This is a genomic window from Pseudomonas sp. SK3(2021) (assembly GCF_016772375.1).
Lineage (GTDB): Bacteria > Pseudomonadota > Gammaproteobacteria > Pseudomonadales > Pseudomonadaceae > Aquipseudomonas > Aquipseudomonas chlororaphis_I.
The window spans coordinates 5794516-5851284 of record NZ_CP061943.1 but is presented as its reverse complement, the minus strand read 5'-3'; the positions used below and the strand labels follow the sequence as shown (position 1 = coordinate 5851284).

The following is a 56769-nucleotide window of genomic DNA, read 5'->3' as shown; positions in this document are numbered from 1 at the left end:
CCGCGTAGAACGGCCCCTGTTCGATGGGCGCCACGCACGGGTTGGGTTGCTGGCGCGGGTCGCCCTGTTTGCGGTTGTAGGGCGTCGAACCCCGGCCGAACTGCGGGTCCTGGCCTTGTCGGGCATGCCGGTTGTATTCCGCCAGGGTGGCGCGCAAGCCTTCCGCATCGATGCCGCAGGCCTGGGCCAGCTCCTCGATGCTGTCGCCGCGCTTCAGGTAGCCGCTGCGGATAAAGGGTGCCGGGGGCACCGGGAAGGGCCGGGAGATGCCCAGGCCATAGCGGCGCTGGAAGCCGTGGCTGCAGATCAGCCACGATGCCACTTCTTCACCCTCGGGCGCCGCCGCGACCATCGCCCGCACATAGTCGTAGTAACCGTCGGCTTCGTTGACGAAGCGCTGGCCGTTGCGCAAGACGCCGATGATCCCCGGTTTGCCGCGCTCGATGATGTGCGGGAAATGCCCACGGCTGCCGTCCTTGTAGGGCACCGCGGAAACCGGGGCCCAGGCCACGGGCGACGCCATGTCGGTATCGACCCGGGCGCCGACGCTTTCCCCCAGGCGCAAACCGTCGCCCGAGACCGCCAACGGCGGCAGGGCCAGATGCTCGTGGCCGGTGGGCGTGCGCGGGAACAGCGCCTTGCGCCGCTCGATGTCGTTGGGGAAACCACCGGCCGCCAGCACCACCGCTTTGCGGGCCTTGATACGGATACGACCCCGGGCGGCGCTGCTGACAATCGCTCCCGTCACCGTGTCGCCGTCGCATAGCAGCTCGGTGACCGGCGCCGATTCCCAAAGCAGCACGCCCAGGTCCTGCGCCGACTTGGCCAGGCGCGCCACCAGCGCCACGCCATTGACCAGTTGCAGGGCGCGGCGGTGAGTGAGGAGGTCGCGCAGGTGGCGGCCGAAGCGTTTGCTCACATGCCAGGCCGCCGGCAGCGAGCGGCTCAGGTTGAGGAAGGCCGCAAGGTCGGCGCCGGCCATGATCGGCATGCCCATGAACGAGGTTTCGCGCATCGTCTTGCGCAGGCGCTTGAGCAGCGTGCCGACCTCGCGCCCATCGTAGGGCGCGGCGATCACCGAGCGTCCGCCGGTGCCGGCGCCCGGGGTGTCGCCGTGGATATCGGCGATGGCGTTGCCGTCGGCGAATTGCAGCGCGGTATGGCGCTCGAAGAACGACACCATGCGCGGGCCGGCTTCGAGGAAGGCGTCGATCAGTGCTGGCTGGTAGCGTTCGCCCAGCTCGTGTTTCAGGTAGGTGCGCGGCAGTTCCACGTCCTCGACGATGCCGGCCCGTCGCGCCAGCGGGTTGCACGGCACCCAGGCCCAGCCGCCGGACCAGGCGGTGGCGCCGCCGAACACCGGGTCTTTCTCCACCACTATGACTTTCAGGCCATGCCAGGCCGCCGTCACGGCTGCCGAGAGGCCGGCGGCGCCGGAGCCGACGACCAGCACGTCGCAATCGATATCGGGGTGGTGCAGGGGGGCGGTGGCAGGCATGGAAGAAGCAACTCCGCTCAACGAACAGTTATTATTTTTGGAACTTGATTCCAAAAAATATACGGAGTCGAATAGTCGGCAGCAAGGCGGGGGCAGGATCATCTGCGCCGTGCCGAGGTTTTTATGGGCGGTTATCGAACGATGCCGCGGTGTGTTTCCCATTGCGCCGGTTGTCACTAGAATCGGCCAAATTTCGTCTGGACCCGACCATGGCCGGCAGTCAAATCGAGCGCGTCTTCAGCGTTCTGGAAAGCCTTACCAGCGACCCCCGCGGCCTGCCGATGCAGACCCTGGCCGAGCAGCTGGATATCCCCAAAAGCGCCACCCACCGGCTGTTGGCGGAGCTGATCCGCCTGGGCTACGTGCGCCAGAACCCGGACAACCTGCGTTATCACCTGTCGACCAAACTGGTGGCCATGGGCTTTCGCTACCTGTCCAGCAGCGGCGCGGACATCGTCCAGCCGGTGCTCGACCGGCTGGCCCAGGAAACCGGCGAGCTGGTGCGTCTCGGGGTGATCGAGGACGAACGCCAGACCTGGATCGCCAAGTCCCAGGGCGCCCGTTCCGGATTGCGCTACGACCCCGACATGGGGCGCGAGGCGCCGTTGTTCTATACCGCTTCGGGGCACGCCTGGCTGGCCTGCCTGAGCGATGCCGAGGCCTTGTCGCTGGTGGAGCGCCAGGCCGCCGAGATCCCTGCGGACCTGGGCCCGAACGCACCGCGCTCGAATATCGAGCTGCTCGAACGCCTGCGCCTGGCCCGGGAACAGGGCTACGCCTGGGTCGAGGAAAGCTCGGCGGTGGGCACCTCGGCGGTGGCCGCGGTGGTGCGTCATCCGGTCGATGGCCGAGTAGTCGGGGTGCTGAGCATCGCTGGCCCCAGCGCGCGCATGCCGCTGGCGCGCCTGCATGAACTGGCGCCGCTGCTGTTGAAATTTGCCGATGAGCTTTCGGCCGCCAGCCAGGCTTCCGAGCTTTTCAGCTGAATCTGCAGAATTTCCTGTAGCCGCTGCCGAAGGCTGCGATCGGCCGCGCAGCGGCCGTGAAACTACCTGCCGAGTCTGGCCAGGCACACTGCGATGGCAGGCTTTGCGTCTCCTGCGGAGCTGTTCGCAGCCTCGCGCTGCTCGGCAGCGGCTACAGGGGCTGCGCATTTCCTGTAGCCGCTGGCGTAGGCTGAGATACGCAGGGCCTTCACAATCTCAAGCCTTAAAGCTGTTCGCTGATCGGACACTATTTTGTTTGGCTCTTGTGTGAAAGTGGAACCGGGTTCTAAATATTTGAGATTTCGCGTTCCGATAACAATCACAAGAGGATCCCGCCTTGGACTCGCCTTTGCGCATTGCCCTGATCGGCGCCGGCAACATGGGCCAGCAGCATTACCAGCACCTCAAGACCCTGACCGAAGCCACTCTCTGCGCCGTGGCCGATCCCGGCCCGCAAGCCGCCGGGATCGCCGCGCAGTGGCAGGTGGCGTATTACCCCGACTCTCGACAGATGCTCGAACAGGCTCGCCCCGATGCGGTGATAATCGCCAACCCGAACAACCTGCACGTCGGCACCGCCCTGGACTGTCTGGCGGCCGGTGTGCCGGTGTTGCTGGAAAAGCCGGTCGGCGTGCACCTGGATGAAGCGCGTGAACTGGTCGCCGCCGTGAAAAGCAGCGGCGTGCCAGTGCTGGTGGGCCATCATCGTCGGCACAACCCGCTGATCGTCCGCGCCCATGAGTTGCTGCAGGCGGGGGCATTGGGCCGGCTGACCACGGTCACCGCGCTCTGGCAGTTGCAGAAGCCCGACAGCTATTTCGAGACTCCCTGGCGCCGTGAGCCCGGGGCGGGGATGCTGCTGACCAACCTGATTCACGACCTCGACCTGCTGCGCCATCTGTGCGGTGAGGTGCATCAGGTGCAGGCCGTCACCAGCAATGCGGTGCGCGGTTTCGCCAACGAGGATTGCGCCGCCGTCCTGCTGCAATTCGCCAACGGTGCCCTGGGTAGCCTGACTGGCTCCGACGCAGTGGCGGCACCCTGGAGCTGGGAGCTGGATTCCGGCGAGAACCCGGTGTACCCGCGCCAGGCCGACCAGCCGTGCTATTTGCTGGCCGGCACCGCTGGCGCCCTGAGCCTTCCGCAACTCAAGCGCTGGCAGTACGCCGAGGCCGGGGCCGGCTGGCATCGGCCGCTGCTGGCGATCGAGGAACCTTTCAGCGCTGCCGAGGCCTTGCGCCTGCAGTTGCAGCATTTCGTCAACGTGGTGCGGCGCGAGGTCGAACCGCTGGTCAGCGTGGCCGATGCGGCGCGGACCCTGGCGCTGATCGAGGCGATCCGCGAAGCGGCGGCGAGCGGTCGCGCTTGCGCCCCAGCGCTGATCGAGGGATGAGCATGAGCGAACGTATTCTGTCCCTGGCCAGCCTCACGGTGCTGGAGATCTCGCCGCCGCAGATGGTCGAGGTCGCGGCCCGTGCCGGTTACAGTCACGTCGGTTTGCGCCTGGTGCCGGCGACACCGCAGGAGCATCACTTTGCCCTGGTGGCCGATGCCGAGCTGCGCCGGCAGACCCTGGAGCGTCTGCGCGACACCGGCGTCGGTGTGCTGGATGTGGAGATCCTGCGGCTCAAGCCGCAAACCCGGGTCGCGGATTTCGAAGCGGTGCTGGCGGTCGGCGCCGAGTTCGGCGCCAGCGAGCTGCTGGTGGCCGGCAACGACCCCGACGAGGCGCGCATGACCGAGCGCTTCGCCGAACTTTGCGACCTGGCGTCGATCTACGGCTTGCACCCGCACCTGGAGTTCATGCCCTGGACCGATGCGCGGGATCTGCAACAGGCGGTGCGGGTGGTGGAGAACGCCGGCCGCGACAACGCCGCGGTGCTGGTGGACGCGTTCCACTTCGATCGCTCGGCCTCGCGCCTGGAGGATCTGGCAAAGGTCGCGCCGTCACGGCTGCGTTATGCCCAGCTGTGCGACGTGGCCGGCCCGCGCCCGGACGATATGCAGGAGATCCTGCGCCAGGCCCGCAACGAACGGCGTTTCCCCGGGGATGGCGATTGCGACCTGGCGGGGCTCTTGCATTGTCTGCCGGCCAACCTGCCCTTGAGCCTGGAGATCCCCACGGTGAAATTGCTCGAACAGGGCGTCGGTGCCCTGGAGCGGGCGCAGATGGCCCTGGACAAGACCCGGACGTTATTGGCCCGGATTTAATGGATAGCCCAGATGACCCTATCGCGGGCAAGCCTCGCTCCAGAAGAGCACGGCTTCTGTAGGAGCAGGGGGGACGCCCAGTTCTTGCCCGCGAAGCTGTTTTTCTACAAACAAACCCTATCTTGAGAGAGCCTGCGGATGACCCTCAGCACACCCCTTTCCGGTGTCAACCAGCCCTTCAAGGGCATCTTGCTGGTCGTCGTGGCGACCTTTTTGTTCGCCAGTCACGACGCCCTGTCGAAATACCTCTCGGGGTTCTATCCGATCATGATGGTGGTCTGGGCCCGCTACCTGGTTCATACCCTGCTGATGGCCGGGATCTTCCTGCCGCAATCGGGCCTGCGGGTGTTGCGCACCAAGAGGCCGTTGCTGCAGCTGGCGCGGGCCTTGTGCCTGCTCAGCACCAGCCTGCTGTTCACCTCGGCGCTGCTGTTCATCCCCCTGGCCGAAGCCACCGCGGTCAACTTCCTGGCGCCGGTGCTGGTCACCGCGCTGTCGGTGCCGCTGCTGGGCGAGCGGGTCACGAAGGGCCAGTGGCTGGCGGTGATCTGCGGTTTTATCGGCGTGCTGATCATCGTTCACCCGGGTGGCGACCTGTTTACCCCGGCGGTGCTGCTGCCTTTCTGCTCGGCGCTGTTTTTCTGCTTTTACCAACTGCTGACCCGCAAGCTCGCCGAGCACGACAGCCCGACCACCAGTAATTTTTTCGCCGGCTTGTGCAACACCCTGGTGATGAGCGCGCTGGTGCCGTTCTTCTGGCAGGTGCCGAGCTTTATCCATGGCGCGCTGATGCTGGCGCTGGGGGCCTGCGGCATGACCGCCCACCTGTTCCTGACCCAGGCATTCCGCCACGCGGCACCGGCGTTGCTGGCGCCGTTCGGCTATTGCCAGATCGTCTTTGCCGGGTTGCTGGGCTGGCTGTTGTTCAGCCATACGCCGCAGCCGATCACCCAGCTGGGCATCGCGGTGATCTGCCTCAGCGGCCTGGCGGCTGCCTGGCAACAGCGCCAGCGCTGAGCGGAATTCATAAAGGGGGCGCCAACCGCTGGCATGGGTGGCATCGACGGGCGTCGAAAAAAAGCAGGCCCGGAACCGGGCCTGCGAGAGGAAAGCGTCAGTCTTCCACTTTCGGAATCTTGCGCGGAGCCATGAAGTACATCCAGGTCAGGGCAATGAAGTACATCGCCGGGATCAGGGTGAACAGCACGGTGTAGTTGTTGTTGGTGACGGTCAGGATATGGCCCACCAGCTGGGTCATGAACATGCCGCCGATGGCCGCGCACATGCCGCCGAAACCGAACACCGTGCTCATCATGTGCTTGGGCGTGTAGTCCATCACCAGGCTCCAGATATTGGCGGTCCAGGCCTGGTGCGCGCCGATGGCCAGGGAGATGGCGAACACCGCCAGCCACAGGTTGCTGGCACCGGCCGCCATGATCACGCCGACGATGCAGCAGGCGAACAGCAGCATGGACATCAGGCGCGCCTTGATCGGGTTGACCCCGCGGCCGATCAGGAACGACGAGAGGATGCCGCCGCCGACGCTGCCGAAGTCGGCGGTCAGGTAGATGATGATCAGCGGGATGCCCATCTGGGTCACGTTGATGCCCAGGTTGTACTGCTGGTTGAGGAACGGCGGCAGCCAGTACAGGTAGAACCAGAACACCGGCGCGGTGATCGAGTAGGCCAGGGCGAAGGCCCAGGTGCCGCGCATGCGCAGGATGCGCGAGAAGGGCACGCGCGCCTGCTCCGGTTCGACTTCCTTCTGGATGTACTCGAGCTCGGACTGTTTGACGCTCGGGTGATCTTCCGGGTTGAAGTACTTCAGGCCCCAGAACAGCAGCCAGACTCCGCCCAGCGCGGCCATGCACAGGAACGCCGCCTGCCAGCCCCAGGCGTGCAGGATCAACGGCAGCAGCATCGGGGTGAACATGGCGCCGACGTTGGTCCCGGCGTTGAAGATGCCGGTGGCCACCGCGCGTTCGCCGGCCGGGAACCACAGGCGCGTGGTCTTCACGCAGGCCGGGTAGTTGGCGGCCTCGGTCAGCCCGAGGATGAAGCGGCAGACCATGAAGCCCGCGGCCGAAGTGGCCAGGCCATGGGCGCCGGTGGCCAGGCTCCACAGCAGCACGGCGAAGAAGAACACGCGCTTGACGCCGACCCGGTCGATCAACCGTCCTTGCAGGACGAAACCGACGGCGTAGCCGACCTGGAACCAGAAGTTGATGTTGGCGTAGTCCATCGCCGTCCAGCTCATTTCCTTGGCCAGGATCGGCTGCATCACACCCAGTGCGGCGCGGTCGATGTAGTTCAGGGTGGTGGCGAAGAACACCAGGGCGAGCATGCCCCAGCGGGTCTTGCCGACCGCCATGGCGCCGCGGATCTTGTCGCCGATGCCGCCGGAGGCGGTGCCGAGGCTCGGGGCCATGCGAGAGCTTTGAGAAGGAATCATGTGTGCCATCCGTTCAATGACTGACGAGGGACAACTCGTCGGGACTCAAGGGCGCGTGATCGATCTTCGGCTGGGCGGCCGGGCCGTGGGTGAGCGCGATGATCGATCGGCTGAGTGCTTTGGTCGACGCGCACCGGGCGCGAAGCTTGAAAGCGGTCGGGTCAGCGTGCAAGCACGGTTCAGCCCAGGGGCCGTAGTGTGTCCGTCTGAAGGCGGCTGTTGGAGGTCTGGCCAGGTGAGAGCCGGAGGACCAGGCAGAGAGGTGTGGCGTTGAGTGCAAGCATGAGGGGGTACCCGATTTTTGAAATTTTTATGGTGTGTTCTGGGTCTTTGGCGATTGAAGCCGGTGGTTCGGTGCCGGCTCAATGTGCTGTCGATGGTGCGCAGTGGGCGAAAAATCGTCAATTCGCCAACGGCCATTTTGTTCGATAATCGCACGAAAAACTAACTGGTTCGTACACTTTGAATTGCTGTCTGCAATGCCCGGCTCAATAATCCGCTCCATCCAATAACAAACGTGCACCTGTAGCCGCTGCCGCAGGCTGCGATCGTCCGCGAAGCGGGCGCGGGATCTTCAGTGCGCTGGAGGACCTGCGGCAGCGGCTACAGGCACGGCGCCCGATCTGTGGTCATTACCGGGAGTTGAAACATGCAGCGTTCCATTGCCACTGTCTCCTTGAGCGGTACCCTGCCGGAAAAACTCGAAGCCATTGCCGCCGCCGGTTTCGACGGCGTGGAGATTTTCGAGAACGACCTGCTCTACTACGATGGCAGCCCCCGGGAAATCCGCCAGATGTGCGCGGACCTGGGCATCGCCATCACCTTGTTCCAACCCTTTCGCGATTTCGAAGGCTGCCGCCGCGACCGCCTGCAACGCAACCTGGAGCGCGCCGAACGCAAGTTCGACCTGATGCAGGAACTGGGCACCGACCTGGTGCTGGTGTGCAGCAATGCCGCGGCCGACAGCGTCGGCGACCGGCAAATCCTGGTGGACGACCTGCGCCTGCTGGCCGAGCGCGCCGGCAGCCGCGGCCTGCGGATCGGCTACGAAGCCCTGGCCTGGGGCCGGCACGTCAATACCTATCAACAGGTCTGGGACATCGTCCGCGAGGCCGACCATCCAAGCCTCGGTGTGCTGCTCGACAGCTTCCACACCCTGTCGCTCAAGGGCGACCCGGCGGCGATCGCCGAGATTCCCGGGGACAAGATCTTCTTCGTGCAGATGGCCGACGCGCCGATCCTGGCCATGGACGTGCTGGAGTGGAGCCGGCATTTTCGCTGCTTCCCGGGGCAGGGCGATTTCGACCTGCCGGGGTTCCTCGCGCCAATCATCAAGAGCGGCTACACCGGGCCTTTGTCCCTGGAGATCTTCAACGACGGTTTTCGCGCCGCGCCCCCGCGGGCCAACGCCGCGGACGGCCTGCGTTCGCTGCTGTACCTCGAGGAGAAGACCCGCCAGCGCCTGGCGCAGGAAACCACGCCGGTGGCCAATATCGATACGCTGTTCGCGCCGCCGCCGGCCAGTGAATATGGCGGCACCGAGTTCCTCGAGTTCGCCGTGGACGAAGCGCTCGGCGCCAAGCTCGGCGGCTGGCTGGAACGCCTGGGGTTCGCCAGGGCCGGTCAGCACCGCTCGAAGAACGTCAGCCTGATGCGCCAGGGCGATATCAACCTGATCCTCAACTCCGAGCCTTATTCCTTTGCCCACAGTTTTTTCGAAGCCCACGGCCCCTCGGTGTGCGCCACGGCGATCCGGGTCAAGGACAGCGCCAAGGCACTGGAGCGCGCGGTGGCCTACAAGGGCCAGCCGTACCGCGGGCTGGTGGGCCCTAACGAACTGGAGCTGGCCGCCGTGCGCGAGCTGGATGGCAGCCTGATCTACCTGGTGGATCAGGAGCAGGGCGGGAACCTGTACGACACCGATTTCAATATGCTCCCCGGGGTGGTGGCCAAGGGCGGCCTCAAGCGCATCGACCACATGGCCATGGCGCTGCCGGCCGACAGCCTCGACAGCTGGGTGCTGTTCTACAAGAGCCTGCTGGATTTCACCGCGGACGACGAAGTGGTGCTGCCCGACCCCTACGGGCTGGTGAAGAGCCGGGCGCTGCGCAGCCGGTGCAGCAGCATTCGTCTGCCGCTGAACATTTCCGAGAACCGCAAGACCGCGATCTCCCATGCGCTGTCCAGCTATGGCGGCTCGGGTGTGCATCACATCGCCTTCGATTGCGACGATATCTTTGCCGAGGTCAGCCGGGCCAAGGAGGCGGGCGTGCCGCTGCTGGACATCCCGCTGAACTACTACGACGACCTGGCGGCGCGCTTCGATTTCGACGACGAGTTCCTCAGCGAGCTGGCCTACTACAACGTGCTCTACGACCGCGACGCCCAGGGTGGCGAGCTGTTTCACGTCTACACCGAGCCGTTCGAGGGGCGCTTCTTCTTCGAGATCATCCAGCGCAAGAATGGCTATGTCGGTTATGGCGCGGCGAACGTCGCGGTGCGCCTGGCGGCCATGGCCAAATCCCGCAGTGGCGGGGTGCGACACGCCAAGTTGTAGGAGTTTCGTAACGGCGGCGGCAAAGGGCCGCCATCCGGCTTTCCTTCGTTGCGCGACGCGGCCCATAATCGCCCGCGTGTGCAGCGATGGCCGTGAGCCCCAGAATGACAATGACCACAGAACTCTCCGTAGCGCCCGAGCAGTCCGTGAACGAGCCACGCAAGAGTCGCAAGAACAACCCGGAAAAGACCCGCGAGAACATTCTGCAAGAAGCCATTGTGGAGTTCGTGCAGCAGGGCCTGTCCGGCGCGCGGGTGGATGCTATCGCCGAGCGCATCCACACCTCCAAGCGCATGATCTACTACTACTTCGGCAGCAAGGAACAGCTGTACGTCGAGGTGCTGGAGAAGCTCTACGGCGATATCCGCAACACTGAGAGCCGCCTGCACCTGGCGGAGCTGGCGCCGCGCGATGCGATTCGCCGGCTGGTGGAGTTCACCTTCGATCACCACGATCGCAATGTCGATTTCGTGCGCATCGTCAGCATCGAGAACATCCACAACGCCGAGTACGTGAAGCGCTCCGAGGCGATCAAGGCGATGAACAACACCATCCTCCATGCCCTGGGCGAGATCCTGCAGCGCGGGGCCGACGAGGGCGTGTTCCGCGCCGGCCTGGACGCGCTGGATGTGCACTTGCTGATCAGCTCGTTCTGCTTCTACCGCGTGTCCAACCGCCACACCTTCGGCGAGATCTTCCAGATCGACCTGCCCGACGAGGCGATCAAGCAGCGCCACCGCGAGATGATCTGCGAGTCGGTGTTGCGTTACCTGCAGGCCCGCGATTGATCGCGAGCAAGCTCGCTCCTACAGGTGTTGAGTGAACCTTGTAGGAGCGAGCTTGCTCGCGACCGCTTTTCAGCCATTCATGCTCTGGAAGTGCGCGAGCATGCGCTGGGCATCCGGCGTCACGCCGCTGAACAGCTCGAACGCCTTCACTGCCTGGAACACTGCCATGTTGCCGCCGTCCAAGGTGCGGCAACCGAGGGCGCGGGCGTTGCGCAGCAGCTCGGTTTCCAGGGGGAAGTAGACGATCTCCGCGACCCACAGCTCAGGGCGCAGCAACTCGACCGGCACTGGCATGCCCGGTAGCTTGGCCATGCCCATCGGTGTGGTGTTCACCAGGCCGTCGGCGGCAGCCAGGGTGGCGGGCAGGTCGACGCCGGCCTTGGCCCGGCCGGGGCCGAAATGCTGGTTGAGGTTGTCCGCCAGGCTCTGGGCACGGGCGCTTTCCACATCGAAGATGCTCAACTGCTGCACACCTTCGCTGAGCAGCGCATGGGCCACCGCCGCACCGGCGCCGCCGGCGCCCATTTGCACCACACGCTCCAGGGCCACGCCTTGCAAGCCGCGACGGAAACCTTCGGCAAAGCCCAGGCAATCGGTGTTGTGGCCGACGCGCTTGCCGTCCTTGAGCACCACGGTGTTCACCGCGCCGATGCCGCGGGCCTCGGGCGACAGTTCATCGAGCAGCGGGATGATGCTCTGCTTGCACGGAAAGGTGATGTTCAACCCGGTGAAGTTCATGCGTTCGGCGGCCAGCAGCAGGTCGGGCAGGGCGTTGCTGTCGAGTTGCAACTGGTCCAGGTCGATCAGCCGGTACAGGTAGCGCAGGCCCTGGGCATCGCCTTCGTGTTCATGCAGCGCCGGGGTGCGCGAGGCCTGGATGCCGGCGCCGATCAGTCCGGCCAGTACGGTGTTGTGCTGGGTCATGCCTGGGCTCCTTGAAAACGCTGGCTGAAATGCGCCAGCGCCAGGCGGTAGCCATGGCTGCCGAAGCCGCACATGACCGCCAGGGCGATACCCGAGACAAAGGAGTGATGGCGGAACGGTTCGCGGGCGTGGACGTTCGACAGGTGCACTTCGATCACCGGCAGCTCGCTGGCCACCAGGGCATCGCGGATCGCCACCGAGGTGTGGGTCCAGGCCGCCGGGTTGATCAGGATCCCGGCGCAACGGCCACGGGCGCCGTGAATCCAGTCCAGCAGTTCGCCTTCGTGGTTGGTCTGGCGAAACTCCACGGTCAGGCCGAACTCCTCGGCGGCACGCCCGCACTGGGCGGAAATGTCGGCCAGGGTCTCGTGACCGTAAGTGGCAGGTTCGCGGGTACCGAGCAGGTTCAGGTTCGGGCCGTTGAGCACCAGAACGATAGGGCGCATGAGGGGAATTCTCCGTTGTTATTGTGGGCGCGGCTTGAGCGGCCAGCGGCTGGAGCTAAATTGTACTAACTGGTTAATTTGGTCAATTGCGGTTGGATGAGAGACGGCGGGTCCTGTCATTAAGTGTTCGGTGATCGAACATGTTCATGCCGCTGCCAGCAATAAAAACCCGTGCTGCAAGAATGGCTTGCCACCTGGCTAGGGTTGCCGGAGCTTGCGGAACCGACCTCCATCACGCCAGGCGACGGTTCATCGATAAGGACGGCGCAGGCGTTGGCCTGATAGGGCGTGGCCACAAAAAAACCGTCGCAGGGACGGTTTTTTTGTGGTCCGCGGCAGGTTATCAACGCCGGGTCAGCAAGACTCCGGATTCCATGTGGTGGGTCCACGGGAACTGGTCGAACATCGCGCAGCGGGTGATGCGGTGGGTGTCGTGCAACTGGGCGATGTTGGCCGCCAGGGTTTGCGGGTTGCACGAGATGTACAGGATGTTGTCGAAGCGCCGGGTCAGCTCGCAGGTGTCCGGGTCCATGCCGGCGCGCGGCGGGTCGACGAACACGCTGCCAAACGCATAGCTCTTCAGGTCCACGCCCTGCAGGCGGCGGAACGGACGCACTTCGTTCAGGGCTTCGGTCAGCTCTTCGGCGGACAGGCGCACCAGGGTGACGTTCTCCACCGCGTTTTCGCTGAGGTTGCTCAGGGCCGCGTTGACCGAGGTCTTGCTGATCTCGGTGGCCAGCACCTTGCGCACCCGGGTGGCCAGGGGCAGGGTGAAGTTGCCGTTGCCGCAGTACAGCTCCAGCAGGTCGTCCGGGCGATCGCCCAGGGCGTCATAGGCCCAGGCGAGCATCTTCTGGTTGACCGTGCCGTTGGGCTGGGTGAAGGCGCCTTCGGGCTGGCGGTAGCTGAAGGTCCGACCGCCGACTTCGAGTTTCTCCACCACGTAATCGTGGCCGATCACTTCGCGCTTGCCCTTGGAGCGGCCGATGACGCTGACGTTCAGCTCGGTCGCCAGCGTGCTCGCCGCGGCGTGCCAGTGCTCGTCCAGCGGGCGGTGATAACACAGGGTGATCATCGCGTCGCCGGCCAGGGTGGTGAGGAACTCGACCTGGAACAGCTTGTGGCTCAACGCGCTGCTGGCTTGCCAGGCGGCCTTGAGTTGCGGCATCAACTGATTGATGCGCTGGCTGGCGATCGGGAACTCCTCGATCAGGATCGGCGTGCGTTTGTCTTCCTGGGAAAACATCGCGTAATGACGCTCGCCGGCTTCGCGCCACAGGCGGAACTCCGCGCGCAGGCGGAAGTTCTGCAGCGGCGAATCGAAGACCTGCGGCTCGGGGGCATCGAACGGCGCCAGCAGTTCACGCAGGCGCGCGACCTTGTCGGCGAGCTGGGTGGCGTAAGCCTGGGAATCGAAAGTCATGCGTTGAACCAACCCAACTTGATCACAAACAGTACCGAGAGAATCACCAGCGGCGCGTTCAACTCACGGGCGCGGCCCGACAGCAGCTTGATCGCGGTCCAGGCAATGAAGCCGAAGGCGATGCCGTTGGCGATGGAGTAGGTGAACGGCATGGCCAGGGCGGTGACCACCACGGGCGCGGCGACGGTGATGTCGTCCCAGTCTATTTCCGCCAGGCCCGAAGTCATCAGCACCGCGACGAACAGCAGGGCAGGCGCGGTGGCGAAGGCCGGGACGCTGGCCGCCAGTGGCGAGAAGAACAGCGCCAGGAGGAACAGGATCGCCACGACGATGGCGGTCAGGCCGGTGCGGCCACCGGCGCTGACGCCGGCTGCGGATTCGATGTAGCTGGTGGTGGTCGAGGTGCCCAGCAGGGAACCGGCCATGGCCGCGGTGCTGTCGGCGATCAGGGCCCGGCCCATTTTCGGCATGTGGCCGTCCTTGCCCATCAGGCCGGCGCGCTTGGCGACACCGATCAGGGTGCCGGAGTTGTCGAACAGGTCGACGAACAGGAAGGCGAAGATCACGCTGACCAGGCCGATGTCCAGCGCGCCCTTGATGTCCAGTTGCAGGAAGGTCGGGGCCAGCGAGGGCGGCATCGAGGTCACGCCGCCGAAGGGGGTAAAGCCCAGGGCGATGGAGACGATGGTCACCGACAGGATGCCGATCAGTACCGCGCCGCGGACTTTCAGGGCTTCCAGGGCGACGATCAGGGCGAAGCCCAGGGTCGCGAGGATCGGGGCCGGTTGCTTCAGATCACCGAGGCCGACCATGGTCGCCGGGTTGCCGACCACGATGCCGGCGTTGTGCAGGGCGATCAGCGCCAGGAACAGGCCGATACCGGCGGCGATCGCCGAGCGCAGCGGCAGCGGGATGCTGTTGATGATCCATTCGCGGATCTTGAAGATCGACAGCAGGAAGAACAGCACCGCGGAAATGAACACCGCGCCCAGCGCCACTTGCCAGGTATGGCCCATGTGCAGGACCACGGTGTAGGTGAAGAAGGCGTTCAGGCCCATGCCCGGAGCCAGGGCGATCGGGTAGTTGGCGATCAGGCCCATCACGGTCGAGCCGATGGCGGCGGCCAGGCAGGTGGCGACGAACACCGCGCCCTTGTCCATGCCGGTCTCGCCGAGGATGCTCGGGTTGACGAAGAGAATGTAGGCCATGGCCAGGAAGGTCGTGACGCCCGCAAGAATCTCGGTCCGCACGTTGGTGTTGTGTGCCTTGAGTTGAAACAGCCTTTCCAGCATGTCTGCTCCCCGTGGCGCGTTGGGCGCCGTGAATGTATCGACCCAGACAGCAAAGCACAGACCATAAAAAAGCGTCCGGGGATTTTGTGCGGGTCGGAAAAAGCCGCGCATCATACCAGCAGCGTAAGGCTATGGCTGCGATCGTCGGCGATGTTTTGCCCGAGTGGCGACTGGGGCATACTGCGCCGACGTTTTGGGGGGGACTTATGCACAGCACGATAAAAGCGATGACCTTGGCGCTAGTGGCCGGCAGCCTGTGGTTGGGAGCCGCGCCGGCCATGGCCCGGTCCGCGCCGCCCTTGAGCCAGGTGGAAATCCTCAAGGTCGAGTCGCCGTCCTGCGGCCTGGAGGATGTGTCGGACGGGCGCGACAAGACCGCTTGCGATCACCAGGGCCCGAACATCAAGGTGTATGTGCTGGAAATCGGCTATGGCCGCCAACCTCGGGTGGCGCTGGACGGCTTCGAGGTCAACGGCACTCGCGCGGCAGTCTGCGAAGAAGGTTCGAGCCTGGTGCCGTGCGGCAATTCCGGGATCACCGTCGGCTACATCTATACCTTCGACCTGGCCGGCAAGCAGGAAGGCACCTTCACCTTCAGCAATACCTCGCTGAATGCGCCGGGCAACAGCATGAGCGCGCAGATCTACATCAAGTGACGGCAGCGTCCGAACGCGGAGGGCTTTAAAGCTGACTAAGCTTTAAAGACCCTATCGCGGACACAGCCCATGACCTTTAGAGCCCTGATTCCCCTCGCCGAGGGTGTCGACGACCTGCAAAGCGTGACCCTGATCGATGTGCTGCGCCGCGCTCAAGTCGAAGTGCTGGTGGCCAGTATCGAAGGGCGGCGCATGCTCACCTGCGCCCGCGGCACCCGGATGACCGCCGACGGCATGCTGGTGGATGTGCTGGCCCAGAATTTCGACCTGATCGTGCTGCCCGGTGGCGCCGTTGGCGCGCAGCACCTGGCGGCCCATCAACCGCTGATGCAATTGGTCAAGGACCAGGCCGCCGCCGGGCGCCTGTTCGCCGGCATCGCCGAAGCGCCGGCTCTGGCCTTGCAGAGTTACGGGGTGCTGCGCCAGCGGCGCATGACCTGCCTGCCCAGCGCCAGCCATCAGCTGTCGGGCTGCAACTTCGTCGACCAGCCGGTGGTGGTGGATGGCAACTGCATCACCGCGCAAGGCTCGGGGGCGGCCCTGAGTTTCGCCTTGACCCTGGTGGAGCAACTGTGCGGCAGGAGCCGGCGGGCGGTGGTGGAGGGGGAGTTGCTGGTTTAGCGATCAGCAGACATGAGCGGCAATGGGCTCGGTGCGCGGTAACAGGGTTTGTTCGGTCTGCCAGATATCGTAGTCAGCCTGTACCGCCAGCCAGACCTTGGCTTTACCTATTCCGGCGCGTTCGAGCCTTACCGCCAGTTCCGGCCGGATCGGCGCGTGGCCGTTCAGCACCTTGGAGAGATGGGGGCGGGCGTAGCCAAGACGCCTGGCCAGTTCCGTCACGCTGATTCCCAACTCGGGCAATACATCCACACGCAGTGTTTCACCGGGGTGTGGCGGGTTGTGCATGGGCATGATCCTGCCTCCTGTTCAGTGGTAATCCAGATAGTCGACCAGCTCGATATCCGAACCCGTAAAACGAAAAATCACTCGCCAATTGCCCGATACGGTCAGTGACCAGTATCCGCGACGCTCGCCCTTGAGCGGATGCAACCGCCATCCCGGGAGGTCGAGGTCGTCAGGCTCTGTCGCGTGATCCATGAAAGGCAGCATGCGCGCCAGGCGCCTTGCATGATCGGCCTGGATCCCTCGAGTCGATCCCGTTTCATAGAAGGCCTTGAGGCCTTTGTGCTGAAAGGATTTGATCATGCGGCGAGTGTAAGGCGATACCTTACACTCTTCACAGCGGACATGTATTGCAGCGCGTGAATCGGACGATCAACGGCGACGTCCTGTGAGGTTCCTGTCTGCCTCGAATCAGGCCTTGGCTTCTTCTTCCCGCGGCGCATGCATGCGATCGCGACTGGCCAGGGTCGGGAACAGTTTTACCCACAGCCCGGTCACCAGCAGGGTGCCGGCCCCGCCGAGGACCACCGCCGGCACGGTGCCGAACCAGTGGGCGGTAAGCCCGGACTCGAACTCGCCGAGCTGGTTGGAGGCGCCGATGAACAGGCCGTTCACGGCACTGACCCGGCCACGCATTTCGTCCGGGGTTTCCAACTGCACGAAGGAGGCGCGGATCACCATGCTGATCATGTCCGCCGCGCCCAATACCACCAGCACCAAGAGCGAGAACCAGAACGAAGTCGACAGGCCGAAGGCGATGGTGGCGACGCCGAACACGCCGACGGCGGTGAACATCACCCGTCCGACATGGCGGTCGACGGCAAAGCGCGCCAGCCACAGCGACATCAGCAAGGCCCCCACCGCCGGCGCCGAGCGCAGCAGGCCCAGGCCCCAGGCGCCGGTGAGCAGGATGTCCTTGGCGAACACCGGCAGCAGCGCGGTGGCACCACCGAGCAGCACGGCGAACAGGTCCAGGGAGATCGCCCCGAGGATGTCCGGCCGGCTGCGAATGAAGCGTACCCCGGCCAGCAACGAATCCAGGGTGGCCTTGCCCTTGTTCAGCGGCGTCTGCCGCGCGGGCAGGTTGAGCATCAGGCAGCAGGCGATCACATACAGCAGCACGGTCGGGCCATAGACCCACACGCTGCCAAAGGCGTAGAGCAACCCGCCAAGGGCCGGCGCGACGATGGTCGCCGATTGCTGGGCGGACTGGGCGGCCGCCACGGCGCGCGGGAACAGCGCGCTGGGCACGATGCTCGGCAGCAGTGCCTGGGTGGTCGGCATCTCGAAGGAACGGGCGGCGCCCAACAGGAAGGCGAGGATGAAGATCATCTCGCGGGTGACGTTGTGGGTGGCGCTGCCGATGGCCAGGGACAGGGCGATCAGCGCCTGCAACGACTGGCAGATGGCTGCCACCTTGCGCCGGTCATAGCGGTCGGCCACATGCCCGGTGTGCAGCATGAACAGCACCCGCGGCGCGAACTCCACCAGCCCGACCAGGCCCAGGTCGAGCACGTTGCCGGTCAGTTGGTAGAGGTTCCAGCCGATGGCCACGGTGAGCATCTGAAAGCCGCTGGCGGTGAAGATCCGCGCCAGCCAGAAAGCAATGAACGGACGGTGATGGCGAAGCAGCAGAGGGTCTTGGCTGGGCATCTGAAAGGCAGGTCTGGGCGTGGAATAGGGCGAGGTTATCACCAAGATGTAACCAATAGTTGCAAAATCGTTAGCCTCGCATCTATCCCGTTTATTCGAAATAGCCCAATCCCTGTAGCCGCTGCCGCAGGCTGCGATAAGGGCCGAAGGACCTTCGACGGCGCAGAAATCGCCACGACCGTTGCGGCCGATCGCAGCCTGCGGCAGCGGCTACAGGGAGAGCAAAATTCCAGGAAAACCCCGTTCTTGACGTGGTGAGACAACCTGTCACGCGACAAAAGACCACACAAACCAATAGCAAAAATGCGACTACTCTTTCAGCGTTGATTGATCCAGATCAAAACCTTTTCCAAGGTTGGGTCTGGCGGCCACATGGCCAGACTCCCTGCGTTGCGATGGGTTTAAAAAGAACGAATTCGAATTCGCCACACTCCATATCCGTGGGGGCAGTGGGTGCAGGCCTCCAGCCGGCAGCCGGTATTACCTGACAGAGGAAAGCTTATGTTCGGTTTGGAGGCACTAGATCTCGCCCGAATTCAGTTCGCGTTCACTATCTCGTTCCACATCCTGTTCCCCGCCATCACCATTGGTCTGGCGAGCTACCTGGCGGTGCTCGAAGGTTTGTGGCTCAAGACCCGCGACGATACCTACCGTGACCTGTATCACTTCTGGTCGAAGATCTTCGCCGTCAACTTCGGCATGGGGGTGGTCTCGGGCCTGGTCATGGCCTATCAGTTCGGCACCAACTGGAGCCGCTTCTCCGACTTTGCCGGTGCCGTTACCGGGCCGCTGCTGACCTACGAAGTGCTCACGGCATTCTTCCTCGAAGCCGGCTTCCTCGGCGTGATGCTGTTCGGCTGGAACCGGGTCGGGCGCAAGCTGCACTTTTTCTCCACCGTGATGGTGGCCATCGGTACACTGATTTCGACCTTCTGGATTCTTTCGTCCAACAGCTGGATGCAGACCCCGCAAGGCTACGAAATCATCGACGGCCGAGTGATTCCGGTGGACTGGCTGGCGGTGGTGTTCAACCCGTCGTTCCCGTACCGCCTGGCGCACATGGCCACGGCCGCCTTTGTCGCTACCGCATTCTTCGTCGGTTCGTCCGCTGCCTGGCACCTGCTGCGCGGCCGCGACAACCCGGCCATCCGCCGCATGTTGTCGATGGCGATGTGGATGGCCCTGATCGTCGCGCCGATTCAGGCCGTGATCGGCGACTTCCACGGCCTCAACACCCTCAAGCACCAGCCGGCGAAAATCGCCGCGATCGAAGGGCACTGGGAAAACGTCGGTAACGAGCCGACCCCGCTGATCCTGTTCGGCTGGCCGGACATGAAGGAAGAAAAGACCAAGTTCGCCGTCGAGATTCCGTATCTGGGCAGCATCATCCTCACTCACTCGCTGGACAAGCAGGTGCCGGCGCTCAAGGAATTCCCGCCGCAAGACCGACCGAATTCGACCATCGTGTTCTGGTCGTTCCGGATCATGGTCGGCCTGGGCATGCTGATGATCCTCACCGGCCTGTGGAGCCTGTGGCTGCGCAAGCGTGACCGCATCTACCAGAACCGTGCGTTCCTGTATCTGGCGCTGTGGATGGGCCCGTCCGGCTTGATCGCGATCCTCGCCGGCTGGTTCACCACCGAGATCGGTCGTCAGCCGTGGGTGGTCTACGGACTGATGCGCACCGCGGATGCTTCGTCCGGGCACAGCCTGATGCAGATGAGCATCACCCTGGCACTGTTTGTCGTGGTGTATTTCTCGCTGTTCGGTGTCGGTATCGGCTACATGATGCGCCTGGTGCGCAAGGGGCCGAAGACCAACGAAGGCGCGGAAATCAGCCACGGTGGTCCTGGCCAGAAACGCACGCCGGCCCGTCCGCTGTCGGCCGCCGACGACGATGCCGAAGACAACGGCACCAGCCTGAACAAGGGGAATTGAGTCATGGGTATTGATCTTCCGCTGATCTGGGCCGTGATCATCATCTTCGGCATCATGATGTACGTGGTCATGGACGGGTTCGACCTGGGCATCGGGATTCTCTTCCCGTTCGTCAAGGACGCCCGCGACCGTGACGTGATGATGAACACCGTCGCCCCGGTCTGGGACGGTAACGAAACCTGGCTGGTCCTGGGCGGTGCCGCGTTGTTCGGCGCCTTCCCGCTGGCCTATTCGGTGGTGCTCTCGGCGCTGTACATGCCGCTGATCCTGATGCTCATCGGCCTGATCTTCCGCGGCGTGGCCTTCGAATTCCGCTTCAAGGCCAAGGAAGCCAAGCGCCACATCTGGGACAAGGCCTTCATCGGCGGTTCGGTGGCGGCAACCTTCTTCCAGGGCCTGGCGCTGGGTGCCTTCATCGATGGCCTGCCGGTGGTCGACCGCCAGTACGCCGGCGGTTCGCTGGACTGGTTCACGCCGTTCACCCTGTTCTGCGGCGGCGCGCTGGTGGTGGCCTATGCCTTGCTCGGCTGCACCTGGCTGATCATGAAGACCGAAGGCAAGCTGCAGGAGCAGATGCATGACCTGGCGCGGCCGTTGGCCTTCGTGCTGCTGGGCGTGATCGGCATCGTCAGTATCTGGACGCCGCTGGCCCACCCGGAAATCGCTTCGCGCTGGTTCACCCTGCCGAACCTGTTCTGGTTCCTACCGGTGCCGATCCTGGTGCTGGTGACCCTGTACGGCCTGCTGCGCGCCGTGGCCCGCAACGCTCACTACACGCCGTTCCTGCTGACCCTGGTACTGATCTTCCTCGGCTACAGCGGCCTGGGCATCAGCCTGTGGCCGAACATCGTGCCGCCGTCGATCTCGATCTGGGACGCCGCTGCGCCGCCGCAAAGCCAGGGCTTCATGCTGGTGGGTACGCTGTTCATCATCCCGTTCATCCTGGGTTACACCTTCTGGAGCTACTACGTGTTCCGCGGCAAGGTCACCCACGAAGACGGCTACCACTAGTCAATGCGCTGCTCCCCGTGCGGGAGCGGACGTGCTCGCGATGGCGCCCCGAGCGGCGCCATCGTCCCGATTCCGAGAGGAGTATTCGATGATGGCCGGTAAACCCACGTTGCAGGAAATCGAAGAAGCCGAGAAGAAACCGCTCTGGCAGCGCCTGGGCTGGCTCGCCGGAATCTGGGGCGGCAGCGTGCTGGCGCTGTTTATCGTCGCCAGCCTGATGCGCATGTTCATGAACGCCGCGGGCCTGACCACACACTGATTTTCACCACCGCTCATCCCATCCCGTTGCCTTGCGGCACGGTTTTATAACCCTCCTCTGGAGGGTTTTTTTTGGCCTGGTGGTTTTGTAAGAGAAGGCGCGCGCGAGCTGGCGATGGTCGTGCAGTCGACTACGAGTGGGGCGACTACGGGGGATTACTTGCGCGCCTTGAGGATCACGAACTTGGGCGTGGCGGCCACTTGCTCGACGCCGCGGAACAGTCGCGCCAGCTTGCTGTGATAGCCCAGGTGACGGTTGCCGACAATGTACAGCGCGCCGCCCACCACCAGGGCTTCGCGGGCTTGCTGGAACATGCGCCAGGCGAGGAAGTCGCCGACCACCTGCTGCTGATGGAAGGGCGGGTTGCACAGCACCACGTCCAGCGACTGCGGCTCCTGGCCGGCCAGGCCGTCGCCGGCGCGCACGATCACTTCGCGCTCGCCCAGGGTTGCACGCCAGTTCTCCAGGGCCGATTGCACGGCCATGAAGGATTCGTCCACCAGGGTGTAGTGGGCATCGGGGTTGTGCAGGGCGCTGGCGATGGCCAGCACGCCGTTGCCGCAACCCAGGTCCGCGACCCGGGCCTGGCCGAGGTTTTTCGGCAGGTGCGGGAGGAAGGCGCGGGTGCCGATGTCCAGGCCTTCGCGGCAGAATACGTTGGCGTGGTTGAGCAGCTCGATGGCGGGCTCGTCGAGCGTGTAGCGGGTCGGGTAGGGGGAAACCGCCGGGGTTTTCGCCTCCGGGGTGGCGATCAGCAAGCGGGCCTTTTTCACCGCCAGCGAGGCCTGCACCGGGCCGATATAGCGCTCCAGCAGGTCGCCGGCGGCCCGCGGCAGATGCTTGACCATCGCCGCCGCCACCACTTGGGCGCCCGGGGCCAGTTGGCCTTGCAGGCGGATCAGCTGTTCTTCCAGCAGGGCCAGGGTCTTGGGCACGCGGATCAGAACGCGGTCGAACGGTCCGCTCAGCGGCTCGCTGGCCGGCACCACCGTGACGGCGTCGAATGGCTGGCCATTGCGTACCAGGTTTTTCTCCAGCGCCAGCGCGCCGAGAAACGAATCGCCGCTGCTGCGTAGCTGCACGTGCCCGACCAGGCTGGCCGCCAATGCGCCGAAGCTGTCGTTGAGGACCAGCACCCGGGTATCAGCCGCCAGTTGCTGTTCGGCCAGGTGATTGAGCAGGTACTCGTCCGCCGCGTCGAAAGCTTGCAGGGGCTCGTTCTGTTGTTCGGGCTGGCGGATCAGGTCGAGCTGGGCGAAGGGGCTTTCGAGCAGGGGCATGGGACGGACTCTTGGTAATCGGTGAATGTCCTGCCGGCGGGAGGGGCGCGATGCGGGCTGGACCGTTCGGGCAGGTGGCGCGCAGGCCACGTGGCAGGTGCCCGAAGAGGGGGCCAATGGTACGTTTTTTTGCGCCCGATTGCCCGCGCTCTATGCCATTACAAACCGCCGGTGTTTCTGTCGCGCGCTTTGCGGGACACTAAGGGCATTCGCTTATTGGAGCCTGCCATGACTGCCAGTGCAGAAAAATACACGCGCCAGACCTTGCTCGACGTCCAGCCCCTGACCCCCAGCCTGTTTACCCTGCGCGCCACGCGGGACGCGGGCTTTCGCTTTCGCGCCGGGCAATTCGCCCGCCTGGGCGTGACCAAGGCCGATGGCAGCACGGTGTGGCGCGCGTACTCCATGGTGTCTTCGCCCTTCGACGAGTTTCTCGAGTTTTTCTCCATCGTCGTGCCCGGCGGCGAGTTCACCAGCGAACTGAGCCGGCTGGGGGAGGGCGATACCCTGATGGTGGACCGGCAGGCGTTCGGCTATCTGACTCTCGACCGTTTCGTCGATGGCCGCGACCTCTGGCTGCTGTCCACCGGCACCGGGATCGCGCCTTTTGTCTCGATCCTCCAGGACTTCGAAGTCTGGGAGAAATTCGAGCGGATCATCCTGGTCTACAGCGTGCGCGAGGCCAAGGAGCTGGCTTATCAGCAATTGCTGGCCGAACTGAAACAGCGCGATTATCTGGCGGAAGTCGCCGACAAACTGCAAGTCATCACCACGGTGACCCGGGAGCGGCATCCGGGCAGCCTTAATGGGCGGATCACCCATTTGATCGAGAGCGGTGAGCTGGAGCGCGTCGCTGGCGTGCCCCTGAGTGCCGAGCATTCACGAGTAATGCTCTGCGGCAACCCGCAGATGATCGACGACACCCGTGCCCTGCTCAAACAGCGGGGTATGCACCTGAGCCTGACCCGGAGGCCCGGGCAGGTGGCGGTGGAAAACTACTGGTAAAAAAATGGCGCCGCCTGCAATACCGGCAGGGGGCGCCGTTTTGTTGCGGCAGCAGTCTCAGGGCTTGTTGTTCTGCGCCTTGAGCAGGTCGCGGATCTCGCCCAGCAGCGTTTCTTCCTTGGTAGGCGTGGCCGGTGCCACGGCTTCTTCACGCTTCAGGCGGTTGATCACCTTCACACCCATGAAGATGGCGAAGGCAACGATGATGAAGTCGATCAGGCTCTGGATGAACTTGCCGTAGGCCAGCACCACGGCCGGCGTCTCGCCGATTGCGTCCTTGAGCGTGATCGCCAGATCACTGAAGTCCACCCCACCGATCAGCAAGCCGATTGGCGGCATCACCACATCGCCAACAAACGACGAAACGATCTTGCCGAATGCGGCGCCGATGATAATACCGACGGCCATGTCGACCACATTACCTTTGACCGCGAAGGCCTTGAACTCACTTAGCACGCCCATAGACATTCCTTATTGCAGATGAGATAGGGTGAACTCTGTAATTGCACCCAGCCTTATGTGGAGGGTTAGGAACAATATCGAGATGTAAGCACTTTTACTGTAGGAAAAGTCCTAAGCCTCACGAAAGTATTGGTAAAACCCTGCGACCGTTCCGAGTCGCTTCACATAAGTCCGTCTCTCAGGTCGATGGGTGTCGTTTCTTGGCCTTAGCGCGAACAGTCCTATTCAGTAGGTGCAGGTAAAAAAATGGCGCCGCCTGCAATACCGGCAGGGGGCGCCGTTTTGTTGCGGCAGCAGCCTCAGGGCTTGTTGTTCTGCGCCTTGAGCAGGTCGCGGATCTCGCCCAGCAGCGTTTCTTCCTTGGTAGGCGCGGCCGGTGCCACGGCTTCTTCACGCTTCAGGCGGTTGATCACCTTCACACCCATGAAGATGGCGAAGGCAACGATGATGAAGTCGATCAGGCTCTGGATGAACTTGCCGTAGGCCAGCACCACGGCCGGCGTCTCGCCGACGGCGTCCTTGAGCGTGATCGCCAGATCACTGAAGTCCACCCCACCGATCAGCAAGCCGATTGGCGGCATCACCACATCGCCAACAAACGATGAAACGATCTTGCCGAATGCGGCGCCGATGATAATACCGACGGCCATGTCGACCACATTACCTTTGACCGCGAAGGCCTTGAACTCACTTAGCACGCCCATAGGTTATTCCTTGTTACAGATGAGGTTGGTGAACGCAGTGTAATTCAGCGAGAGGCATCTTGCTTGAAACAACGGATTACAGCGTTCGGAGTTATCGACCGGGTTAGCGGCAAATAGTTTACAAAGTGCCATCAATCGCGCGCGAAATACCCGTGCTTGCTCTTACATACCAGAATATTTTTTCAATCGGACTGTTGCGACCTTTCTATTTAGATTTCGACTCTTTGGTCACTAGCCTCTGACAGGCGCACCTGGATGCGCTTGATTAAAACCAGAGGAATAAAACATGACCCTGATCATTGGCCTTGGGACTTTTTCCCAACGACGCATAGTGGGCGTACTCGCCGCCAGTCTGCTTTCTCTTTCCGTACAGGCCGCCACTCTGACCCGCGATAACGGCGCGGCGGTGGGCGATAACCAGAACTCGCAGACCGCGGGCGCTACCGGGCCGGTGTTGCTGCAGGATGTGCAGTTGATCCAGAAGCTCCAGCGATTCGATCGCGAGCGCATTCCAGAGCGGGTGGTGCATGCCCGTGGTACCGGTGCCCATGGTTCCTTCACCGTGACCGACAGCCTGAGCGACCTGACCAAGGCCAAGGTATTCGCCGCCGGCCAGGTCACGCCGGTATTCGTGCGTTTTTCCGCGGTAGTGCACGGCAACCATTCGCCGGAAACCCTGCGTGACCCGCGTGGTTTTGCCACCAAGTTCTATACCGCCGACGGTAACTGGGACCTGGTCGGCAACAACTTCCCGACCTTCTTTATTCGCGACGCGATCAAATTCCCGGACATGGTTCATGCGTTCAAACCTGATCCACGCACCAACCTGGATGACGATTCCCGTCGCTTCGATTTCTTCTCCCATGTTCCGGAAGCCACCCGGACCCTGACCGAGCTGTATTCCAATTCCGGTACTCCGGCCAGTTACCGGGAAATGGATGGTAATGGCGTGCACGCCTACAAGTTGGTGAATGCCAAGGGCGAAGTGCATTACGTGAAGTTTCACTGGAAGAGTTTGCAGGGCATCAACAACCTCGATCCCAAACAAGTGGTCGAGGTGCAGGGTCGTGATTACAGCCATATGACCAATGACCTGGTGACGCATATCAACAAGGGCGATTTCCCGAAATGGGACCTGTATGTCCAGGTCCTGAAGCCGGAAGACCTGGTCAAGTTCGATTTCGATCCGCTGGATGCCACCAAGATCTGGCCGGGCGTGCCTGAGCGCAAGGTCGGGCAGATGGTACTCAACCGCAACCCGGCCAACGTGTTCCAGGAAACCGAGCAGGTGGCCATGGCCCCGGCCAACCTGGTGCCGGGCATCGAGCCGTCGGAAGACCGCCTGCTGCAAGGGCGGGTGTTCTCCTATGCCGATACCCAGCTGTACCGCTTGGGCGCTAACGTCCTGCAACTGCCGGTCAACGCGCCGAAAGTCGCGGTGAACAACGGTAACCAGGACGGCGCGATGAACAGCGGCAGCACCAGCACCGGCGTGAACTACCAGCCGAGCCGACTGATGCCGCGTGAGGAGCCGCAAAGCGCGCGTTACAGCCAGCTGGCGCTGAGTGGCAGCACCCAGCAGGCGAAGATCCAGCGCGAGCAGAACTTCAAGCAGGCCGGCGACCTGTATCGCTCGCTGAGCCAGAAGGAGCGCCAGGACCTGATCGAGAACTTCGGCGGTTCCCTGGCGACCACCGATGACGAGAGCAAGCACATCATGCTGTCGTTCCTCTACAAGGCCGATCCCGAGTACGGCACTGGCGTGACCAAGGTGGCCAAGGGCGACCTGGCCCGGGTCAAGGCCCTGGCCGCCAAGCTGCCGGATTAACCTCAACCAGCGTCACGCCCAGGCGTGACGCTTCCTCTTCTGTAGGCGCGAGGCTTGCCCGCGATGGGCCGTACAGCGGCCGCGTTCTACCTGACGAGCGTATTCGCCCGGTCGGAAGTCATTGCGGGCAAGCCTCGCTCCTACAGGTTTTTGTAAGGCAAGGGAGTCGCACCATGCGCTTGTTCATTTCGCTGCTGCTGGCCGCCTGCTCGCTGGGCGCCTATGCGCAGCAACCGGTCCCCACGGATCCGGCGGCGATCAAGGCCCAGTTACAGAATTACTACTTCGATGCGGCCCGTCGTGGCGACGTCGAGATGCTCAATACCTTTATCGAGGCCGGTTATTCCCTCGATACCCAGGACGAGAAGGGCTACACCGCCCTGATCCTTGCGGCGTATCACGGCCAGGGACCGGCGGTGGAGCGTTTGCTGGCCGCCGGTGCCGATGCCTGCGCCCAGGATAAAAGAGGCAACACGGCGCTGATGGGCGCCATTTTCAAGGGCGAAGTGAAGATCGCCCGGCGCCTGCTGGCCACCGACTGCAACCCCGACCAACGCAATGGCGCCGGCCAGACCGCGGCCATGTACGCCGGGCTGTTCAAGCGGGTGGAGCTGCTCGATGCCCTGGCGACCAAGGGCGCCGACCTGAATGCCGAAGATCCGCTGGGCAACAGCGCCGCGCGTCTGGCCGACGGCGAAATCCACACGGCCGCGCCGCGCTGATCCGCTCCAGCTGAGCTATCATCGCGGTTTTTGCCGGGGGGATCAGATGGCCAAGGCCAAGCGCATGTACGGCTGCACCGAGTGCGGCGCAACCTTTCCCAAGTGGGCCGGCCAGTGCGGCGAATGCGGAGCCTGGAACACCCTGACCGAAACCATGGTGGAAAGCGGCGCCGCCGCGGCCCCCAGCGGTCGCACCGGCTGGGCCGGGCAGCAGGCGCAGATCAAGACCCTGGCCGAGGTCAGTGTCGAAGAGATCCCGCGCTTTTCCACGGCTTCCGGCGAACTGGACCGGGTGCTCGGCGGCGGTCTGGTCGACGGTTCGGTGGTGCTGATCGGCGGCGACCCGGGGATCGGCAAGTCGACCATTCTGTTGCAGACCCTGTGCAACATCGCCACCCGCATGGCAGCGCTCTACGTCACCGGTGAGGAGTCGCAGCAACAGGTGGCGATGCGCGCCCGGCGCCTGGGCCTGCCCCAGGACCAGCTGCGGGTGATGACCGAAACCTGCATCGAAACCATCATCGCCACGGCCCGGCTGGAGAAGCCCAAGGTCATGGTGATCGACTCGATCCAGACCATCTTCACCGAGCAGTTGCAATCGGCCCCTGGCGGGGTTTCCCAGGTGCGCGAAAGCGCGGCGCTGCTGGTGCGTTACGCCAAGCAGAGCGGCACGGCGATCTTCCTGGTGGGCCACGTGACCAAGGAGGGCGCGCTGGCCGGGCCGCGGGTCCTCGAGCACATGGTCGACACCGTGCTGTATTTCGAAGGTGAGTCCGACGGCCGCCTGCGCTTGCTGCGGGCGGTGAAGAACCGCTTCGGCGCGGTCAACGAGCTCGGCGTGTTCGGCATGACCGACCGCGGCCTGAAAGAGGTTTCCAACCCGTCGGCGATCTTTCTCAGCCGTGCCCAGGAAGAGGTCCCGGGCAGCGTGGTCATGGCCACCTGGGAAGGCACCCGGCCGATGCTGGTGGAAGTCCAGGCGCTGGTGGATGACAGCCACCTGGCCAACCCGCGGCGGGTCACCCTGGGCCTGGACCAGAACCGCCTGGCGATGCTGCTGGCGGTGCTGCACCGCCACGGCGGCATTCCGACCCACGATCAGGACGTGTTTCTCAACGTGGTCGGCGGGGTCAAGGTGCTGGAAACCGCGTCCGACCTGGCGCTGATGGCGGCGGTGATGTCCAGCCTGCGCAACCGGCCGTTGCCCCACGATCTGCTGGTGTTCGGCGAAGTTGGCCTGTCCGGCGAGGTACGCCCGGTGCCGAGCGGCCAGGAGCGCCTCAAGGAGGCGGCCAAGCACGGTTTCAAACGGGCCATCGTGCCCAAGGGCAATGCCCCGAAAGAGCCGCCGCCGGGCCTGCGGATCATCGCGGTAACCCGTCTGGAGCAGGCGCTGGATGCGCTGTTCGAATGACCCCTTGTGCCACTGAAAGGAAGCAGTTCATGCGGATGACAGCAGCGGGCTTCGCAGCCCTCGGTTTCATATTGTCGTGGGGCGCCGGCCTGGCGGTAGCCAGCCAGGAGGATGCGCCGCGCGGCTATCGGATCGCCCAGGAATTGCTGGTCGGCGACGGCACGGTGCTCGAAGTGCTGGAAGACCGGCGCATCACCGCGCAATTGCACGCGCAGAGCTGGGGCAGCGGCCTGGACGAGGAAACCTTCGACGAGTCGACGGACAGCGAGCACCAGCCACAGCTGGAGGCCCGGGTGCGCCTGGTGTCGGAGGTCGGTGAGGTGCTTGCCGAGCAGTCCCTGGGCTACCCGCTGGCGAAGGTGGAAAAGGCGCCGCTCAGCGACCTGCCATACCCGGTGTTTTTCCTCACCGTCGATCAGACGGCCCCGATGGGCAGCTATAGCGGCCCGGCCACGCAGATCCTGGCGCCGACGCAAAGCCGGTTGGAGCCAGTGCCGTATCGGGATGAAAACGGAGAGCAGCGCCCGTTGGTGATAGCCCAGACCGGCAAGGCGGCCTGGCAGATCCTTCCATCGGCATCGGGCACTACCGAGTCGATCGCCCAGGTGTCTTCGGCGCCTGCCAGCGAGGGTGACGATTTTGTGACCACGTACCGGATTTATCGCTGGGTGGACGGGCAGTGGACCGCCGCCAGTCGGCAACAGCCCGGTTATTGGGATATGGAAAGCGAATTCCCCGAGCCCTCGGCATTTCCCTGAGCCGCTGACGGGAGGGCCGGGCGCTCAAACCTCCAGCAGCGCCCCCAGCTCACGCTCCAGCTCCTGCGGGTCGGCGAGGTTCAGTTCGATCAGGCGGCGCAGATGCTCGATCGATTCCAGGTCTATATGCAGGCAGACAAAACCCAACTGGCCGTGATCGTCGTGCGCCAGTCGCACGTCCATGCGTACTTCGGCGTCATCGCTCAAATGGATATCGGCTTCGAACGGCTGGCTTTCGTCCCCCAGCCAGGGATCGGGGCGCTGGATCAGCATGCCCTTGAGCGAGAGATCGAGCAGCTGCACGGACCAGCGATAAGGGCCCTGGCTCAGTTCAGTGCGGGCATCGAAGGCGATGCGTTTGAAACGGCGACGATCGGAATGGTGTTCGCTCATGAGCAGCCCCTCTGCATGGTGAAATGACTATAGACCAGACCAAGGTGCGCTCCCACCGCTACAACCAGCGGCGTACCTTGCGGCAATAGTCACGGTAGCGGTCGCCGAACAACTCCAGCAGATGGGTTTCGTCCGGCCGGATCACCGTCAGGTTCATCAGGTAAATCAGCAGTGGCAACAGCAGCCACGGCCACAGGCTGCCGAGCAGCAAGGCAATGGCACAGTAACCCAGGGTGTCGCCGAGATTGATGGGGTTGCGCGAGATTGCGAACGGGCCGTCGCACAGCAGGCGCCGGGGTTCGCCGAGATTGCTGGTGGTGGTGTGCCGTTGCCTGAGACGCCACATCGCCCAGAACGACAGGCCCTGGCCGCCGATGATCAACAGCAGGGCCAGGGTGCGCAGCCAGCCGTTGACCGGGACCGGCAAGGGCACACCATCGGCAAGCAACAGCGCGGCTATCAGGAACAGCAGATACAGCAGCGGCGGTGACAGCGGCGGTCTATCGGGCGGCTCGGGCATGGGCACTCCAGGCGATGAGTCGTTAAAGGTGCGACCGCTTTTTCGCCCGGGTGGTTCAGTGCTTCCAGAAGCGGCTGCACCGAGGCGGTGCAAACGCTTGGAAAAACTCAAAAGGACGTTCTAGACCAACGTGGGGGGTGGCCTTTGGGGCCAGTAGCGCTAAACTCCGGATGGCTGTCTTTCTTGTCCACCCTGGCTGGAATAATAAAATGAAAAATAATAATAGCCCGCTACGCCACTTACCCTGGCTGGTGCTGGCAATCGTAGGCGCGTGCGCCCTCGGCGTAGTGGCATTGCGCCGGGGCGAGGCGATCAACGCCTTGTGGATCGTGGTCGCTGCCGTGGCCATCTATCTGGTCGCATACCGTTACTACAGCCTGTTCATCGCTAACAACGTGATGCAGCTCGATGCGCGCCGGGCCACCCCCGCCGTGCTCAACAACGATGGTCTGGACTATGTTCCGACCAACAAGCACATTCTCTTCGGACATCACTTCGCGGCCATTGCCGGCGCGGGCCCGCTGGTGGGGCCGGTACTGGCGGCGCAGATGGGCTATCTGCCTGGCACGCTCTGGCTGATTGCCGGGGTGGTGCTGGCGGGGGCGGTGCAGGACTTCATGGTCCTGTTCATGTCCACCCGGCGCAACGGCCGTTCCCTGGGCGACATGGTCCGTGAGGAAATGGGCCGGATCCCGGGGACCATCGCGCTGTTCGGTTGCTTCCTGATCATGATCATCATCCTCGCGGTGCTGGCGCTGATCGTGGTCAAGGCCCTGGCCGAAAGCCCGTGGGGCATCTTCACGGTGATGGCGACCATCCCGATCGCGATGTTCATGGGCGTCTACATGCGCTACATCCGCCCGGGCCGCATCGGTGAAATCTCCATCATCGGCGTGCTCCTGCTGCTGGGCTCGATCTGGCTGGGGGGCCAGATCGCCGCGGACCCTGTGTGGTCCAAGGCCTTCACCTTCACCGGCGTGCAGATCACCTGGATGCTGATCGGCTACGGTTTCGTCGCCGCGGTGCTGCCGGTATGGCTGATCCTGGCGCCGCGCGACTACCTGTCGACCTTCCTCAAGATCGGTACCATCATCGCCCTGGCGATCGGCATCCTGATCACCATGCCCGAGCTGAAAATGCCGGCGCTGACCCAGTTCACCGACGGCACCGGCCCGGTCTGGAAAGGCGGCCTGTTCCCGTTCCTGTTCATCACCATCGCCTGTGGCGCGGTGTCCGGCTTCCACGCGCTGATCTCTTCCGGGACCACGCCGAAGCTGCTGGATAACGAAACCAACGCCCGTTACATCGGTTACGGCGGCATGCTGATGGAGTCCTTCGTGGCCATCATGGCGATGGTTGCCGCTTCGGTGATCGAGCCTGGCGTGTACTTCGCCATGAACAGCCCGGCGGCCATCGTCGGCGGTGACGTGGTGGCTGTGGCGCAGACGGTCAGCAGCTGGGGCTTCGCCATTACTCCGGATGCCCTGCAAGCGGTGGCCAAGGACATCGGTGAAACCACTATCCTGGCCCGTGCCGGTGGCGCGCCGACCCTGGCGGTCGGTATCGCGCAGATCCTGCACACGGTGCTGCCGGGCGAGAACACCATGGCGTTCTGGTACCACTTCGCGATCCTGTTCGAAGCGCTGTTCATCCTGACCGCGGTGGACGCCGGTACCCGTGCCGGTCGCTTCATGCTGCAGGACCTGCTGGGTTCCTTCGTGCCAGCCCTGAAACGCACCGAGTCCTGGACCGCCAACCTGATCGCCACCGCCGGCTGCGTGGCCCTCTGGGGCTACCTGTTGTACCAGGGCGTGATCGACCCGCTGGGCGGCATCAACACCCTGTGGCCGCTGTTCGGCATCTCCAACCAGATGCTGGCGGGTATCGCGCTGATGCTTGGCACCGTGGTGCTGATCAAGATGAAGCGTCAACGCTACATCTGGGTGACCTTGCTGCCAGCCACCTGGCTGCTGATCTGCACCACCACCGCGGGCCTCATCAAGCTGTTCGACGCCAATCCGGCAGTCGGTTTCCTGGCCCTGGCCAAGAAGTACAGCGATGCCCTGGCCAATGGTCAGATCCTGGCGCCGGCCAAGGACATCACGCAGATGCAGCACGTGATCTTCAACGCCTACACCAACGCCACGCTGACGGTGTTGTTCCTGCTGGTGGTCTTCAGCATCCTGTTCTATGCCCTCAAGGTGGGTATCTCCGCCTGGGGTAAAAAAGAGCGCACGGATAAGGAATCGCCCTTCCATGCCCTGCCGGATGCGTAATCGAGGATTGCAATCGTGTTCAATGACCTGAGTCGCCTCGGTAAATACCTCGGTCAGGCCGCGCGCCTGATGGTCGGCATGCCCGACTACGACAACTACGTCGAGCATATGCAGGCCAAGCACCCGGACAAGCCGGTGATGTCGTACGAGGCGTTCTTCCGGGAACGCCAGGAGGCGCGGTACGGCGGCAAGGCCGGGCCGAAATGCTGTTGATGCGTTAGTCCCTCTGTAGGGGCGAGCGTGCTCGTGAAAACGTAAAGACGCCGAGTTCATTCTGAACGCACGCGGTGTCCTTGAGTTCTTCGCGAGCAAGCTCGCTCCTGCAGTTGTTTTTGCGTTCCCATTTTTCAGGAGAACCGCTTTTGTCCTCTCCAATTCCCGTCACCGTGCTCAGCGGTTTCCTCGGCGCCGGCAAGACCACCTTGCTGCGTCATCTGCTCAAGGCCGAGCACGGCCTGAAAATCGCCGTGATCGAAAACGAATTCAGCGATGCCGGCATCGATACCCAGTTGCTGGGCGACGAGCCGGTGCAAGTGATGACGCTGTCCAACGGCTGTGTCTGCTGCACCATCCACACCGACCTGACCAAGGCGCTGTTCTTGCTGCTCGAGCGGCTGGACAGCGGCGAGATCGCCTTCGACCGGCTGGTGATCGAATGCACCGGGCTGGCCGACCCAGCGCCCGTGGCCCAGACCTTCTTCATCGACGAAGAGCTGCGCGAGCGTTACCTCCTCGACGGCATCATCACCCTGGTGGACGCCAGGCACGCCGAGCACCACCTGACCCAGACCATCGCCCAGGCCCAGATCGGCTTCGCCGACCGCCTGCTGGTGAGCAAGCGCGACCTGGTGGACGAGCGGACCTTCAATGCGCTGAGCGAGCGCCTGACCCGGATCAACCGTCGTGCGCCGATTCGTGTGGTCGAGCATGGCCGTATCGACCTGGCCGAGCTGCTGGATGTGCGAGGCTTCAACCTGAATGCCGACCTGGGGGGCGGTGTCAGCCTGCGTCCGGTGAGCAAGGCGCCCTCCATCGATCGTATTTCCAGCCTGGTGCTGCGCACCGATGCGCCGCTGGATATCGACCGGCTCAGCGAGTTCATGAACGAGCTGCTGGAAGAGCACGGCAAGCAACTGCTGCGCTACAAGGGCGTGCTGAACATTGCCGGTGAGCCACGGCGGCTGGTGTTCCAGGGCGTGCTCAAGTTGTACGGTTTCGACTGGGATACCGAATGGGCCGAAGGCGAGACGCGGGAGAGCGTGATTGTGTTCATTGCCGACGAGCTGCCGGAAGAGAAGATCCGTGTCGGATTCGCGCGGATGGCGGCGCGGTAGGTTCGTTGTAGTGTCTGTACCGGCGTTATCGCGAGCAAGCTCGCTCCTGCATGGGGGCATGGAAACCTGCAGGAGCGAGCTTGCTCGCGAAACGAGCTCAGGCTCAGCGCGTTATTCCGATCCCGAGCTGGCCTTGAGCAACCTTTCCTCCAGGTGATCCAGGTGCCCGGTCATCAATGCGACCGCGGCCTTGACGTCAGCGTCTTCGATGGCATCGACAATCGCCGCGTGTTCCTGCCAGGCGCAATGGCTGCAGGCGCGGGTTTCATGGTGGGCAATCGCCAGTGACGTCAGCGGCACCAGGCTGCCGAGGAAATGCGCCAGCGGCGCGTTGCCGGCCACCTCGGCCAATTGCAGGTGGAACTCGCCGGACAGGCGGATCGCCGGGCCACGCAAGCCGCGCTCGATGCAATCGCGCTCAGCGGCGATCAATTCCCGCAGGCGCTTGAGGTTGCGCGGCGCCGGTTGCTGACAGGCGAGCCTGACCAGGGTGATTTCCGTCAGGCGGCGGGCGTGCAGGATCTGCCGCGTCTGCTCGTGGTCCGGTGCCGCCACCTGGGGCCGGTGGTTGGGCCGCAGGATAATCACCTGCTGGTGGGACAAACGCGCCAGGACCTGGCGAATGATGCTGCGACTGACCCCGAACACTTCGCCTAGGCTGTCCTCGGTGAAACGGCTGGCGGGGGCGATGCGCTGTTCGAGAATGGCATCGAAAATCTGCGGATAGACATCGTCGACCAGCAGTTTTTTCTCGCCGGCGCGGCGCCGTGGCAGGGCACCGGGGAGGGGGAATGCAAGTTTACTCAAGGCGTAGCTGGCCATGGCCTGTCTCCAGTCCGGTTACCGATACGAAAGTGTGTGTGCGGCTTAGTTGCCCAGATGGTCGTCCGGGATGTTCAGCTCGATGCCCATGCGCTGGCCTTCCTTGAGGATGTGCCGGCGCATTTCGGCACTGGCCAATGCGCTGTTCTTGTTGCGGATCGCCCGGACCACCGCTTCGTTTTCTTCCAGGCGTTCGGCCAGGTGCTCCGGCGAGTTGCGCAGGATTTCCGCGCTCTGCTTGAGGGCGTTGCTGGTCTGCTGCACCACGTTCTGGAAGATCGGGTTGGAGGTCAGGGTGAACAGCTCTTCATGGAAGGCGATGTAGGCGTTCATCCCGGCTTCGCTATCGTTGGCCTCCAGGGCCTCGCGCATGTCCATCAGGGTCAGGCGCAGCTGGCCCACTTCCTTGCTGCTGATGGACTGCGCCACCAGGCCGACGATAAATGGCTCGAGGGTGTAACGCAGTTGCAGCACATCCTCGAGGCTGGCGCCCGCCACGCCGCTGTCCGTTGCCGGTTGTTCGTTGAGGCTGGCCTCCAGCACCACCACGCCCTTGCCGGGCATGGAGCGCACCAGGCCCAGGGTTTCCAGAACAGTCACCGCCTCGCGCAGGCTCGGGCGACTGATGCCCAACTGCTCGGCCAATTCACGTTGCCCCGGCAGCATGTCGCCGGAGCGCCACTGGCCACGGGCCAAGGCCGCGCGCAGCTTTTCTACCACTGAATTTACAACCGTTGACGAGGTGATCACTGTTCACTCCCTGGTAAATGGCGGATGAGGCCCATGGCAGGCGCTGATTGTTGTGCCTGCCGGCGACAGGCACAAGGCACAAGGCACGCCTCAGAACTCCTGCTGCGCGCCGGGCAGCGGTTTTCGCGGTTGGAAACCATAGCCCTGCTGGCCGCTCAGGACTTTGTTGGCGCGTTGGATATCGATGTCTCTTTCCCAGCGGGCAATGGCCACGGTGGCGACGCAGTTGCCGATCAGGTTGGTCAGCGCCCGGCCGATGCCCATGAACCAGTCCACCGCCAGCACCAGCACCAGGCCCACCACCGGGATGGCCGGAATCGCCGTCAGGGTGGCGGCCAGGATCACCAGCGCCGAACCGGGAATCCCGTGGGCGCCTTTGGAGGTGATCAGCGACACCAGCAGGATGGTCAGCAGATCGGACATCGACAACGGCGTGCCGGTGGCATTGGCAATGAAGACGATGGCCAGGGTCAGGTAGATCGAGAAACCGTCGAGGTTGAACGAATAGCCCGTCGGGATGACCAGGCCGACCGTGGAACTGCCGATGCCCAGGTGCTCCAGTTTGCGCATGATCTGTGGCAATACGGCGTCGGAGGAGGCGGTGCCGAGGACGATCAGCAGCTCTTCGCGCAGGTATTTGAGGAAAGGCAGCATGCGCAGGCCGGAACAGCGCATGACCACGCCGAGAATGATGGCCACGAAAGCGAAGCAGGTCAGGTAGAACAGGCCCACCAGGCTGCCCAGGTGCTGCAGCGAGTCCAGGCCGTACTTGCTGGTGGTAAAGGCGATGGCGCCGAATACGCCGATCGGCGCCAGGCGCACGATCATGCCCATGATGCGGAAGATGATGTGGCTGAGTTCGTTGATCAGCCGCGAGATGCCGGAAGCGGCTTCGCCCACCAGGTTCAGTGCGCTGCCGAACAGCACGGAGAACAGCAGCACCTGCAGGATGTTGTTTTCGGCGAAGGCGCCCAGCACCGAGTTGGGGATCAGCCCCATCAGGAACTCGGAGGTACCGTGCATGTGCTGGCTGCGCTGGGCGATGTCGCCCATGTCGGCGGCGGACAGCTGCTCCAGGTGGATATTGGCGCCGCTGCCGATGCCGGTGGTGAAGGCGAAGACCAGGCCGATCACCAGGGCGATGGTGGTCAGGACTTCGAAGTAGATGACGGATTTGAGCCCGATGCGTCCGACCTTTTTCAGGTCGCCGGCGCCGGAGATGCCACTGACGACCACACAGAAGACGATCAGGCCGATCAGCATCTTGATCAGCTTGATAAAGGCATCGCCCAGTGGCTTGAGTTGCGAGGAGTATTCGGGGAGTGTCAGTCCGCACACGATGCCGAGCATCAGTCCGAGGACTACCTGGAGGAAAATCGAACGCGAGCACCATCTGAGCATGAGGGGAATCCTGGTCGGTGTCCCGGCTGCCGTACGCGGAGCGCATCAGATTCGGGACTTAATTATTGTGGTCTTACCGGTATGTCCAGTGCAGACGCAGTCTATGCCCGATTTTCCCGTGAATACAAGGGTGAATCCGAAAATTGGCATGACCGGTCTGACCAGTGGTACTGGTCCTGTAGCCGCTGCCGCAGGCTGCAATCGGCCGGCACGGCCGCGACACTCTGAAGATCGCAGGAAGGTTTTCGGCCTTATCGCGGCCTTCGGCAGCGGCTACAGGTCCCGGGCCAGACAATTCGCGGACGAAAAAAAGCCCGGCGCGAAGGCCGGGCTTTTCATGCAACGCTCTGCGAATCAGGCGCCGTATACCGGCAGCTTCTTGCAGATGGCTTTGACTTTCTCACGAACGGCGTCGATCACCGCTTCGTTGTTCAGGTCGGCCAGGATGTCGCAGATCCAGCCAGCCAGTTCCTTGCACTCGGCTTCCTTGAAGCCGCGAGTGGTCACGGCCGGAGTACCGAAGCGCAGGCCGGAAGTGACGAACGGGGAGCGTGGGTCGTTTGGCACGGAGTTCTTGTTCACGGTGATGAAGGCCTTGCCCAGAGCGGCATCGGCGTCTTTACCGGAGATTTCCTGCTTGATCAGCGACAGCAGGAACAGGTGGTTCTGAGTACCGCCGGAAACCACGTCGAAACCGCGCTCGATGAACACGCCGGCCATGGCCTGGGCGTTCTTCACCACTTGTTGCTGGTAGGCCTTGAACTCAGGCTGCAGCGCTTCCTTGAAGCAGATCGCCTTGGCCGCGATCACGTGCTCCAGCGGGCCGCCCTGGGCTCCCGGGAATACCGCGGAGTTCAGCTTCTTCTCGATGTCGGCGTTGGCGCGAGCCAGGATCAGGCCGCCACGTGGACCGCGCAGGGTCTTGTGGGTGGTGGTGGTCACGACGTCGGCGAAAGGCACCGGGTTCGGGTAGACGCCAGCGGCGACCAGACCGGCTACGTGAGCCATGTCGACGAACAAGTAGGCACCGACCTTGTCGGCGATTGCGCGGAAGCGTGGGAAGTCCAGGACCTGCGAGTAGGCAGAGAAACCGGCCACGATCATTTTCGGCTTGTGCTCGACAGCCAGGCGCTCGACTTCGTCGTAGTCGATCAGGCCGTTGGCATCGATGCCGTACTGGATGGCGTTGTACAGCTTGCCGGAGGAGGAAACGCTGGCGCCGTGGGTCAGGTGACCGCCGTGGGCCAGGCTCATGCCCAGGATGGTGTCGCCAGCCGACAGCAGTGCCAGGTAAACGGCGGCGTTGGCTTGCGAGCCGGCGTGCGGCTGAACGTTGGCGTAATCGGCGCCGAACAGTTCCTTGGCGCGGTCGATGGCCAGTTGCTCGACCACGTCGACGTATTCGCAGCCGCCGTAGTAACGCTTGCCTGGGTAACCTTCGGCATACTTGTTGGTCAGTACCGAGCCTTGAGCTTCCATCACCGCAGGGCTGGTGTAGTTTTCCGAAGCGATCAGCTCAATGTGCTCTTCCTGGCGCTGGGCTTCTTGCTCCATGGCGGCAAAGAGATCGGCGTCGTACTTGGCAATAGTCAAATCACGGCTGAACATGGCGGTCCTCAAGGATCGGGGCAGAAAAGGGGGGCATTCTAACCCAACGGGTTTTAGATGGCATATGAAAGGACATCATGTCGCAGACAAGTGGCGTTCAGGTTCGATATTTGTGGCGGGCCGGAGTTTTTTCGCGAGCAAGCTCGCTCCTGCAGAAGAGTGCGTGTTCCTGTAGGAGCGAGCTTGCTCGCGATAGCGTCAGAACAGTCGCCACCTGACCTCAATCGAACATGAACAGCGCGTCGTTGCTGAACTGCCCTTCGAAGCTGTTGGCCGGCATCGGCCGACCGAACAGATAACCCTGGACTTCGTCACAGCCGTGTTCGCGCAGGAAGTCCAACTGCTCATGGGTCTCCACGCCCTCGGCGATCACCGCCAGGTTCAGGCTGTGGGCCATGGCGATGATGGCGCGGGCGATCTGTGCGTCCTGCTCGCCGGACGGCAGGCCGTCGACGAAGGTGCGGTCGATCTTCAAGACATCGATAGGGAACTGCTTGAGGTAGTTCAGCGATGAATAACCGGTGCCGAAGTCGTCGACTGCGATGCTCAGGCCGAGGTTCTTCAGGCCGTCGAGGATCTGCATCGCCTCGCTGACTTCGCGCATCAGGATACTTTCGGTCAGTTCCAGCTCCAGGCAGGCCGGCGGCAGGCCGGTGTCCTTGAGGATGGTGGCGATCCGCATGCCCAGCTGGCCGTCGGAGAACTGGCGGGCCGAGATGTTCACCGAGACCTTCGGCACCCGGACCTTGGCCTGGTGCCAGGCCTTGAGCTGGCGGCAGGCTTCGCTGATCACCCAATCGCCGACATCCACCACCAGCCCCAGTTCTTCGAGCACCGGGATGAAGTCTCCCGGCGGCACCAGCCCGCGCCGCGGATGGCGCCAGCGCAGCAGGGCTTCGGCGCCAGTCAGGCGCTTGCCGTCGCCGCTGAACTGCGGCTGGTAGTAGAGGATGAATTCCTGCTGTTCCAGGGCGTGGCGCAGGTCGCTTTCCAGCTCCAGGCGCTCCAGGGCGCTGGCGTTCATGTCGGCTTGGTAGAACTGGAAGTTGTTCTTGCCGCGCTCCTTGGCGTGGTACATCGCGGTGTCGGCGTTTTTCATCAACTGGCTCAGCTCATTGCCGTCCTGCGGGCTCAGGGCGATACCGATACTGGCGGTGACGAAGAACTCACGGCCTTCGAGCACGAACGGCTTCACCAGGCTGGCGAGAATCTGTTCGGCGACGTGGATCGCCCGGTTCAGGGCGATCTCGCGGCTGGTCCGCGGTTGCAGGAGCAAGGTGAACTCATCGCCGCCCATGCGCGCCACGGTGTCGTCATCGTCGACGCAATCGAGCAGGCGGGTGGCCATTTCCTTGAGCATGCGGTCGCCCGCGGCGTGGCCCAGGGAGTCGTTGATCGGCTTGAAACGGTCCAGGTCGAGGAACATCAGCACCACCCAGGACTTCTGCCGCTCCGCCGATTGCAGGGCGGTGTGCAGGCGGTCCTGGAACAGCGTGCGGTTGGGCAAGTGGGTCAGGGCGTCGTAGTAGGCCAGGCGATGAATGCGCTGTTCGCTGGCCTTGCGTTCGCTGATGTCGGTGAAGAAGCACACATAGCTGGCCAGGTCGCCTTCGTCATCGAGCACCGCGGTGATACCGACCCAGGCCGGATAGTGCTCGCCGTTACGGCGCTTGAGCCAGACCTCGCCTTCCCAGGTGCTGTGCTGGTGCAGCTGCTTGAGCACATAACGCAGGTGGGCTTCCTGTTGTTCGTCGACGGTGAGCATGTTCGGCAACTGGTCGAGCACCTGGGACACCGCGTAGCCGCTGACCCGGCTGAACGCCTCGTTGGCCTGGACGATGTAGCCCGCCGGGTCGGTGATCAGGATCGCCGAGGTCGAGTGCTCGAATACCGTGGCCGCCATGCGCAGGTCTTTTTCCGCGCGGCGCTGCTGGCTGATATCGCGGCCGACCCCAAGCACGCCTTCGAAGGCGCCGTGTTCGTCCCACACCAGCACCAGGCGCAACTCGATCGGAATCTTGCGTCCGTCGGCCCGCAGGCAGTCGAACAGGAACAACTGGGTCTGCACCTGGTTGCGCAATTGCGCCAGTTGCTCGGGTTTGTCCAGGGCTTTGCCGATCCGCTCCATCAGGGCATAGATGCCGGTCAGCTGTTGCGGGTTGGCGATGGTCGATTGCCAGCCGTTCTGGAAGATCCATTCGGCGTCATAGCCCAGCACCGATTGCACCGAGGGGCTGACATAGTTGAGGGCCATCTGGCTGTTGGTGGAGAAAATCACGTCGCTGATGCTTTCGGCGAGCATGCGATAGCGGCGCTCGCTGTCGCGCAGGGATTCGCTGGCCTCGATCTGGTCGGTGATGTCCTTGGCCACGCCGATGATGCGCGTGACCTGGTCGTACTTGTCCCGCGCCAGGGCCTGTTCGCGGATGTCGAAACAGCGCCATTGGCCGCTGCGGTGGCGAAAGCGCAAATGGCATTGCAGCAATTGCAGGTAGCCGGCATGCCGCTGCTCCTGGCGCAGGCGGTGATAGAGGTCGGCGTCTTCCGGGTGCAGGAGGATTTCCCAGAAGTACTCGCCCATCTGGTGCAGTTCGGTCTTGTTGTAGCCGAGGGTCTGGCCCAGGTGGTGGTTGCTGAAGATCATCCGCTGGCTGATGACATCCTGTACATAAAGGTGGTCCGGCACGGTGCGCACCACGTCCGACCAGAAGCCTTCGCGCTCCAGCAGCGACAGCTCGATGAGCTTGCGGCTGGTGATGTCGCTGATGCTGAGGATCACCGCCCGATAGTCGGCAGGATCTTCCGGCAGGCGCAGCACCAGCCACAGGTGCTGGTCGTGGCCCTGGGCGTCGCTGAGGCGGATTTCCAGCTCCAGCTGTTTGTGCTGGTTGATCACGGTCTCCAGCAGCTGGTTGCCGATGGCACTGCTGTGGAGCGGGCTGCCTTCGATCAGCAGTTTCCAGGCCTGTTCGCAGGAGTCGACGCTGAGCAGCCGCAAGGCCACCTGATTGACTTCGGTGATGCGCAGCTCTTCAAGCAGCAGCTGGCGCTGCTGTGGGTTGCTTTCCAGCCAGGCCTTGAGCTGTTCGCTGTCGTGCAGTTGCGCCTTGTCGAGAAACGCCGGCAGCCCGGAGATATCCAGGACGCAGAGGGCGACCCCGGTGCCTTCGAAAATGTCCTGGTAGCGCCGGCGTCCTTCGTGCAGCTGGCGCTGACGGCGGCGCATGTTCAGCAGCGCAATCACCGGCAACAGGGAAAACGCCAGCCCCAGCAGGCACTTGGCGATAAACGCGGGCAACAGTTGCTCGATCACCGCGCGATCGTCGAACAGGCCGCGCAATTGCCAGTCGCTGTTGCCCAGCGGTGCGACCAGCACGCTGCTGGCTATGTCGTCGGTGGTCACCGGGGTGCTGCTGCCGTCGTCGCGACTGAGGGTTTTCTGGTTCAGGCGGTTTTCAATGACCCAGGTCGGTTGGAAACCCTGGTCGGGGCTGAGGCCCAGGGACTGGACGAAAGTCGGTGCCAGGCGCAGCACCCAGTAATTCTTGAGTGCGCCACTGGGCTGGTGCAGCAGCAGTTGTACCCGCGCGCCGTCGCTGGCGCTGCTGTAGTAGTAGCGCTGGCCCCGGCTGCGGCTGGTCAGTTCGGCGAGCCACGTGGCGTCCTGGTCACTGGCGTCGCTGTCGCTGATGAGCTGGCCCTTGGCATCCAGCAGCGCGATGCTTTGCAGGTCGGGCAGGGACAGTTGCAGCTTCTTCAGCAGCAGTTGCTGCTGTTCGGCATTCTGTGGCGGCTCGACGATCGGCAGCAGGTTGAGGGCGATCTGCGCATTGAGCGCCAGGTTGAGGCTGATGTGTTCGGCCAAGTCGGCATTGTGATCGATCGCGTGTTGACGCTGGTCTTTACGGGTCTGTTGCAGTTGGTCGAGCAGTTGCCAGAACAGCAGGGCGAGTAGCAGCAGGACCAGGGTCGCCAGCACGCCTTTCAGGGGGCTGCGCAGGGGGGAGCCGGACGCAGGTGCAGGTGTGCGCAGGGAAGAGGGCGAAGTGGCATTGGACAAACTGTGATCCTGCGGTTTGGCTGGACTGGCGCGACGTGCACTATAAGCCGGACGCCCGAAGGGCGGCTAGCATGCCTTGAGTTGTGGCAAAGTGCCAGTCCTGGCTGGCTGGACCTTGCCCGGCCATTGAGGTAGCTTTGCCGGTTACGCGGGAGCGCTCCAGCTCCAGACAATCAGGCTTTTTCCGTCCGCAGGCATTGATCGCGATCAAATGCCGGCGCCGCGCATGGCCTGGCCCGGGCTTCGCCCGCTCTCCATTCATCAGTCACTGACGCTAGGTTCATCATGGCTCAATACGTCTTCACCATGCATCGGCTGGGAAAAGTTGTTCCGCCGAAGCGGGAAATCCTGAAAAACATCTCTCTGTCGTTCTTCCCGGGCGCCAAGATCGGCGTGCTGGGCCTCAACGGTTCGGGTAAGTCCACCCTGCTGAAAATCATGGCGGGCGTCGACACCGAGTTCGAGGGCGAAGCCCGTCCGATGCCCGAGCTGAACATCGGCTACCTGCCCCAGGAACCTCAGCTGGATCCGACCAAGACCGTGCGTGAAGTGGTCGAGGAAGCGGTCAGCGTGATCAAGGACGCCCAGGCGCGCCTGGACGAGGTCTACGCGGCCTACGCCGATCCGGATGCCGACTTCGACAAGCTGGCCGCCGAACAGGCCAAGCTCGAAGCGATCCTGCAGGCCAGCGATGGTCACAACCTGGAGCGCCAGCTGGAGGTCGCCGCCGATGCGCTGCGCCTGCCGGCCTGGGATGCCAAGGTCGAACACCTGTCCGGTGGTGAAAAACGTCGCGTGGCCCTGTGCCGCCTGCTGCTGTCCGCTCCGGACATGCTGCTGCTCGACGAACCGACCAACCACCTGGACGCCGATTCCGTGGCCTGGCTGGAGCATTTCCTCCACGACTTCCCGGGCACCGTGGTTGCGATCACGCACGACCGTTACTTCCTGGACAACGTCGCCGGCTGGATCCTCGAGCTCGACCGCGGCGCCGGCATTCCTTACGAGGGCAACTATTCGGGCTGGCTGGAAGCCAAGTCCGATCGTCTGGCCCAGGAATCCAAGCAGCAGTCGGCCCACGAAAAGGCCATGAAAGAAGAACTGGAGTGGGTGCGCAAAGGCGCCAAGGCTCGCCAGTCGAAATCCAAGGCCCGTCTGGCCCGCTTCGAAGAAATGCAATCGCAGGAATTCCAGAAGCGCAGCGAAACCAACGAGATCTACATTCCGGCCGGTCCGCGCCTGGGTGACAAGGTCATCGAATTCAAGAACGTCACCAAGGGCTATGGCGATCGCGTGCTGATCGACAACCTGTCGTTCTCCATGCCCAAAGGCGCCATCGTCGGCGTGATCGGCGGTAACGGCGCGGGTAAATCCACCCTGTTCCGCATGCTGATGGGCAAGGAAACGCCGGACTCGGGCAGCATCGAAATCGGTGAAACCGTGCAACTGGCTTGCGTCGACCAGAGCCGTGAGGACCTGGACGGCAGCAAGACCGTGTTCCAGCAGATCTCCGACGGTTCCGACCAGATCCGCATCGGCAACTACGAGATTCCGTCGCGTACCTACGTCGGTCGTTTCAACTTCAAGGGCGGCGACCAGCAGAAGTTCGTCAAGGACCTGTCCGGTGGTGAGCGTGGTCGCTTGCACCTGGCGCTGACCCTGAAAGAGGGCGGCAACGTCCTGCTGCTCGACGAACCGTCCAACGACCTCGACGTCGAAACCCTGCGTTCCCTGGAAGAGGCCCTGCTGGACTTCCCGGGCGCCGCCATTGTGATCTCCCACGACCGGTGGTTCCTTGACCGTGTCGCGACTCACATCCTGGCGTACGAAGACGACTCGCAAGCGGTATTCTTCGAAGGCAACTACACCGAGTACGAAGCCGATCGCAAGAAGCGCCTCGGCGACGCGGCGGCCCAGCCGCACCGCGTGCGTTACAAGAAGCTGGCCTGATCCGGGCCGGTTGCTTGCTGAAAGAAACGGAGCCTTCGGGCTCCGTTTTTTTTGCGTTTTTTTCCAGATGGAACCTGTGGTTCTTATCGCGAGCAAGCCTGCTCCTGCAGGGGGTTATGTCGTTCTTGGAGGAGCGAGCTTGCTCGCGATGCGTCCTGACGGGCACCGCCGATTTTCAGGCTGCCCAACATGGGGCGAAGCCTGTTGTCTGGTTCCCTTGAATGGTGCATAACAGGCCGAAAAAGCCGAATATTTATATCAATTGCACCATTTAAATTCATAACTGCGACATTTTGCTCTGTCGTGGTGCTGCTCGAGTTGCTAAAGTCCCGGGCAAATCTGCGTTAACGACAATAAATTTGCCGAGACTTTCCCATGATCGAATCCGTCGAAGACTTCCTCGCCCGCCTGAAAAAGCGCGACCCGGACCAGCCTGAATTCCACCAGGCGGTGGAGGAGGTGCTGCGCAGTCTGTGGCCGTTCCTGGAAGCCCATCCGCATTACCTGACCTCGGGCATTCTCGAGCGCATCTGTGAACCGGAGCGGGCGGTGATGTTTCGTGTGTCGTGGGTCGACGATCAGGGCAAGGTCCAAGTCAATCGGGGGTTCCGCATCCAGATGAACAGCGCCATCGGCCCGTACAAGGGCGGTTTGCGCTTCCACCCTTCGGTCAACCTGGGGGTGCTGAAATTCCTCGCCTTCGAGCAGACCTTCAAGAACTCCCTGACTTCGCTGCCCATGGGCGGCGGCAAGGGCGGCTCGGACTTCGATCCGAAGGGCAAGAGCGACGCCGAAGTGATGCGCTTCTGCCAGGCCTTCATGAGCGAGCTGTACCGCCATATCGGTTCGGACGTGGACGTGCCAGCGGGGGACATCGGCGTTGGCGCCCGGGAAATCGGCTTCCTGTTCGGCCAGTACAAACGCCTGAGCAACCAGTTCACTTCGGTGCTGACCGGCAAGGGTATGAGTTATGGCGGCAGCCTGATCCGTCCGGAGGCCACCGGCTTCGGTTGCGTGTATTTCGCCGAGGAAATGCTCAAGCGCCGTGATGACCGGGTGGAAGGCAAGCGTGTGGCGATTTCCGGTTCCGGCAACGTGGCGCAATACGCGGCGCGCAAGGTCATGGACCTGGGCGGCAAGGTGATTTCCCTGTCGGATTCCGAAGGCACGCTGTACTGCGAGGCCGGGTTGACCGAGGAGCAATGGCAGGCAGTGCTGGAGCTGAAGAACGTCAAGCGCGGGCGTATCCGCGAGCTGGCGGCGCAGTTCAACCTCGAGTTTCTCGCCGGCCAGCACCCCTGGGCACTGCCTTGCGATATCGCGCTGCCGTGCGCCACCCAGAACGAACTGGACGCCGAGTCGGCGCGCGCGCTGCTGCGCAATGGCTGCATGTGCGTGGCTGAAGGGGCGAACATGCCGACCACCCTGGAGGCTGTGGATATCTTTATCGAGGCCGGTATTCTGTTCGCCCCGGGCAAGGCCTCGAACGCCGGTGGCGTGGCGGTCAGCGGGCTGGAGATGTCGCAGAACGCCATGCGCCTGCTGTGGAGCGCCGGCGAGGTGGACAGCAAGCTGCACGGCATCATGCAGTCGATCCACCATGCCTGCGTGCATTACGGCGAAGAAAACGGCCGGATCAACTACGTCAAGGGGGCGAACATCGCCGGCTTCGTCAAGGTCGCCGATGCCATGCTGGCCCAGGGCGTGGTCTAGGCCGGGTCGATGCGGATCACTTCGATCAACTGATCGCCCGCCGGACGCTGCCACAGCACTTCATCGCCCAGCTGGGTGCCCAGCAGCGCCCGGCCCAGCGGCGAGCCCCAATTGATCAGGCCCTTGGCGACATCGGCCTGATCCTCTCCCACCAGTTGCACACACTGCTCGGTGCCGTGCTCGTCGGCGAAAGTGACACGGCTACCGATCTGCACTTTCGACCGCGATGTCGCCAGGGGAACCACCTGGGCGCTTTGCAGGCGCTGGTTGAAGTAGCGCAGGTCGCGTTCGATATCGGCCAGCAGCTGCGGGTCCGCCTGGTCGCCCAGCGCTGATTGTTCGTTGTGCCGGATTTGCAGGTGCGCGACCTTGGCCTGCAGTTCGCTCAGACCCTGTGGGGTGACGTAGTTGGGCTGCGCGCTGATCTGCCGTTCCACGGGCTGGTCGGCTTGGGCGGTAGTCAATTCCTCATTGACGAAGGCTCGGCTCATGGGAGTTTTCCCGTAATGGAGGTTTGGGCCATGGTCGCAGCCTTTTGGTTTCGGGCCATGCCTGAAAGCGACTTACTGCGAGCGATAGGCTCGCGCGGCGTCGCGGTCTTTTTCCTGTTGCCAGGCGCGTTCGTGTTCGTCCCAGTGACGCTCCCGATAGTCATTGCGGTCCTGGTTTTCCAGCATCGCCTGGCACTGGCGAAAACCATCGCTCCAGCCCTCGGCGTATTGCGGGTCCTTGAGGTAGCGCGGCACGTTCTTGCGAAATTCGCCGTTGATCGCCCCGGCGGCCTGGCGACCGCTGGCGCAGCCATCGTCGAAGCCGTCGGCGAAGGCCGGTGGATACCCCTGCTTGAGCAACTGCTCGTGGGTCGTCTCACAACCGGCCATCAACGCCAGCAACGCTGCCACTACCGCATACCGCCACATCTCTGACTCCCACGTTGCTCAATGGCTCATAGAGAAAGTCTAGAAGGGGATTCGTCAGGGGTTTGTGAAAGCGCGGTGAGAATGCTACCGGGCGTCAGTAGTGGTACCACTTCAGTTCCAGCATCACCTCGTTTTCCGCCGTGGCCAGGTGGCTGAACTCGCGCTGGGCGCTCAGGCGCAGGCCCAGGTTGCGCGACAGCTCCCATTGCTGGTTGAGGCTCAGGCTGCGGCGTACCTCGCCGTTGGTGAAATAGTCGCCCTTGGCTTCGACGCTGAAGTTGCCCAGCGGGTTTTTCCACAGCAGGCCGGTGTTGAAGCCAGCCGCCGGGGTGATGAAACCGGCGAAATCGGCGTTGTGCTCGACGCGCACGGTGCCCAGGGCGAAGCCGAGCATGTTCTCGCTGAGCTGCCAGGTGCCGCCACCGCCACCGTTGACATGGCTGACCAGGGTTTCATCGTCGTGTTTGCCGGGCACCCGCTCCAGGCCGCCGGTGACCTGCCAGGACCAGGGTTGCAGCAGTTCGTTGCGCGGCGTCAGCGAACGAATGGTCGCCAGGTCCAGTTGCTGCAGCTGCCAGCGGTTACCTTCGTACTGGCGCAGCTTCATCTGCAGGATTTCGATCTGTGCACCCAGGGGGAAACCTTCGGCGTTGTCGTTGAGGTCGTGATAGGCCATGCGCAGCCCGTACTCGCCAAAAGCCTGGTCGCCGCGGGTGCCCACAGCGACCTGCCAGGTGCGCGATTCATGGCCGTCTTCCGGCAGGCCCGGGCGTTCGATGGACAGTTCGGGCGGCGGGTTGCGGTTGATCGCCCGCAACAGCTCGAAGCTGCGCTGCGCCCGTTGCGGATCGCGCTCCTGGCCATTGGCCCGGTAGCGCTCGAGGCGATAGGCCGCATCGATGATCAGTGCCTGGCGGTCCCGGGGCAGGGCCTTGAAGGCCGGTTCCTGCAGCTGTTGCTGGTCGGCGCTGACCTTCAGAACCCATTGCTGTTCGTCGTTGCCCAGTGGCTTGGCGCGCTCCAGCAGCTCACGTTCGCGGGACGGGCGGTACTCGATTTTCTCCACCAGGCCGGCTTCCTTGACCGCCTTGACGGTGTCGGTGGGAATTGCCGTCAGCGGGAATTGCCCGGTCAGGCGCAGGCTCGGGCGCGCCACTTGCAGCAGCTCGAGCAGGCGGTAGGAGCAGTTCTCGTCAAAGAAGAAGTAGTCGAACTTGATCTGTTTCAGTTCCCAGACGTGCTCGACCATGCGTTCGGTTTCGGCCTGGGTCAGGTTCAGCCGGTATTCCCACAGGTCGCGGTTTTCCAGGCTGCGGTACTCCGAGAGCTTCTCCTGGTAGGGCACCAGGGCGAACAGGCCGGGATAGCCGCCCATCAGGCCTTTCCAGGCATAGAGGATGCTGTTGTCCGAGCCTTCGATATAGGCGCCGAAGTTGATCGCGTAGCTGAGCAGGGCGGTGTGGTTGCTTTGTACGTCGGCCTGGTCGATGCGCAGCAGGGTATGGCCGAACATCGACGATGGGCTGTTCAGGTAGGCCGCCGGGAAAATCATCACCGTGCTGTGGGGCGAGACGTCCTTGAACCATTGGTTGAACTCATTGCAGTCCACCGCCGGAAGATCGCTCAGGTTCAGTTGGGCCTTGAGCCAGCGGGTGCGGGCGGGGTACACGCATTGGGCATGTTGGTTGCCGCTGCTGGCGGGCGCGTAGAGCGCGTTCAGCGTGGCCTTGAGTTCGGCGTCGGGGTGTTCGGCACCGTCGCTGGCGAGGAAAAACTTCGGGTCGCTGACATAACTGCGCCAGCCTCCGAGCTTGGCGGTTTCGTAGTGACCAAGGGAAATCCAGAACGGATCGTTGGCCAGTTGCTGCAAACGTGAATGGTCGATTTGTGGCGCGGCGGACAGCGGGGCGCAGACACAGAGTGCCAGGGAGGCAAGGCGTTTGAGCATGGTGGGCAACTTGAGTCGGAAAAAACAAAGACCCGGGAGGGTCATGTCCGAAAAACAAAAGCCCGCTCCCCGAAAAGAGCGGGCGGCTCGAGATTAAGCCGGGGTGGCGTATTTGGCCAGGCGTGCATCGCTTTTCAGCACGGCCAGGGTGTTGGTATGCACATCTTCCGCAGTCACGTCGGCTTTGCTGAAGATCTGCTGGAAGTGCTCGTGGGTGACAGCGGCGAAGTGCGCGCGGTCTTCGGGAGCGACGCCCAGAACCACGGCGTAGGTGGTCAGCGCTTCGCCTTCCCCCTTGGCCATGTCTTCGGAGAGCTCGTTCATCATGCCATTCATGGCAAACCAGGATTTGCCGCCGTAAGTCAGCGCGCTGTTGGTCGAGCAGCCGTTGGTGCCGGAAGTCATACCGAAGGTCGCGTTACCGGAGGTGCCGTTGGTGGTGGAGGCCAGGAAGTGAGCCGGAGTGCCGCGCTGCCCTTCGAACAGCAGGTTGCCCCACCCACAATCCGGACCGCCTGGCGCTTGGGCCATTGCATTGATGGAAACAGCGGTGAAGAGAGTACCGAGAAGAATCCGTTTCATAGCTTTGTTCTCTTTGTGTGCAAACCAATGGACAAGGGTTCTGGCCCATGTCGGCGCCAGTGGGCCGGTTATAAGTCCAGCCGCGCAGGTTGGAGTTTAGGCAGATTCCAAGGGTTCCGTGTTTTTTTGCATGACTTTCCTTGAAATAGACGGTTTTTATGCTGTCTGCGTGGCGCCTGGGATCTGTCCGTCCTTTCGCTGCCTCGCGCCTTGCCAGCCGCTGTACCCGGCGCCAGAATGCCCCATCTGCCCCGCCTGATGTAAGGAAGCCCGATGCCTGATCCTGTTGCTGCCAGCTTGCGTCTAGCGCCCGAAGCGCTGACCCGTCCGTTTTCCGCTGAACAGTTCAGCTTCTCGACCACCAATGATTTGGAGCCTTTTCGCGGTGTGCTTGGCCAGGAACGTGCGGTCGAAGCCTTGCAGTTCGGTGTGGCCATGCCACGCCCCGGTTACAACGTCTTTGTCATGGGCGAGCCCGGCACTGGTCGCTTCTCTTTCGTCAAACGCTACCTGAAGGCTGAAGGCAAACGCCTGCAGACCCCTTCCGACTGGGTCTACGTCAACAATTTCGATGAGCCGCGCGAGCCTCGCGTGCTGGAGCTGCCTTCGGGGGCAGCAGGTGCGTTCATCAGTGATATCAACGGCCTGATCGACAACCTGCTGGCGACCTTTCCGGCGGTCTTCGAGCATCCCTCCTATCAACAGAAGAAAAGCGCCATCGACCGCGCGTTCAACCAGCGTTACGACCGTGCCCTCGATGTGATCGAGCGCCTGGCGCTGGAGAAGGACGTCGCGCTGTACCGCGACAGCAGCAATATCGCCTTCACCCCGATGCTCGACGGCAAGGCGCTGGACGAGGCCGAGTTCGCGCAATTGCCCGAAGCCGATCGCGAGCGTTTCCATGATGACATTTCCGCCCTGGAAGAGCGCCTCAACGAAGAACTGGCGAGCCTGCCGCAGTGGAAGCGCGAGTCGAGCAACCAGCTGCGTCACCTCAACGAAGAAACCATCACCCTGGCCTTGCAGCCGTTGCTGGCGCCGCTGTCCGAGAAGTACGCGGAAAACGCCGGTGTGTGTGGCTACCTGCAAGCCATGCAGGTGTACCTGCTCAAGACCGTGGTCGAGCAACTGGTGGACGACAGCAAGACCGATGCCGCGGCCCGCAAGCTGCTGGAAGAACAGTACGGCCCGAGCCTGGTGGTCGGTCACCCGGCCAGTGGCGGCGCGCCAGTGGTGTTCGAGCCACACCCGACCTACGACAATCTGTTTGGACGCATCGAATACAGCACCGACCAGGGCGCGCTCTACACCACTTACCGGCAGTTGCGTCCGGGGGCCCTGCATCGGGCCAACGGCGGTTTCCTGATTCTCGAAGCCGAGAAGATGCTCAGTGAACCCTTTGTCTGGGATGCCCTCAAGCGGGCCCTGCAATCGCGCAAGCTGAAGATGGAGTCGCCGCTGGGCGAACTGGGGCGCCTGGCTACCGTGACCCTGACCCCGCAACACATCCCATTGCAGGTCAAGGTCGTGATCATCGGTGCGCGCCAGTTGTACTACACGCTGCAGGACCTGGATCCGGATTTCCAGGAAATGTTCCGCGTGCTGGTGGACTTCGACGAAGACATCCCGATGGTGGACGAGAGCCTTGAACAGTTCGCCCAGTTGCTGAAAACCCGTACCTCCGAGGAAGGCATGGCTCCGCTGACCGCGGACGCGGTGGCGCGCCTGGCGACCTATAGCGCCCGGTTGGCGGAACACCAGGGGCGCTTGTCGGCGCGTATTGGCGATCTGTTCCAGCTGGTCAGCGAGGCGGACTTCATCCGTCACCTGGCCTCGGACGAGATGACCGATGCCGGGCATATCGAACGGGCGCTCAAAGCCAAGGCCACCCGTACCGGGCGGGTCTCGGCACGGATTCTCGATGACATGCTGGCGGGGATCATTCTGATCGACACCGATGGCGCTGCCGTGGGCAAGTGCAACGGGCTGACGGTGTTGGAAGTAGGCGACTCGGCCTTTGGCGTGCCGGCGCGGATTTCCGCCACGGTCTACCCGGGAGGCAGCGGTATCGTCGACATCGAGCGCGAGGTCAATCTCGGCCAGCCGATTCACTCCAAGGGCGTGATGATCCTCACTGGCTATCTGGGCAGCCGTTACGCGCAGGAGTTCCCCCTGGCGATCTCGGCGAGCATCGCGCTGGAGCAATCCTACGGTTATGTCGATGGCGACAGTGCGTCGCTGGGCGAGGCATGCACGTTGATCTCGGCCTTGTCGAAAACCCCGCTCAAGCAATGTTTTGCGATTACCGGATCGATCAACCAGTTCGGTGAGGTGCAGGCGGTTGGCGGGGTCAACGAGAAGATCGAGGGCTTCTTCCGCCTCTGCGAAGCACGGGGCCTGACGGGCGAGCAAGGCGCGATCATTCCTCACGCCAACGTCGCCACCCTGATGCTCGATGAGAAGGTGCTGGCGGCGGTCCGCGCCGGGCAATTCCACGTGTATGCCGTGCGCCAGGCTGACGAGGCCCTGAGCTTGCTGGTCGGCGAGCCGGCGGGCGAGCCGGATGCGGATGGCCAGTTCCCGGAAGGCAGTGTCAATGCGCGGGTGGTGGAGCGCCTGCGGGTCATCGCTGAAATGGTCAGCGAGGACGACCTCAAGGAAGCGGAAAAAGAGCAGGCGCAAGAAGCATTGGCACAAACCAAGTCGGCCTGAGCCTTGCCGCGGCGAGGGCTCGACCTTCGTCGCGGCGCCGGTCCGCTGGCGTCAATTTTCGCGGACAGACCATTCGGCGCCTGTTCAGCCGGTCAACTTTGCTTATCAGGCTTTTCTTCCTATTCTCAGGGCAAGGAGAACGACAGTCGTCACTGGATCGAAACAGTCTTCACATGAGGGCTGAATACCGGATCTACCGAGGGTCGCCGCCATGTCGCGCAACCTCTGCCTTACCCGCCAGTGTCTTGGCCTGGTCACCCGTATCGAGTGCAGTATCCGCCCGCTGGCGGGAGATAACGGAATGTGGACCTTACTGTTCGCGGCCGGAATGGCTGGCGAACAACCTTCGGCCATCAAGGCCCAGGGACCTTTCTGCGGTCCCACCGTGGCCGAATCCATCCTTGACTCCATCGTCGAAAGCCTGACTACCCACGGCTATGAGCTGGCCGACGATCCGCAGATCTGGTGCCTGCACCTTCAGGCGCAACTACGGCAGATCAATGGCGAACGCTACCGTCATTGACGGGATCTCCCGTTAATCCCTACCGCTGAGCCCCTACTCGGCGGGTGGTGGGTTCTCCAGCTTGTCGAGTTTGACCTCAAAGCCATATTCGACAGTGTTGAGTTCGCTGCGCTGGTAGGTTTCCAGTTCGATGGGCTGTCCATAGAAGTAATGCACGTCGAACAGCGCCGGGCCGTTTGCCGGCGCCTCATGGCTGACTGCAAGAATCTCCTTCAGGTACTGGCCGCTGCCGTCCTTGGCATAGAAACGCCAGGCCTCGGACGGGAACAGGCGCTGGTCAACGATCAGCGCGTTGCCCTGCAGCTCCAGCCCTTTGGGCAGCTGGCTGGCAGGCAGGACTTTCTTCTCGATGCTGGCCAGAAACAGTGGGATCGCACCGACGGCGTAAGCCGGGGTTTCCGGGAACAGGGTCAGGTCGTAAGTGATCGAGCTACGCAGTGGATCGACCTCGACCGCCTCCGATGGCAGTTCGATGGGCTCGCCGCGTTTGCCATTTTCGTTCTGGGAGAAGAAGGTCACTGGGCTGTCGCTGGTAGAGAAGGAGTTGCCCAGCAACTCGTCATTGAAGGTTTTCGGGTGGTCGAACTCGATCCGCGCCGCGCTGGCGTCCTCGGTGGATTGATGCACGACCACGCTTTTTTTCAAGGTTTCTTCGTCAAGGTTGGCGCCCTTGAGGTAGTTCGGTGCCTGATCGTCATACACGACTACCGGCATGGGCAGGGGCTGGATCTTGCTGTCGGTGGTCAGAGGGTCGAAGCGTCGCACCGGCAGGTTGAGGTCTTTGCGGGTGACGGTGGCTGCGGAGAAGTCCAGCACGTTGACTTCGAGCTTGTCGATCAGGCCGTTGAAATACACCTTGGTGTAATGGCTGTGCTGCTCGCGCTCGAAGGTTTTGCGCGCCTCTTCAAGCTGCTGCTCGAAGGCTTGGCTCCAGGCCTTCTGCTTCTGCATTTCGGCGAGCTGCTTGGCATAGAAGGCGATCTGTTGGCTGTTTTCGTTGATCGAGCCGGAGTGCGAAAGGATCTGGCCGGTGGTGTCGCGTGCCTGCACCAGCAACGGGTTGAGCGGCGTCTCGCTGAGCTCGGGCGACAGCGGGGCGCTGTTGGTCAACTCGATTTCGGCGCTGTTCTTGTCCAGGGACAGCAGTTTCACGCTGACATTCTTGTCGCTGCGTTGCTTGCCGACATCGGCCTTGTCCAGTTCGAAGGTGACCACCTGGTGTGGTGCGATCACTTCGGCCTTGCCTTGCAGCGTCACGGGTTGGGGCTGGTCTTTGTTTTCGACTTCCAGGCCTTCGATGAACGGGTAGGTCACCGTCAGGTCATCCGGATTGGTCAGGTTGGAGCTGGACGGGCTCAGCTGGATGCCGGGATCGGTTTCCGACCATTCGGGCTGGAAGGCGATGACCTTGCCGTTGCTCAGGGTTACGGATTGCCATTCCAGGCCGTGGGGGAAGGGGAATTGCGCCGGCATGTTGAAGTTGAAGGGGAATACCGGCTGCAGGTCGGTCAGGTAGTCGGAATTGGAGGTCTTGCGCAGTACGAACAGGCCGTTGAGGTAGGTGTCGACCAGGGCCTGCGGGCTGGGGTAGTGCTTGAACAGGGCCAGGGCGTCATCGCCGTATTCGGTCTCGATGGGTTTGTTCTTGAGCCGCAGTTGCGCCCGTTCGAGCAGTAACAGCGAACCGCCGAGGTCAGCGATGGCGTCCTTGAGCCTGGGATCCTGGATCGCGTCCAGGGATTGTTCGAACTGTGCGGTTTTCTGTTCCAGGCTGACTTGCTGCTTCTCGTCGCTGGGCGAGCAGCCGCTGCTGAGCAGTACCGCGATACACAGGCCGGTACCCGCCAAAGGCAATCGCAAATCCATTCTCCAGGCTTCCTGTCCGATGTCATTGAGCTGTTCAAGTGATTCCGACACTAGCAGAAAAACGTTTTGGCAGACGCGCAGGTAATGGATTTCGTTGCGGTTTGTGGGTTTTTGGCCGGCTGATATACTCGCCGCCATTTTCAGACCTGTGTGAGATTCAATGGAACGTTTTATCGAGAATGCAATGTACGCCTCGCGCTGGCTGCTGGCGCCGATCTACTTCGGTCTGTCCCTGGGGCTGCTCGCCCTGGCCCTGAAGTTCTTCCAGGAAGTCTTTCACGTTATCCCCAATGTGTTCTCCATGGCCGAGTCGGATCTGATCCTGGTGCTGCTGTCGTTGATCGACATGGCGCTGGTCGGCGGCCTGCTGGTGATGGTGATGATTTCCGGCTACGAGAACTTCGTGTCTCAACTGGACATCGACGAGAACAAGGAAAAGCTCAGCTGGCTGGGCAAGATGGACTCCTCCTCGCTGAAGATGAAGGTGGCCGCGTCCATCGTGGCGATCTCCTCGATCCATCTGCTGCGGGTATTCATGGACGCGAAGAACATCGAGCCGCAGTACCTGATGTGGTACGTGATCATCCACATGACCTTTGTGATTTCGGCTTTTGCCATGGGGTATCTGGACAAGCTGACCAAGCATTGATCGCCTGGTCACCGCTGTAGCCGCGCCGCCCGGCGGTTGTTAAACGGAGGGGCGGCGTCGTGTGTGGCTTGTGCTTTTACCGGCCGAGGCATATCCCTGTAAGGGTCACGGGCTTGAACTGCGCGAGGTGCACCCATGAACCTGCACGAGTTGAATGCTTATGCCGTCGCCGGAAAAATCGACGAGCTGAACCTGATCTCCCTCGAAGGCGGTATCTATCTGCTCGAGGCGCGGATGCATGGGACGGCCTATCCGCTGAGCGACGCCCAGGGTCAGATGTTGCATCTGCGTTCGGTGGAGCATGCCCGGGAAGTGCTGCATGCCTTTCCCAAGCTGCCTTTCAACCTGATCCACGCTTCAGTGCATGACGAGATGTGCGGCCTCTCGGCCAATACCGATGACAGCCTGCGGGTGCCCCTCGCCGTTCGTCCTGCTTGACAAGCGGGACGCGCGTTCATCATCGCCGCGGCATCTGTGCTAGTCTGCTCGCCCTTTTGGTTCCGGGCGTCCCGGGATGCGCTGTGTACGTACGGCGGATTTCCGAGCCGTCCGCACAGCGGAGCAGTGTCATGTCCGAAGTAAATCTGTCCACCGACGAAACCCGCGTCAGCTACGGTATCGGCCGTCAGCTGGGCGACCAGCTGCGTGACAACCCGCCACCAGGCGTGAGCCTGGACGCCATCCTGGCGGGCCTGACCGACGCGTTCGCCGGCAAGCCTAGCCGTGTAGGCCAGGAAGAAATGTCCGCCAGCTTCAAAGTGATCCGCGAAATCATGCAGGCCGAAGCCGCTGCCAAGGCTGAAGCCGCTGCTGGCGCAGGCCTGGCTTTCCTGGCCGAAAACGCCAAGCGCGAAGGTATCACCACTCTGGCCTCCGGCCTGCAGTTCGAAGTGCTGACCCAGGGCGAAGGCGCCAAGCCATCCCGTGAAGACAGCGTGCGCACCCACTACCACGGCACCTTGATCGACGGCACTGTGTTCGACAGCTCCTACGAGCGCGGCCAGCCTGCGGAATTCCCGGTCGGCGGCGTGATCGCTGGCTGGACCGAGGCGCTGCAACTGATGAATGCCGGTAGCAAATGGCGTCTGTACGTGCCGAGCGAGCTGGCTTACGGCGCGCAAGGCGTTGGCAGCATCCCGCCGCACAGCGTTCTGGTGTTTGACGTCGAGCTGCTCGACGTTCTGTAAGCCTCAGCTGCCGGGCTGGGCTTGCTGGCGATCCATACGCCGTGTTTGCGGTGTATGGATCGCCAGCAGGTTCGCCTTGGCAGAGGGTTTAGGTGGGGTCATAGACGTATTTTTGCGCCCAGGCCTTGCCCTTCAGCTGTTCCGACAGGGCGCAAGGCCCGTGCATAGCAGAACAGAAACAGGTTGCGCACCAGCTCCTTGAGCACCACCGGCTCGCTGGAACTCAGGCCATTGAGGTCCAGGTCGCCTTGGTCCTGCAGCTCGTTCAAGGCTTCTTCTTCCAGCACCGCACAGACTTCCCCGGTTTCCCGATGCAGGATTCGCAGGTAAGGGTGTGGGCGGTCCAGCCATGCATCGATCAAATAAGTCATGAGTCTCATCT

51 protein-coding genes (1 of these 51 only partly in view) are annotated in these 56769 nt (G+C 63.0%); 26 read left to right on the top strand and 25 right to left on the bottom strand.

Annotated features, from left to right (window positions below; translation table 11 throughout):
- On the bottom strand, window positions 1-1498 hold the 5' portion of the coding sequence (locus IF690_RS25935) for an FAD-dependent oxidoreductase (RefSeq protein WP_202697999.1). Its footprint begins 230 nt before the window's first position; only the first 1498 of its 1728 coding nucleotides appear in the window; it begins with the start codon at window positions 1496-1498; its stop codon lies beyond the left edge, outside the window.
- Window positions 1499-1707: 209 nt separating this feature from the next.
- Here IF690_RS25935 and IF690_RS25930 point away from each other — a divergent pair, with 209 nt between their 5' ends.
- The 4 genes from IF690_RS25930 to IF690_RS25915 all read left to right on the top strand — a co-directional run bounded on the left by IF690_RS25930 (window position 1708) and on the right by IF690_RS25915 (window position 5712).
- A complete protein-coding gene (locus IF690_RS25930; RefSeq protein ID WP_124309623.1) occupies window positions 1708-2484 on the top strand; it encodes an IclR family transcriptional regulator in 777 nt (258 codons plus the stop codon).
- A gap of 337 nt (window positions 2485-2821) precedes the next feature.
- Complete coding sequence (locus tag IF690_RS25925; protein ID WP_202697998.1) at window positions 2822-3877, top strand: Gfo/Idh/MocA family protein; 1056 nt, start codon at window positions 2822-2824, stop codon at window positions 3875-3877.
- A gap of 2 nt (window positions 3878-3879) precedes the next feature.
- Entirely contained in the window at window positions 3880-4695 is an 816-nt protein-coding gene (locus IF690_RS25920) for a sugar phosphate isomerase/epimerase family protein (protein WP_202697997.1), read from the top strand.
- Between the two features lie 138 nt (window positions 4696-4833).
- Window positions 4834-5712 carry a DMT family transporter gene (locus tag IF690_RS25915; RefSeq protein ID WP_202697996.1) on the top strand — a complete coding sequence of 293 codons (879 nt, stop codon included), beginning with the start codon at window positions 4834-4836 and terminating at the stop codon, window positions 5710-5712.
- Window positions 5713-5809: 97 nt separating this feature from the next.
- On the opposite strand, the gene IF690_RS25910 is transcribed toward IF690_RS25915, so the two are convergent.
- Complete coding sequence (locus tag IF690_RS25910) at window positions 5810-7147, bottom strand: MFS transporter (protein WP_202697995.1); 1338 nt, start codon at window positions 7145-7147, stop codon at window positions 5810-5812.
- A gap of 649 nt (window positions 7148-7796) precedes the next feature.
- Here IF690_RS25910 and quiC point away from each other — a divergent pair.
- Both quiC and IF690_RS25900 read left to right on the top strand, forming a co-directional pair.
- Window positions 7797-9704, top strand: coding sequence for a 3-dehydroshikimate dehydratase QuiC (quiC, locus tag IF690_RS25905; RefSeq protein WP_202697994.1), 1908 nt, complete (start codon window positions 7797-7799; stop codon window positions 9702-9704).
- Between the two features lie 104 nt (window positions 9705-9808).
- Window positions 9809-10492 carry a TetR/AcrR family transcriptional regulator gene (locus IF690_RS25900; protein WP_202697993.1) on the top strand — a complete coding sequence of 228 codons (684 nt, stop codon included), beginning with the start codon at window positions 9809-9811 and terminating at the stop codon, window positions 10490-10492.
- A gap of 69 nt (window positions 10493-10561) precedes the next feature.
- On the opposite strand, the gene IF690_RS25895 is transcribed toward IF690_RS25900, so the two are convergent.
- From IF690_RS25895 to IF690_RS25880, 4 genes are all read right to left on the bottom strand, one after another.
- Window positions 10562-11416 carry a shikimate dehydrogenase gene (locus IF690_RS25895; protein ID WP_202697992.1) on the bottom strand — a complete coding sequence of 285 codons (855 nt, stop codon included), beginning with the start codon at window positions 11414-11416 and terminating at the stop codon, window positions 10562-10564.
- Window positions 11413-11862: a type II 3-dehydroquinate dehydratase gene (gene aroQ / locus IF690_RS25890; protein ID WP_053281029.1), complete on the bottom strand. Its 450-nt coding sequence runs from the start codon at window positions 11860-11862 to the stop codon at window positions 11413-11415. The genes IF690_RS25895 and aroQ overlap by 4 nt, the downstream gene beginning before the upstream one ends.
- A gap of 343 nt (window positions 11863-12205) precedes the next feature.
- Window positions 12206-13285: a tRNA (uridine(54)-C5)-methyltransferase TrmA gene (gene trmA, locus IF690_RS25885; protein WP_202697991.1), complete on the bottom strand. Its 1080-nt coding sequence runs from the start codon at window positions 13283-13285 to the stop codon at window positions 12206-12208.
- On the bottom strand, window positions 13282-14577 hold the full coding sequence (locus tag IF690_RS25880) for an NCS2 family permease (RefSeq protein ID WP_009050980.1): 1296 nt from the start codon (window positions 14575-14577) through the stop codon (window positions 13282-13284). The genes trmA and IF690_RS25880 overlap by 4 nt, the downstream gene beginning before the upstream one ends.
- A 206-nt stretch (window positions 14578-14783) precedes the next feature.
- On the opposite strand from IF690_RS25880, the gene IF690_RS25875 reads away from it, so the two are divergent.
- Window positions 14784-15233: a DUF4879 domain-containing protein gene (locus IF690_RS25875; RefSeq protein WP_202697990.1), complete on the top strand. Its 450-nt coding sequence runs from the start codon at window positions 14784-14786 to the stop codon at window positions 15231-15233.
- 69 nt (window positions 15234-15302) lie between these two features.
- Window positions 15303-15854, top strand: coding sequence for a DJ-1 family glyoxalase III (locus IF690_RS25870; RefSeq protein WP_202697989.1), 552 nt, complete (start codon window positions 15303-15305; stop codon window positions 15852-15854).
- A gap of 3 nt (window positions 15855-15857) precedes the next feature.
- On the opposite strand, the gene IF690_RS25865 is transcribed toward IF690_RS25870, so the two are convergent.
- From IF690_RS25865 to IF690_RS25855, 3 genes are all read right to left on the bottom strand, one after another.
- Window positions 15858-16148, bottom strand: coding sequence for a HigA family addiction module antitoxin (locus tag IF690_RS25865; protein WP_202697988.1), 291 nt, complete (start codon window positions 16146-16148; stop codon window positions 15858-15860).
- 15 nt (window positions 16149-16163) lie between these two features.
- Window positions 16164-16442, bottom strand: a complete 279-nt coding sequence (locus tag IF690_RS25860; protein WP_202697987.1) for a type II toxin-antitoxin system RelE/ParE family toxin — start codon at window positions 16440-16442, stop codon at window positions 16164-16166.
- 108 nt (window positions 16443-16550) lie between these two features.
- Entirely contained in the window at window positions 16551-17792 is a 1242-nt protein-coding gene (locus IF690_RS25855) for an MFS transporter (RefSeq protein ID WP_202697986.1), read from the bottom strand.
- A gap of 501 nt (window positions 17793-18293) precedes the next feature.
- Here IF690_RS25855 and IF690_RS25850 point away from each other — a divergent pair.
- The 3 genes from IF690_RS25850 (at window position 18294) to IF690_RS25840 (ending at window position 21000) form a co-directional block, all read left to right on the top strand.
- On the top strand, window positions 18294-19730 hold the full coding sequence (locus tag IF690_RS25850; RefSeq protein WP_202697985.1) for a cytochrome ubiquinol oxidase subunit I: 1437 nt from the start codon (window positions 18294-18296) through the stop codon (window positions 19728-19730).
- Between the two features lie 3 nt (window positions 19731-19733).
- A complete protein-coding gene (gene cydB, locus IF690_RS25845; protein WP_202697984.1) occupies window positions 19734-20741 on the top strand; it encodes a cytochrome d ubiquinol oxidase subunit II in 1008 nt (335 codons plus the stop codon).
- 91 nt (window positions 20742-20832) lie between these two features.
- Window positions 20833-21000: a DUF2474 domain-containing protein gene (locus IF690_RS25840; RefSeq protein ID WP_202697983.1), complete on the top strand. Its 168-nt coding sequence runs from the start codon at window positions 20833-20835 to the stop codon at window positions 20998-21000.
- A 155-nt stretch (window positions 21001-21155) separates the two neighbouring features.
- Here IF690_RS25840 and IF690_RS25835 read toward each other — a convergent pair whose 3' ends face one another.
- The gene (locus IF690_RS25835) at window positions 21156-22280 is read right to left on the bottom strand and encodes a methyltransferase (protein ID WP_202697982.1); all 1125 of its coding nucleotides are present in this window, start codon (window positions 22278-22280) and stop codon (window positions 21156-21158) included.
- 228 nt (window positions 22281-22508) lie between these two features.
- Between IF690_RS25835 and IF690_RS25830 the strand changes: the two genes are divergently transcribed.
- On the top strand, window positions 22509-23285 hold the full coding sequence (locus tag IF690_RS25830; RefSeq protein ID WP_202697981.1) for a ferredoxin--NADP reductase: 777 nt from the start codon (window positions 22509-22511) through the stop codon (window positions 23283-23285).
- A gap of 57 nt (window positions 23286-23342) precedes the next feature.
- Here the strand turns inward: IF690_RS25830 and mscL (IF690_RS25825) are convergent, their stop codons facing one another.
- Both mscL (IF690_RS25825) and mscL (IF690_RS25820) read right to left on the bottom strand, forming a co-directional pair.
- Entirely contained in the window at window positions 23343-23747 is a 405-nt protein-coding gene (mscL, locus tag IF690_RS25825) for a large-conductance mechanosensitive channel protein MscL (protein ID WP_202697980.1), read from the bottom strand.
- A 299-nt stretch (window positions 23748-24046) separates the two neighbouring features.
- Complete coding sequence (gene mscL / locus IF690_RS25820; RefSeq protein ID WP_016703708.1) at window positions 24047-24451, bottom strand: large-conductance mechanosensitive channel protein MscL; 405 nt, start codon at window positions 24449-24451, stop codon at window positions 24047-24049.
- A 286-nt stretch (window positions 24452-24737) separates the two neighbouring features.
- On the opposite strand from mscL (IF690_RS25820), the gene katB reads away from it, so the two are divergent.
- The 4 genes from katB (at window position 24738) to IF690_RS25800 (ending at window position 29173) form a co-directional block, all read left to right on the top strand.
- Complete coding sequence (katB, locus tag IF690_RS25815; protein ID WP_202697979.1) at window positions 24738-26279, top strand: catalase KatB; 1542 nt, start codon at window positions 24738-24740, stop codon at window positions 26277-26279.
- Window positions 26280-26452: 173 nt separating this feature from the next.
- The gene (locus tag IF690_RS25810) at window positions 26453-27001 is read left to right on the top strand and encodes an ankyrin repeat domain-containing protein (RefSeq protein ID WP_202697978.1); all 549 of its coding nucleotides are present in this window, start codon (window positions 26453-26455) and stop codon (window positions 26999-27001) included.
- A gap of 46 nt (window positions 27002-27047) precedes the next feature.
- On the top strand, window positions 27048-28415 hold the full coding sequence (gene radA, locus IF690_RS25805) for a DNA repair protein RadA (protein WP_202697977.1): 1368 nt from the start codon (window positions 27048-27050) through the stop codon (window positions 28413-28415).
- 29 nt (window positions 28416-28444) lie between these two features.
- Window positions 28445-29173: a hypothetical protein gene (locus IF690_RS25800; RefSeq protein WP_202697976.1), complete on the top strand. Its 729-nt coding sequence runs from the start codon at window positions 28445-28447 to the stop codon at window positions 29171-29173.
- Window positions 29174-29197: 24 nt separating this feature from the next.
- Here IF690_RS25800 and IF690_RS25795 read toward each other — a convergent pair whose 3' ends face one another.
- Complete coding sequence (locus tag IF690_RS25795; RefSeq protein ID WP_202697975.1) at window positions 29198-29566, bottom strand: PilZ domain-containing protein; 369 nt, start codon at window positions 29564-29566, stop codon at window positions 29198-29200.
- Window positions 29567-29624: 58 nt separating this feature from the next.
- Window positions 29625-30086, bottom strand: coding sequence for a methyltransferase family protein (locus tag IF690_RS25790; RefSeq protein ID WP_202697974.1), 462 nt, complete (start codon window positions 30084-30086; stop codon window positions 29625-29627).
- A 209-nt stretch (window positions 30087-30295) separates the two neighbouring features.
- Here IF690_RS25790 and IF690_RS25785 point away from each other — a divergent pair, with 209 nt between their 5' ends.
- From IF690_RS25785 to yjiA, 3 genes are all read left to right on the top strand, one after another.
- Entirely contained in the window at window positions 30296-32362 is a 2067-nt protein-coding gene (locus IF690_RS25785) for a carbon starvation CstA family protein (RefSeq protein ID WP_025807569.1), read from the top strand.
- Window positions 32363-32377: 15 nt separating this feature from the next.
- Window positions 32378-32575, top strand: a complete 198-nt coding sequence (locus tag IF690_RS25780) for a YbdD/YjiX family protein (protein WP_202697973.1) — start codon at window positions 32378-32380, stop codon at window positions 32573-32575.
- 149 nt (window positions 32576-32724) lie between these two features.
- Complete coding sequence (gene yjiA / locus IF690_RS25775) at window positions 32725-33696, top strand: GTPase (RefSeq protein WP_202697972.1); 972 nt, start codon at window positions 32725-32727, stop codon at window positions 33694-33696.
- A gap of 111 nt (window positions 33697-33807) precedes the next feature.
- On the opposite strand, the gene IF690_RS25770 is transcribed toward yjiA, so the two are convergent.
- From IF690_RS25770 to IF690_RS25750, 5 genes are all read right to left on the bottom strand, one after another.
- Complete coding sequence (locus IF690_RS25770; RefSeq protein ID WP_202697971.1) at window positions 33808-34518, bottom strand: GntR family transcriptional regulator; 711 nt, start codon at window positions 34516-34518, stop codon at window positions 33808-33810.
- Window positions 34519-34563: 45 nt separating this feature from the next.
- Window positions 34564-35268: a FadR/GntR family transcriptional regulator gene (locus IF690_RS25765; RefSeq protein WP_023969436.1), complete on the bottom strand. Its 705-nt coding sequence runs from the start codon at window positions 35266-35268 to the stop codon at window positions 34564-34566.
- A gap of 90 nt (window positions 35269-35358) precedes the next feature.
- Complete coding sequence (locus IF690_RS25760; protein ID WP_202697970.1) at window positions 35359-36669, bottom strand: C4-dicarboxylate transporter DctA; 1311 nt, start codon at window positions 36667-36669, stop codon at window positions 35359-35361.
- 354 nt (window positions 36670-37023) lie between these two features.
- The gene (gene glyA, locus IF690_RS25755; RefSeq protein ID WP_007924771.1) at window positions 37024-38277 is read right to left on the bottom strand and encodes a serine hydroxymethyltransferase; all 1254 of its coding nucleotides are present in this window, start codon (window positions 38275-38277) and stop codon (window positions 37024-37026) included.
- Window positions 38278-38497: 220 nt separating this feature from the next.
- Complete coding sequence (locus IF690_RS25750; RefSeq protein WP_202697969.1) at window positions 38498-42337, bottom strand: sensor domain-containing protein; 3840 nt, start codon at window positions 42335-42337, stop codon at window positions 38498-38500.
- Between the two features lie 285 nt (window positions 42338-42622).
- Here IF690_RS25750 and ettA point away from each other — a divergent pair, with 285 nt between their 5' ends.
- Together ettA and gdhA are read left to right on the top strand one after the other, a co-directional pair.
- Window positions 42623-44287, top strand: a complete 1665-nt coding sequence (gene ettA, locus IF690_RS25745) for an energy-dependent translational throttle protein EttA (protein WP_023969433.1) — start codon at window positions 42623-42625, stop codon at window positions 44285-44287.
- 375 nt (window positions 44288-44662) lie between these two features.
- A complete protein-coding gene (gdhA, locus tag IF690_RS25740) occupies window positions 44663-46000 on the top strand; it encodes an NADP-specific glutamate dehydrogenase (protein ID WP_202697968.1) in 1338 nt (445 codons plus the stop codon).
- Here the strand turns inward: gdhA and IF690_RS25735 are convergent.
- The 4 genes from IF690_RS25735 to IF690_RS25720 all read right to left on the bottom strand — a co-directional run bounded on the left by IF690_RS25735 (window position 45997) and on the right by IF690_RS25720 (window position 49450).
- Window positions 45997-46491 carry a GreA/GreB family elongation factor gene (locus IF690_RS25735; protein WP_202697967.1) on the bottom strand — a complete coding sequence of 165 codons (495 nt, stop codon included), beginning with the start codon at window positions 46489-46491 and terminating at the stop codon, window positions 45997-45999. The genes gdhA and IF690_RS25735 overlap by 4 nt on opposite strands.
- A 72-nt stretch (window positions 46492-46563) precedes the next feature.
- Complete coding sequence (locus IF690_RS25730) at window positions 46564-46920, bottom strand: hypothetical protein (protein WP_202697966.1); 357 nt, start codon at window positions 46918-46920, stop codon at window positions 46564-46566.
- Between the two features lie 94 nt (window positions 46921-47014).
- Window positions 47015-48868, bottom strand: coding sequence for a DUF7840 domain-containing protein (locus IF690_RS25725; RefSeq protein WP_202697965.1), 1854 nt, complete (start codon window positions 48866-48868; stop codon window positions 47015-47017).
- 93 nt (window positions 48869-48961) lie between these two features.
- Window positions 48962-49450, bottom strand: a complete 489-nt coding sequence (locus IF690_RS25720; RefSeq protein WP_007924760.1) for a DUF3015 domain-containing protein — start codon at window positions 49448-49450, stop codon at window positions 48962-48964.
- A 273-nt stretch (window positions 49451-49723) separates the two neighbouring features.
- Between IF690_RS25720 and IF690_RS25715 the strand changes: the two genes are divergently transcribed.
- Complete coding sequence (locus IF690_RS25715; RefSeq protein ID WP_202697964.1) at window positions 49724-52162, top strand: Lon protease family protein; 2439 nt, start codon at window positions 49724-49726, stop codon at window positions 52160-52162.
- 211 nt (window positions 52163-52373) lie between these two features.
- Window positions 52374-52685 carry a PA4575 family protein gene (locus IF690_RS25710; RefSeq protein WP_202697963.1) on the top strand — a complete coding sequence of 104 codons (312 nt, stop codon included), beginning with the start codon at window positions 52374-52376 and terminating at the stop codon, window positions 52683-52685.
- Window positions 52686-52718: 33 nt separating this feature from the next.
- On the opposite strand, the gene IF690_RS25705 is transcribed toward IF690_RS25710, so the two are convergent.
- Entirely contained in the window at window positions 52719-54551 is a 1833-nt protein-coding gene (locus IF690_RS25705) for a hypothetical protein (RefSeq protein ID WP_202697962.1), read from the bottom strand.
- Window positions 54552-54711: 160 nt separating this feature from the next.
- Between IF690_RS25705 and IF690_RS25700 the strand changes: the two genes are divergently transcribed.
- From IF690_RS25700 to bamJ, 3 genes are all read left to right on the top strand, one after another.
- Complete coding sequence (locus IF690_RS25700; RefSeq protein ID WP_202697961.1) at window positions 54712-55200, top strand: TIGR00645 family protein; 489 nt, start codon at window positions 54712-54714, stop codon at window positions 55198-55200.
- A gap of 135 nt (window positions 55201-55335) precedes the next feature.
- A complete protein-coding gene (locus IF690_RS25695) occupies window positions 55336-55638 on the top strand; it encodes a DUF6482 family protein (protein ID WP_202697960.1) in 303 nt (100 codons plus the stop codon).
- Between the two features lie 131 nt (window positions 55639-55769).
- Window positions 55770-56387 (top strand): BamJ family beta-barrel-assembly machinery protein, encoded by a 618-nt coding sequence (gene bamJ / locus IF690_RS25690; protein WP_007924751.1) that lies wholly within the window; start codon window positions 55770-55772, stop codon window positions 56385-56387.
- Window positions 56388-56485: 98 nt separating this feature from the next.
- On the opposite strand, the gene IF690_RS25685 is transcribed toward bamJ, so the two are convergent.
- Window positions 56486-56758: a PA4570 family protein gene (locus tag IF690_RS25685; RefSeq protein WP_202697959.1), complete on the bottom strand. Its 273-nt coding sequence runs from the start codon at window positions 56756-56758 to the stop codon at window positions 56486-56488.
- Between the last annotated feature and the right edge of the window lie 11 nt (window positions 56759-56769).

Coding starts and splice junctions, on each gene's coding strand:
- IF690_RS25895 (WP_202697992.1), bottom strand. CDS start 11,416: ATGACCCAGCACAACACCGTACTGGCCGGACTGATCGGCGCCGGCATC.
- IF690_RS25835 (WP_202697982.1), bottom strand. CDS start 22,280: ATGCCCCTGCTCGAAAGCCCCTTCGCCCAGCTCGACCTGATCCGCCAG.
- cydB (WP_202697984.1), top strand. CDS start 19,734: ATGGGTATTGATCTTCCGCTGATCTGGGCCGTGATCATCATCTTCGGC.
- IF690_RS25875 (WP_202697990.1), top strand. CDS start 14,784: ATGCACAGCACGATAAAAGCGATGACCTTGGCGCTAGTGGCCGGCAGC.
- katB (WP_202697979.1), top strand. CDS start 24,738: ATGACCCTGATCATTGGCCTTGGGACTTTTTCCCAACGACGCATAGTG.
- IF690_RS25850 (WP_202697985.1), top strand. CDS start 18,294: ATGTTCGGTTTGGAGGCACTAGATCTCGCCCGAATTCAGTTCGCGTTC.
- IF690_RS25915 (WP_202697996.1), top strand. CDS start 4,834: ATGACCCTCAGCACACCCCTTTCCGGTGTCAACCAGCCCTTCAAGGGC.
- IF690_RS25810 (WP_202697978.1), top strand. CDS start 26,453: ATGCGCTTGTTCATTTCGCTGCTGCTGGCCGCCTGCTCGCTGGGCGCC.
- gdhA (WP_202697968.1), top strand. CDS start 44,663: ATGATCGAATCCGTCGAAGACTTCCTCGCCCGCCTGAAAAAGCGCGAC.
- trmA (WP_202697991.1), bottom strand. CDS start 13,285: ATGACTTTCGATTCCCAGGCTTACGCCACCCAGCTCGCCGACAAGGTC.
- IF690_RS25790 (WP_202697974.1), bottom strand. CDS start 30,086: ATGCCCGAGCCGCCCGATAGACCGCCGCTGTCACCGCCGCTGCTGTAT.
- IF690_RS25880 (WP_009050980.1), bottom strand. CDS start 14,577: ATGCTGGAAAGGCTGTTTCAACTCAAGGCACACAACACCAACGTGCGG.
- ettA (WP_023969433.1), top strand. CDS start 42,623: ATGGCTCAATACGTCTTCACCATGCATCGGCTGGGAAAAGTTGTTCCG.
- IF690_RS25705 (WP_202697962.1), bottom strand. CDS start 54,551: ATGGATTTGCGATTGCCTTTGGCGGGTACCGGCCTGTGTATCGCGGTA.
- IF690_RS25860 (WP_202697987.1), bottom strand. CDS start 16,442: ATGATCAAATCCTTTCAGCACAAAGGCCTCAAGGCCTTCTATGAAACG.
- IF690_RS25795 (WP_202697975.1), bottom strand. CDS start 29,566: ATGAGCGAACACCATTCCGATCGTCGCCGTTTCAAACGCATCGCCTTC.
- bamJ (WP_007924751.1), top strand. CDS start 55,770: ATGTCCGAAGTAAATCTGTCCACCGACGAAACCCGCGTCAGCTACGGT.
- IF690_RS25800 (WP_202697976.1), top strand. CDS start 28,445: ATGCGGATGACAGCAGCGGGCTTCGCAGCCCTCGGTTTCATATTGTCG.
- IF690_RS25760 (WP_202697970.1), bottom strand. CDS start 36,669: ATGCTCAGATGGTGCTCGCGTTCGATTTTCCTCCAGGTAGTCCTCGGA.
- IF690_RS25840 (WP_202697983.1), top strand. CDS start 20,833: ATGGCCGGTAAACCCACGTTGCAGGAAATCGAAGAAGCCGAGAAGAAA.
- IF690_RS25730 (WP_202697966.1), bottom strand. CDS start 46,920: ATGTGGCGGTATGCGGTAGTGGCAGCGTTGCTGGCGTTGATGGCCGGT.
- aroQ (WP_053281029.1), bottom strand. CDS start 11,862: ATGCGCCCTATCGTTCTGGTGCTCAACGGCCCGAACCTGAACCTGCTC.
- IF690_RS25930 (WP_124309623.1), top strand. CDS start 1,708: ATGGCCGGCAGTCAAATCGAGCGCGTCTTCAGCGTTCTGGAAAGCCTT.
- IF690_RS25710 (WP_202697963.1), top strand. CDS start 52,374: ATGTCGCGCAACCTCTGCCTTACCCGCCAGTGTCTTGGCCTGGTCACC.
- IF690_RS25735 (WP_202697967.1), bottom strand. CDS start 46,491: ATGAGCCGAGCCTTCGTCAATGAGGAATTGACTACCGCCCAAGCCGAC.
- radA (WP_202697977.1), top strand. CDS start 27,048: ATGGCCAAGGCCAAGCGCATGTACGGCTGCACCGAGTGCGGCGCAACC.
- quiC (WP_202697994.1), top strand. CDS start 7,797: ATGCAGCGTTCCATTGCCACTGTCTCCTTGAGCGGTACCCTGCCGGAA.
- IF690_RS25770 (WP_202697971.1), bottom strand. CDS start 34,518: ATGGCCAGCTACGCCTTGAGTAAACTTGCATTCCCCCTCCCCGGTGCC.
- IF690_RS25865 (WP_202697988.1), bottom strand. CDS start 16,148: ATGCCCATGCACAACCCGCCACACCCCGGTGAAACACTGCGTGTGGAT.
- IF690_RS25920 (WP_202697997.1), top strand. CDS start 3,880: ATGAGCGAACGTATTCTGTCCCTGGCCAGCCTCACGGTGCTGGAGATC.
- IF690_RS25855 (WP_202697986.1), bottom strand. CDS start 17,792: ATGCCCAGCCAAGACCCTCTGCTGCTTCGCCATCACCGTCCGTTCATT.
- IF690_RS25725 (WP_202697965.1), bottom strand. CDS start 48,868: ATGCTCAAACGCCTTGCCTCCCTGGCACTCTGTGTCTGCGCCCCGCTG.
- glyA (WP_007924771.1), bottom strand. CDS start 38,277: ATGTTCAGCCGTGATTTGACTATTGCCAAGTACGACGCCGATCTCTTT.
- IF690_RS25695 (WP_202697960.1), top strand. CDS start 55,336: ATGAACCTGCACGAGTTGAATGCTTATGCCGTCGCCGGAAAAATCGAC.
- IF690_RS25900 (WP_202697993.1), top strand. CDS start 9,809: ATGACAATGACCACAGAACTCTCCGTAGCGCCCGAGCAGTCCGTGAAC.
- mscL (WP_016703708.1), bottom strand. CDS start 24,451: ATGGGCGTGCTAAGTGAGTTCAAGGCCTTCGCGGTCAAAGGTAATGTG.
- IF690_RS25785 (WP_025807569.1), top strand. CDS start 30,296: ATGAAAAATAATAATAGCCCGCTACGCCACTTACCCTGGCTGGTGCTG.
- IF690_RS25720 (WP_007924760.1), bottom strand. CDS start 49,450: ATGAAACGGATTCTTCTCGGTACTCTCTTCACCGCTGTTTCCATCAAT.
- IF690_RS25830 (WP_202697981.1), top strand. CDS start 22,509: ATGACTGCCAGTGCAGAAAAATACACGCGCCAGACCTTGCTCGACGTC.
- mscL (WP_202697980.1), bottom strand. CDS start 23,747: ATGGGCGTGCTAAGTGAGTTCAAGGCCTTCGCGGTCAAAGGTAATGTG.
- IF690_RS25870 (WP_202697989.1), top strand. CDS start 15,303: ATGACCTTTAGAGCCCTGATTCCCCTCGCCGAGGGTGTCGACGACCTG.
- IF690_RS25715 (WP_202697964.1), top strand. CDS start 49,724: ATGCCTGATCCTGTTGCTGCCAGCTTGCGTCTAGCGCCCGAAGCGCTG.
- IF690_RS25685 (WP_202697959.1), bottom strand. CDS start 56,758: ATGACTTATTTGATCGATGCATGGCTGGACCGCCCACACCCTTACCTG.
- IF690_RS25910 (WP_202697995.1), bottom strand. CDS start 7,147: ATGATTCCTTCTCAAAGCTCTCGCATGGCCCCGAGCCTCGGCACCGCC.
- IF690_RS25700 (WP_202697961.1), top strand. CDS start 54,712: ATGGAACGTTTTATCGAGAATGCAATGTACGCCTCGCGCTGGCTGCTG.